Origin of the sequence: Janthinobacterium algoris (assembly GCF_051380935.1) — a bacterium.
GTDB lineage: Bacteria > Pseudomonadota > Gammaproteobacteria > Burkholderiales > Burkholderiaceae_D > Janthinobacterium.
The window spans coordinates 1-57,420 of record NZ_JBNYXZ010000024.1; the positions used below are offsets into that span (position 1 = coordinate 1).

A 57,420-nucleotide genomic window follows, 5' to 3' on the forward strand; every position below is an offset into this window, starting at 1 on the left:
CTTGAGTCATGAGAAGGCTGCTGATTGAGGTTGTCCAACAGTGTACGCAAAACGTGTCTGGCTTTGAATAGCGGCCAGCTACGGTGGGGTACATAATCACACGACTCTAGACACCTAAATATCCGAACTTCAAGAACAGCCTCCTTCGCCACTATCCCCCCCCGGATGACGTTTTAAATAAATGTGCCCTATTTAATACTAAGCAAATTGGAACGCCTGAAAGATAATGAAATGTCTCTGTATTCATCCTGGCGAGAAAAATAAATCAGACGAACACGCTGAAAAAAACTTAATGCCATTTCTACTCGTCGGCATGCAGTTTTATTCACGAAAATACAAGATAAAGAAAGAGATCATGTCAGAAAATTTTGATGTTTTTCAGCAGACGTTTGCCCTGTCATTATTGTCGAATCTGGATTCTAACTGTCAAGACCCGCGTAGTCCCCATGGCATCGACTGAATAAGGCCTTGAAGGAATCAACATGCCACCAATACGTTTTGTCGTCTTTATTGCGGTTTCATTGGTCGTATTCATCGGCATCCTGCGCTGGACTTTACGCGCCAGGCCGGTTACGCAGAAAGCCAGCCTCACTGGCAGCATTGCTTTCGTCATCGTCGTTGTCGGCATGTGCTTTGCCAAATTCGGCGCGATCGCCGGGTTTCCATGGCCGCTCTACTATGGCGTCCCGGCTGTCGTGACACTTGAGCTTCCTTCGCTGGCGTTGCGCATGCAAGGCAGTGAGTTCGCCTGGTATGTGTTGTTAGCCTTTGCCTCATCGCCGGCAATCCATGCTGTCTTCTCATTCTTCGTAGGTCGGCACGAGTACCTGCCAGTTTGGCATATACCCTCACTCTTGGACATGGGCACTTAAGCCCCCGGTCGGGCGGATTTTATTCATTGTGCTGCCCGCCTACGCCACCTCACTCACCACATAGCGGTATTTGCCCGACGCCTCCGCCGCGATCTCGTCGACTTCCTCGATGGCGATGTCGACCTGCGCGCCCAGCCTGGCCTGAAAGCCGGTCACGATGGCGCTGCGGGTGACATCGTCCAGACGCGGCAGGCAGACCAGCTGCACGCGGGTGCGCAGCAGGCTTTCCTGGATGATCTTGAAGCTGCGCACCTGCGGCAATTCGCGCACGATGTAGACGAGCGCCAGGCCGTGCATGACGGTGCCATCGACGGCCGTGAGGAAATCCGTGCTGCGCCCTTCGATCTTATGCAGCAGGGGCAAACCGCGTCCGCAGGCGCACGCTTGCGTGCCCAGCGCGCCCACGTCGCCCGTGGCGTAGCGGATGAACGGATAGTCCCGCGTGGCCAAATGGGTAACGACGATCTCTCCTGTGGCACCAAAGGGCAGCGGCTGGCCTTGACCATCGACGATTTCCACAATGACGTCTTCGGCCGTGATGTGCATGCCGCCGTCCGGGCATTCGTGGGCGATGAAGCCCGCGTCGCGCCCGCCGTAGCCGTTGGCCACGGGGCAGCCGAAGGCGGCGGCGATCTGCGCGCGCTGCTCGTCGTACAGGCGTTCAGCCGTGACGAACGCCACTTTCACGCCCAGGCCGTCGAGCGGCAGGTCGCGCGCGCTGGCATGGCTGGCGATGCGGCACAGGGCCGACGGATAGCCGAACAGCATGCGCGGACGCCAGCGGCGCAACTGCATGACATAGCCATCGAGGCGCGCCGGCGACATGGCAAAGGCGGGCAGCAGGGTGCTGCGCAGCAGCGCATCGCGCAGGCGGCGCAGGCGGTCTTGCGCCTGCAGCTCGATGGGCGAACCCCATAGCACGGCTTCGCGGTCGCCGATGTCGACGCCCCACCAGCGCGTGGCGCGCCACTTGGCGGCGATGTCGTGGCTGATCCTGCGCCGGCCGAGGAAAAACTGCAGCGGCTCGCCGCTGGAGCCGCCCGTGGCGAAAGGGCGCAAGCCCACGGCGCGGGCGGACTTGAAACTGTCGCGCGCACTTGCAATATCGCGCTTGCGCAGCAGCGGCAGGCGGGACAAATCGGCCAGTTGCCGTACTTGTCCCGGGTCGAAACCGCTGCGAGCGAACAGCGCGCGGTAATGCGGTACGTGCTCGCCCGCGTGGCGCAGCAGCGCGCGCAGGCGCGCCAACTGCCACTGCTGCAACTGCGGCGCGCTCCACCACTGCGAGCGTTCCAGCCGGCGCAGCAGGCGCGCGCTGTGGTGGCCCTTGAACCATTCATGCAGGGGAAACAGCCAGCGGGCGACGCAGCGCGTGTAGGCGCCGGGGCGCGGCGCGGCGCGGATGCGCCGGTAATGCGCGGCCAGGCTGGGCGCAATGCCGGGCCAGCCGAAAGTGGCGGCGTGCGCCAGGCCCGCGTCTACCAGCGCTTGTGCGCGCGGCGGGTCGCGCAGCAGCGCCAGGATGGCCTGCGCCATGGAGGCCGGCTCGCCGGGCGGCACCAGCAGCGCCGTCACGCCGTCTTGCAGCAGGGTTGGGATGCCGCCCACGTTGGTGCTGACGACCGGCACGCCGCAGGCCAGCGCTTCGAGCACGGAAATGGGCATGTTGTCGGCCAGGCTGGGATTGAGGACGATGTCGCTGGCCTGGTACAGCGCCGGCATGGCGGCGTTGTCGACAGGGCCGGCGAAGCGCATGCCATCCATCACGCCGAGCGACCTGGCCAGGCGCGCCAGCGCCGCGCGCTGCGGTCCGCCGCCGGCCAGCACCAGGCGCGCCGTGGGAAATGCCTGGCGCACGAGGGCAAAGGCGCGCACGGCGCTGGCGTTGTCGTACAGGCTTTCCAGGTGGCGCGCCACGAGAATGCACGGACCATTGGCGGATCGCGCGCGCAGTATGGCAGGTGTGGACGGCCTAAAGCGCTGCAAGTCCACCACGTTCGGCACGATGTGGGCCGTATGGCCATATTGCTCGAAGATGCCGGCCAGGTAGGCCGAAGGCACGACGATGGCGCTGGCGCGGCGCAGGCTGAACGCCACCAGGCGCGGCGCGCGGGCGAAAAAAACGGCCGCTTCGCCGCCCCGGTAATTGAGCAGGGTCGGCTTGCCTTTCAGGCTGGCGATCCACAATGCCGGTGCCGCGTGCAGATGCCAGGACCAGCCGGAATTGGCCATGATGTGGAACAAGTCGACCGTATCGGCCGTGCGCCACAGGCGCCACAGGTACACGGGCAGGCGCAGCGCCCCGCGCAGGTAGCGGATGCGCGCCAGCCAGGGCGGCGACACGGGGCCGTTGACGGCCAGCAGCTGCACTTGCGCGCCATCGTCGCGCAGCTTGCGCGCCAGTTGCTGCGTCTGATTGGCCATGCCGCCGGCCGGCGGCGGCAGCGGGCCGACCAGCGCGATGCGCAGGCCCGAGAAGATCATGGCGCTGCTCCCGCCGCCCTGCGTGCCGCCGCCACGCGCGCATACACGGGCGCGTAGCGGCCCACGCTGGCGCTCCAGCTGCGCTCCGTCTCGACAAACGCGCGCGCCTGGCGCCGCAGCGCCGGCCAGCTGGCGGGCGCCAGCAGCAGGGCCAGTATCGTTTGCGCCAGCGCATCGGCGTCGCCGGCGCGAAACAGCATGCCCGTCTTGCCATGGTCGACCAGTTCGCGGTGTCCGCCCACGTCGGACGCCACCACGAGGCGACCCTGCGCCATCGCTTCGAGCGGTTTCAAGGGCGTCACCAGTTCCGTCAGGCGCATGGGCAGGCGCGGATACACGCAGATGTCGACCAGCTGATAATAGGCTGCCACCTGCGCATGCGGCACTCTGCCCGTGAAGACTACGGCGGACTCGATACCCAATTGCGCCGCCAGCGCGCGCAGCGCCGTTTCCTGCGGGCCGCCGCCGGCCAGCAGCAGCCGCAGCGCCGGCTGCGTCGCCAGCAGGCGCGGCATGGCGCGCAGCAGCAGGGCCAGTCCCTCGTAGGCATAGAAGGAGCCGATGAAGCCGATGACAGGACGGCCATCCAGACCCATGCTGTGCGCCAGCGCGGGATCGGGAACGGCATCGAAGGCCCCGGCGTCGACGGCGTTCGGGATCACCGTGATTTTATGCGCGGGCACGCCGCGCGCGCACAGCTCGCGCCGCAAGCCGTCGCAGATGGTAGTGACGGCGTCGGCGCGGCGCAGCGCATAGCTTTCCAGCGCACGCGTGAGCCGGTAGCGCAAGCCGCCGGGGCGGCTGCTGCCATGGTCGGCGGCCGCGTCTTCCCAGAAGGCGCGCACTTCATACACGACGGGAATGCCCAGCGCGCGCCCTGCGTTGAGGGCGGCGATGGCGTTCAGGGCCGGCGAATGCGCATGCAGGATGTCCGGTTCGAGCCGCTGCGCCAGCCGGCGCAGGCGCACGGCCAGGCCGATGATGACGGCCACCTGCCGCAGCACGGGCAGGCGCGCCCACCAGCGTGCATTGGGCGCCGTGCGGTAGAAATGCCAGCCGTCGACCAGCTGCTGCGCGCCATCGGCCGGCCCCTGCTTGGCACTGGTGAGCTGCATGGTGTGCCAGCCCAGCGCGCGCTGTTGCCGCAGGATGGCCAGGGTGCGAAAGGTGTAGCCGCTGTGCAGGGGCAGCGAATGGTCGAGGATGTGCAGGATGCGCATGGCCTTACTCCACTGCCATGGCCGGCACTTGCGCCGGCGCCTTGCGGCCATCGACGGGCAGCACCTGGCGCAGGAAGGCCTCGAACATCAGCAGCGACCACAGCGGCGCGCTGTAGTCGCGTCGTCCGCTCGCATGTTGATCGAGCAGCAGGCGCACGTAGTTCATGTCGAACAGGCCGCACTGCGCCAGGGTAGGACCCAGCAGACGCTGTTGCAGCCGCTGGCGCAGCGGGCCGCGCAGCCAGTCGGCCAGCGGCACCGAAAAGCCCATCTTCTGGCGGTACAGCAGCGTGTCCGGCAGCAGCGGGCGCAGGGCTTTTTTCAGCAGGTACTTGCCTTCCCCGCGCCGCAGCTTGAATTGCGGCGCCAGGCCGGACATCCACGCCACCAGTTCATGGTCGAGCAGGGGCGAGCGCACTTCCAGCGCATGCGCCATGCTGGCCCGGTCCACCTTGGTCAGGATGTCGCCGGGCAGGTAGGTTTTCAAGTCCAGGTACTGCACTTGCGACAGCGGGTCTTGCGCGGGGCTGGCCAGCGCGTGCCGGCGCAGCACTTCCACGGCGCGGTAGCCGTGCAGGCTGCGGCGCAATTCTGGGCTGAACAAACGCGCGCGCATGGCGTCGCCCAGCAGGCTGACGCCGTGAAAATACGCGTCCGTCGTGTCGCGCGCCAGGCCCTCGAAGGTGGTCTTGGCGCGCAGGAAGCGGGGTGCCCAATCGGCCTTCGGGTACAGCCGCCCCAGGGTGCCGAACAGCGACTGGCGCAGGCCGGCCGGCAGCAATGGGTCCATCGCCTTGCGCACTTTTTCTTCGCGCATGTGCAGGCGGTAGCGCCGGTAGCCGGCCAGGCTTTCATCGCCGCCGTCGCCCGACAGGGCCACCGTGACGCGCTGGCGCGCCAGTTGGCAGACGCGGTAGGTGGGCATGGCGGAACTGTCGGCGAACGGTTCGTCGTACAGATTGGCCAGCAGGTCGATCAGTTCGAAGTCGTCCTGCTCCACCTGGCGCGCATGGTGCGCCGTGGCGTAACGGCGCGCCACCAGGTCGGCGTAGTGCGCTTCGTTGTACGCCGGGTCGCCGAACGAGATGGAGCAGGTGTTGACGGGCGTGGCGCTGGCTCCTGCCATCAGCGCCACGACGGCGCTGGAATCGACGCCGCCCGACAAAAAGGCGCCCAGCGGCACTTCGGCCACCATGCGGATGCGCACCGCTTCACGCAGGCGCGCCAGCAGTTCGTCGGCCGCCTGCACCTCGCTGGCGGGCCGATTCGGCGTGAACGGAATATCCCAGTACGATTGCGGCGCAGGCAGCGGCTGGCCCGCGCGGATGCAGAGGGTATGCCCGGGCGGCAGCTTGCGCGCGTGCTGGAAGATGCTGCGCGGCTCGGGCACGTAGCCGTAGGCGAAATACTCTTCCACGGCCAGCGGGTCGAGCGCGCGCGGCATGGCCGGATGCGCGAGCAGGGCTTTCAATTCGGAGCCGAACAGCAGGGTGCCATCGTCCGCCTCGGCGTAATACAGCGGTTTCACGCCGAGGCGGTCGCGTGCCAGGAACAGCAGATGGCGGCGACGGTCCCACAGGGCGAAGGCGAACATGCCGCGCAGGCGCTGCACGCAGTGTTCTCCCCATTGTTCCCAGGCGTGGACAATGACTTCCGTGTCGCTGCTGGTGCGGAACTGGTGGCCGAACTGGCGCAGTTCGGCCATCAGGCTGCGGTAATTGTAGATTTCGCCATTGAAGACGATGGCGATGCTGCGGTCGGCGTTGAACAACGGCTGCTGGCCGCTGGCCAGGTCGATCACGGACAGGCGCCGGTGCGCCAGCCCCAGTCCCGGTTCGCGGTGCACCCCCCCTTCGTCCGGTCCCCGGTGGCGCAGGCTGTGGTTCATGCGCGCCAGCAGCAGCACGTCGATGTCGCGCTGGCCCTGCAAATCAAAGATGCCGCTGATGCCGCACATGGGAGGCCTTTCAGGGAGTGGTGGACAGGGGAGAGGGCTGGCGCGCGCCCGTCAGGCGGTCGTACACGGCCAGGTAGGCGCCGGCCATGGCGGGCAGGCTGTGCTCGGCCAGCACCTGGCGCCGCCCGCGCGCGCCGTGGCGGGGACCCAGTTCGGGCATGCTGTAGTAGTCGAGCATGGCGTCGGCCAGCATCTCGGGCGAACCGGACGGCACCAGGGTGCCGCTCCAGCCCGACTGCACCAGTTCCGCGTTGCCGCCCACCTGCGTGGCCACGATGGGCAGCCCCGTCGCCATCGCTTCGAGGATGGTGTTCGAGCTGCCTTCGGCCAGCGAGGGCAGCACGAACAGGTCCATGGCGCGCAGCAGCTGCGCCACGTCGTCGCGTGCGCCGGGCAGCCAGGCAAGATGGGCCACGCCAGCCTGCTGCAGCAAGGTCAGGCATGTTTGGCGGCACGGTCCGTCGCCCACGATGATCAGGCGCAGGCGCGCGCGGGCGCCGGGCTGCGCCAGCAGCAGCAGGAACGCTTGCACCAGCGAGATATGGTCCTTGACGGCCGCCATGCGGCCCACGCTGCCGATGACGAAGGTGCCGTTGCACAGGAAGCCGGGCGGCCCCACGGCAGCCGGCGGGCCCAGACGCGGATGGAATTGCACGCTGTCGACGCCATTGCCGATGTGCGACACCTGCGCGGGCGCCGCGCCGATGGCGTTCACCAGCCATTCTCCCAGGTCGGCGCTGACGGCGATGAAGTGCTGCACCAGGGGCAGCATGCATTTGCGCAGCAGCCGGTATTTGCGGCGGGTGCCGTGCAAGTCGCTCATGTCGCGCCCGTGTTCGCCATGCACGCGCAGGCGCACGCCGGCCAGGCATGCCAGCAGTTGCGCTTCGAGGCAGCCCAGGTTGCGCGTATGCACGAGTGCCGGGCGCAGCTGTTTCAGTACGCGGTACAGGCGCAGATAGTGGCGCCAGTCCTTGCCTTCGCGCTTGTCCAGGCTGATGACATCGACACCCGGCGTGGTCAGGCGCTGGCGAAACGCGGTGGCGTTCTTCAGGCAGACGATGGTGTGCCGGTAACGCTCCGGCGGCAAATGGTTGATCAGGTTCACCAGGCCGTTTTCCAGCCCGCCCACGTCGAGCTGGTGGATCACGTGCACGATCAGCGGGGCGCTGCTGGCCTCCCGTGTGCTGCCAGTATCGGTGTCAAGGGCCATGCGGCAACTCCTGCAAGCGTCGTTCGATGACGGGCATTGCTGCCCGCAGGAAGGCTTGCAGGCGCGCGCGCGGTGGCGGCGCCAGCTCGTCGTAGGCGGCAAAGACGATGATGTCGGCGCCATCCTGGCGCATGCCCAGCAGCTTGGCTTGCGCCAGCAGCAGTTTCACCAGCACGGGCCGGGCCGTGACGATGCCGCCTTGGCGGTAGACGCGCCACACCAGCAAGCGTTCGCTGCCGTGTCCCAGCACGCTTTCGCGCACGTCCGGGGCGCCGCTGGCCAGGCTGACATGCTGCACGCGCTGCGCCAGCGGCATCCAGCGCGCGCCATACGGCAAGGTCTGGTGCGTCAGCAGTTCGGCATCGCGCGCCTGGCGCGCATACCAGTGCAGCTGCAAGCCCACGGGGGCGCCATCGCCGTCCTGGCGCGCATACGTGGCGGCAAACCGCGCGGGCGCGCCCGCATATGGCGCCTGCCAGATCGGCCCGCCCGGCGCCGCCTCGTGCAGACGCCGCCAGGCGGGCGGATCGGGCAAGGCCAGCACGGTCGCTGGCATCGCGGCGCCGTCGTGCCGGTGACTGGCCAGCGCCAGCGCCGGCCACAGCGATGCCATTAGGAGGCAGGCCACGCTGGCGCGGATGGCGGCGCGCATGCCGGCCATGCTGGCGCCAGGGGACACGGGCGGTAAGGCGGCGCGCGCCAGCGGCAATTCGCGCCAGCGCGCTGCCAGCCAGAACAGTAGCAGCACCACCACGCCGAAGAACAGCCAGCCATAGATCAGGTGGTCAACGCCCACGGCCAGGCGCATATTGCTCAAGTGCCCCAGCATCACGATCAAGTAGGCGCGCACGCCATTGGCCAGGATGGGCACCAGCAGGGCGGCGACCATGACGGCCAGGCGCCGCCGTGTGCTGTGGAGGTTGACGTGGGCGAACAGGGCGCCCAGGGCCAGCGCGGCAATCAGGTAGCGCAAGCCGCTGCACGCTTCCACCACCGACCAATTCCCCGTCGGCAGCGAAAAATGGCTACCATCGCGAAACACGGGCACGCCCGTCCATTGCAGCGCGGTCACCGTGAATGCGGCCGTAAAGTCGATCAGGGGTTCCAGGAAGACTTCGCCAAACGGCACGGCGAGAAACAGATACGCCAGTGGAAAGGCCAGCAGGCGCACGGCCGGCCAGCCGAAGATGGCCAGCACGCAGGCGGGCAGCATGGCCGTGGCTGCATATTGTTCCACCACCGGCACATGGGCGGCGTCGGCCAGCAACCAGGCCAGGCCCAGCGCCCCCAGCAGCAGCAAGCCTTGGCGCGATGGCTGGGGCGCCAGCGCGGCCAGGCGCGCGCGCTGACGCCAGGCCAGCCAGCAACTGATGGGAACGATCAGGAAACCATGCGCGAACGTTTGCGAGCGGGCCCACAATTCCACCATCGACCAGAAAGTGGCGTGGTACAGCAGCACGATGGCGGCCAGGACCAGCAGCAGGGCCGCCATGGCGGCCTGGCGCCGCTGTGCGCCAGGCGGCAGGACGGCTGCGTCCGGCAAGCGTGCCGCCGGGTCGAGCAATAGGCTCATGTGGATATCTCCCCCACGGGCTGTGTCGGCGCGGCGGCGGCGCTGCCGCTGCCGGCCGCATCCGCCTCGGCAGGCAGGCCCAGCATGGTGCCCAGGCTGCGCAGATTGCGTTCCCAGTCGTAATCCTGCAAGACCAGCTGACGCGCCGCCGCGCCGATGGCCGTGCCACTCCCTTCGGCCGTACCGCTCTGCGCGTTGCGCAGCACGCGCGCGGCATGGTGGATGAATTCGGCGTCGTCGCGCGCCAGCAGCAGTTCCAGGCCCGGCTGGGCGGTGATGCCTTCCAGCGCCTGCGGCGTGGCCAGCACGATCTTGCCCATCGCCATCGCTTCAAGCACCTTGTTTTGCACCCCGCGGGCGATGCGCAGGGGCGCCACGGCCAGCGCCGCGCCGGCCAGGTAGGGCCGGATGTCAGGCACCTTGCCCGTCACCACCACGCCGGCTACCCTGGCCAGCGCCGTCACGGCGGACACGGGCGCGCTGCCGACGATATAGAACTGCAACTGGGGAAATTGGCGCCGCAGCGCGGGCCAGACGTGGCGCACGAACCATTGCACGGCGTCGATATTTGGCCAGTAATCCATGGCGCCCGTAAACACCAGCGCCTGCACGCCCGGTGGATACACGCCGGGCTGGCCCGGCATGGGCGAGAAATACGCCGTGTCGACGCCATTATTGACATGGCCCGTCTTGCGCCGCGCCATCGGCGCGCACTGGCGGAACAGGGCCGCTTCGGCCGGCGAGACGAAGCTGGCGGCCGTGAACTGCTGGGCGATATGGCGCTCATACTGCAGCAGCAGCTGCGCTTCGCGCCGGTACAGCAGCGACATGGGCCAGGGCTTGCTGTCGCCGTACTGGCGCCATTTGTCGGAATCGACATCGACGAAATCGATCACGCGGTGCAGGGCGCGGCCTGCGCTGCCGTCGATGTATTGCGCCATGGGCCCGGAAAAGGCCAGCGCGTGGCGCACCCTGCCGCCTGATAGCAGGCCATCGACCCATTGCAGCAGGCGTGCATCGCGGTAGTAATGCACGCTCATGGCTTGCCGCGATAGCAGCGCCTGCATGGCGCGCCAGCGGGCCGCGCCGCGCCGCAAGTCGATGAAGCGCGTGCTGGCGCACTGGGCGGCCACGGTTTTCGCATGTTGCCAGTCGTCGTCATCGTCGATGAAGCAACCGAGGTGCACGCGGAAATGCCGGCTCAAGTACTGCAGCATGTGCCACGAGCGTATCTTGTCGCCCTTGTTGGGCGGATACGGCAGGCGGTGGGTGAGGAATAAAAGTTCACGCATGCTCAGCCCAGTTGCCGCACGATATGCGGCCCCAGCAGGTTGGCCAGCGGCAGCGGCAGGCGGCGCCAGGCGCGGATGAACAGCGCGTATTTCGCATTCAGGGGATTGACTTCCGGCAAGGCCGTGGCGCGCACCAGTTGGTAGGCATACGGCAGGGGCTGTGGCGTAAAACCCCAGTTTTTCTTGAAGTCGAAGGCGCCCGTGCCCAGCTTGCTGCGGCCGAAATCGAACAGGCGGTAACCGCGTTCGCAGGCGCGGCGCATCGCTTCCCAGTACATGAAGTCGTTGGCTCCCGTGCTGCGCGCCAGCGGCGTGCCACCGCCGTAATACGGCAGCACTTCATCGCGGAAATAGAATAGCAGCACGCTGGCCTGCGCCTGCTGGCCGTGATACACGGTGAGGATCTCGCAATCGGTGCCGAAGACCGTGCGCAGCAGGGCAAAATGGCGGCGCGCGAAGACGGGCGTGCCCAGCCGGTGCACGCTGGCCGCGTAGATCGGATAAAAGCGTTCGAGGCCATGCTCGATGGCGCTGTGCAGGCCGGCCGCCATGGCCTTGCGCACGACGGCGCGCTGCTTGCGGGGTATCGCCAGCAGATTCTGTTCGGCATCGGGGTGGAGGGGGCGGCGGAAGGTTGCGTACAGGGGGTTTTTCAGCCAGGACGTATCCGCGCTTTCCGGCGCATTTAGCGACGTATTTAGCGACGCATTTTCCGACGCATTTTCCGACGCATTTTCGTCCATTTCGCGCCTGCGGTACTCCAAGTGTCCCACGCCGAGGCGCCGCGCCAGGGCCTGTGCGGCACCGTCGAGGGCCAGCCGGACGGCCGCACTGCCGCCGGCGATGCCGCCGTACACGCAAAACGGCAGCGAGACGAGGGACGAGCCGAACAAACGGCTGCGCACATGCGCCAGCGGCAGCACGCCGGCGATGCGCCCGTCCTGTTCCGCGTACAGGAAATGGCTGTCGTGGCGGAAACCTTGTTCCATGATGGTTTGCCAGCCGGCGCGGTGAAAGAAGGTGGCCTCGGGACAGGCCTCGACAAAGGCATTCCAACGCGCATGCTCGCGCGCCTGCAGCGAGCGCACGGCAATGGTGGCGCTGGACGACGCCGGGTCGGGAGGAAGGCTGGCCTCGTGCATCATGTGCTTTCCAGAAAAATACGGTCCATGCGGTCCCAGGTGAAGTCGCGCGTCAGGCGCGCCAGCCGCGCTTCCATGCGCCCCAGGTTCAGGTAGTGGCGAAAGCGCGTCTTCGCGCTCAGGCCGGGCGGGCGCGGCTGGCCGGGATCGAGTTCCCAAGGATGAAAATAGAATATGCCAGCTTGCCCGTCGCGCGAATTGATGCGTCGCAAAAGCCAGCGCGACAGTCCATATGGCATCAAGCGAAAATAGCCGCCGCCGCCGGCCGGCACGTTGCGTCCGCGCAGGCGCACGGTGCTGACGGGCAGTTCCAGCACGCCGTGCGGCCCCCGTGGACGCCAGGCGAAGCGGGGAGCATCCGGCATGCCATAATGGTCGTGGCGGATCGGGTAGATGCTGGAACTGTAGCGGTAGCCCGCCTCCTGCAGCACGTCGAAGGCCCACAGATTGGCCGCGCCGATGGAAAAGCTGGGCGCCCGGTAGCCGTGCACGGCCAGCCCCGTCAATTGCTCCAGGATGGTCTTGCTGCGGCGCACATCGTCGGCGAACTGCGCGACCGACTGGTCGCAGGCGCGCAGGTGCGCATAGCCGTGGCTGGCCACTTCATGCCCGGCGCCGACCACGCGGCGCAGCATGGCAGGATAGCGCTCGGCGATCCAGCCTAAGGTAAAAAAGGTGGCGTGGATGCGGCGCTCTTCCAGCAGCAGCAGGATGCGCTCGATGTTCGCCTCGATGCGGCATTCCAGGCGCGGCCAGTCGGCGCGCGCGATGTGCGGCGCGAAGGCGGACACCTGGAAATAGTCTTCCACGTCGATGGTCAGGGCATTGCGTAGTATCGCCGGCGGCGTCATGGCGTGCCCCGGCACGCCGCCAGCCAGGGCGCAATGACGGCGGCGATGCGCGTGGCTGCGTGGCCATCCCAGAGTGGTGGAATGCGGCCCCGCTTGCCGCCCGTCTCCAGGGTGGCGCGCGCCAGCGCCAGAATGGCGGCCGGGTCCGTGCCGGCCAGGGTATTCGTGCCCTCGCTGATGGTGACGGGCCGCTCCGTATTGTCGCGCAGGGTCAAGCAGGGCACGCCCAGGGCCGTGCTTTCTTCCTGGATGCCGCCCGAATCGGTCAGCACCAGACGCGCTCCCTGCATCAGGCCCAGCATTTCCAGGTAGCCCAGCGGCGGCAGGCAGATGATGGCATGCCGCGCCAGCAATGGTTCCAGGCCTGCCAGGCGCAGGCCGGCCAAGGTACGCGGGTGGATGGGAAACAGCAGCGGCAGCTGGCATGACAGTTGCCCCAGCGCCTGCAGCAGCGCTTCCAGCTGCACCGCGTCATCCACGTTCGATGGCCGGTGCAGGGTCACGAGGCCATACACGGCCGGGCAGGCGTGGCCGTGGGCGCGCAGGGTGGTGGCGGGCTTTACTGCGCGCGGCAGCTGCTGCCGCAGGCTGTCGATCATGACGTTGCCGGTGAAGTGGATGCGCTCGGCGGCGATGCCTTCGCGCAACAGGTTGGCGCGCGCGCCTTCCTCGCTCGTCAGCAGCAGGCTAGCCAAATGATCCGTCAGCACGCGGTTGATTTCCTCGGGCATGTGCCGGTCGCCGCTGCGCAAGCCCGCTTCGACATGGATCACGGGGATGGCCCGCTTGGCCGCCGCCAGTGCGCAAGCCAGCGTGGAATTGACGTCGCCCACCACCAGCACGGCGTCGGGCGCCAGCGGCGGATGGGCGTCGAGCACGGCATCGAAGCGGCGCATGATTTCGGCCGTCTGCTGCGCGTGATTGCCGGAGCCGACGTCGAGGGCGATGTCGGGCGCGCGCAGGTCCAGGTCGGCAAACAGCTGGCCATTCATGGCCATGTCGTAATGCTGGCCGGTATGCAGCAAGGTCACGCGCACGGCAGGCACTTGGCGGGCCAGGGCGGCCAGGATGGGGGCCATTTTCATGAGGTTGGGGCGCGCGGCTACCACGCACAGCAGGTGTGCCGGCGCGCCGGACGGAAGCGAACGATGGGACAGGCTGGACATGCTGCGGCCTCCTTAGAATTGCATGGTGAGCGTGGCGCTGACGCCGTTTTCGCGGTAGTCGCCGCCCCGGTTGCTGGTGTGCCGCACGTGCCGCACGTCGATGCTGGCCGTCATGTTCGGCTGCAAGATGCGCGTGTAGCCGGCCGTCACGGTGATATTGTTGTCGCGCCGCGGCACGCTCAGCGAGCGCACGCTGGCGTAGCCGGCATCGACATGCATGCTGGTGCGCGCACTGGCTTGCCAGCTCCAGCCCAGGTTGCTGCCGATCTGGCGCGTGCGGTCTTCGCTGCCGAACTCCATGCCGGGCAGCAGGGCGCTCTCGATGCCGCTGGCCGTTTGCGCCGTGCGGTCGACGGCCGTGACGCCGACGACCATCGTGCTTTTTTCCGTGGCGCGCGCCATCGTCAGCTGCAGCTGTTTTTGCAGGAAATAGCGGTGGCTGAAGTAATTGATGGCGCCCTGTTCCGGCCCAAGCCTGTTGGCGTAACGCAGGAAAGCAGCAATGCGCAAGCGTCTGTCGCGCGCATTGGGAAACATGCCGCGCCATAATTGATCGAGCAACTGGCCCGCGTCGCGGTCGCTCAGGCGCGAAAACTGCGTGGGCAGGGTAGTGATGTTTTCGCTGTAGCTCAGTTGCCAGTTGGTATGGCGCTGCAGGAATGTGGCATCCAGGCTGTAGGTGTTGCCAAAAAAACGCTTGCCCGTGCTGAAGGCCACGCTGGTGCGCGGCGATGGCGTCCACACCCCGCCCAACGACCAGAAACGGCCTGCCGGCGCTTTGCCGGTGCTCGACATATAGCCTTCCTTTTCCATGCCGCCGCTGGCCGTGGCCGCCCATTTTCTGCCGAACGGATAGCGCAGGCCCACGCTGCTGCGCTGCATGCGCACGGGCGCCAGCTTGCTGTCCTGCGTGCGGCGCAGGTCGTGACTGGCGTTCCAGGTCCAGCCGCTGCCGCGCGGCTCGCCGCTGAGCAGCAATTCCATTTCATCGCTGTGGACGGACAGCAATTCGCCGCTGTCGACCGTATTGCGCGTGTAGCGCAGCTCGGCCGTGGCCAGGCCGCGGAAGCGGTGCCGCAAGTAGGGGCTGATGCCGGTGGTGCGCACCGTGCTGGCATTGTCCGTGTCAGGCAGCTCGGCTATCAGTTGCGGGCCGAACGGCGAGATATTGCGCCGGCTCACGCTGGTGTTCGCATCGATGAAGCACCAGTCCTGCACCAGTTCGGCGTCGGCTGCGGCGCGCAAGTCGTGGTTATCGCTATTGCCGCGCTGCCCCGAGAGGAATTTGTGCCAGCTGTAATCGAGGTGCACGCGCAGGCGCGGCCCCGTGCCGATGAGGGCGATGGCGGGCGCGATTTCCGTGATGAAGTCCGATTGCGCCTTGCCGGGCGGCGCGCGCAGCGCATTGTCCGTATAGCTTACACGCTGGCGCAGCGAGGGTTTCACCAGCCAGTCGACAGCAAAGGCCGGCATGGGCAGCAGCAAAGATAGCAACGGCAGCAACGGCGGCAGCGCCAGCGGTAGCGAAACCCGGCGGCTAGTCGTAATAGCCATAGCCGTAGTAGTCGTTGCCGGGGAACGATTTGGTCTTGTTGTAGATCAAATGTATGTGTTCGCATGAGTCGATCTGGCGCAGCGCTTCCTTGACCGCGTGCTGGGTCGTCGTTTCCGCCTCGACCACCATCACCACTTGGCCCATCTGTCCCACCAGCGCGTGCGCTTCGCTGGTGATCAGCAGGGGCGGCGAGTCGAAGACGACGACGCGGTCAGCGTAGCGGTTGGCGATCTCGGCCAGCAGCCGGCTCATGGCCCGGCTGGCCAGCAATTCCGTCGCATGCTTGTTGCTGCGCCCGGCGGGCAGGATGCGCAGGTTGGCCACGTTGGTTTTCAAGATCACGTCCGCCATGGCCAACTGCGGGTCAAGCAGCACGTCCATCAGCCCCGGCTCGGGCGACAGGCCCAGCACTTTCAGCACGGACGGGCGCGCCACGTCGGCGTCGACCAGCAGCACCGTGATGTCCATTTCCATGGCGATGCTCATGGCCAGGTTGACGGCGCAATACGTCTTGCCTTCGCCGGGCATGGCGCTGGTGACGACGATCAAATTGCCGTGGCGGATGGCCTCGGCGCCGCTGGCGCGCGCCTGGCGTAGCAGCGGGCGCTTGATGATGCGGAAATCTTCGGCCACCGAACTGCGCCCGCCTTCCTGCGTGAGCATGCCTTGCTCCGCCAGCCGGGCCAGGTTCAGGGTGCGGTACTGGGGGTTGCTGGCCGCCGCCAGGGTGTCCGCGCCGTCTGCGCCATCGGCGCTGTCAACTGCGTACGGCACGGGGGCTTCGGCGACGCCCAGGATGAGGGCTTCCTGCCTGCCGCTGTCCTTGCTGCTGCGCTCCTTGCTGGTCATCGTCGCTCCCGTGGCATAGTCTAAAATTTGAGCAGCGCAGCCGTCATGACCCCGCCGTACAGCAGGAACAGGCTGCCAAGGCAGCCGGTAAAGCCATAGCGGGCGCGGCGGCGGCGCACCTGCTGCAGCGGCGTCCAGTTCATGGATACCGTGCCCAGCACGTTCAAGCCCGTGGCATCGCGCAGTTCGGCGGGGCTGAGGAAGGTGGGACGCACCTGGCTGATCAGCAGGGCCGTGGCGATGCCGGCTACCAGGGCCGCGCCCAGCGCCGCGCTGAACAGCAGCGGACGGTTCGGGCCGACGGGCGCATATTGCACCGTAGGCGGGTCGATGATCTTGAAGGCCATCATCTCGGTGGTGGAGCTGAGTTCGCCCGACAGCTTGGCCGCTTCGCGCCGGCCGATCAGCTTTTCATAGTTTTCCTTGTTGATGATGTAGTCGCGGTTCAGTTGCGCCAGCTGCGATTCCACCTCAGGCACGGCATTGCTTTGCGCCAGCAGGCGCTCATTGCGCGCGTTGTATTCCTGCACGCGCGCGCGGATGGCGGCCACCTTGGCGTCCGCGTCCGTCAGCGCCACCTTCAGCTGCTGCAGCATGGGGCTGTAGTTCTTGCCAGGGTCGCCGGACGCCGTTTTCAGCTTGCTTTCCTCGATCTTGCGCTCTTCCAGTTGGGCAATGAGGCGCTTCGAGGCGATGATGTCGGGATGCAACTCCGTAAATTGCATGCGCAGACTGTCGAGGTTCTTGTTGAGTGAGGCGATGCGCTCGTCGAGTTCCGGATTCGTGATGGCCGACGCGTTCGGCTCCAGGTCGAGCACCGGCTCGTCGCCCTCGATCTGGCTCAGGATGGCCTTGCGCGATTGTTCCGCCTCGACCAGTTCCAGCTTGGCATTGTTCAGGCTATCGGATGACATCAGCAACTGGCTGCCATAGTCGATGCCCTGGCGCGGCAGCAGCAGGTTGTTGCGGATCTTGAATTCCTTCACCAGGTTTTCCGCCGTGCTCAGCTTGTCCTCGTAATTCTTGATCTGCTCGTCGATAAATTGCACGGCTTTCTGCGAATCGCCCTTTTTACCCTGGAAACTGCCTTCGACAAAGATGGTCAGCAGGCTTTGCACTACGTCGCGCACCAGCTTCGGGTCGCGCCCGCTATAGCTGATGGTGTAGATGTCGTAGGCGTTGGTGCCGGTGATCTTGATGCGGCTCATCAGCTCATCGAGCCGGGCTTCGTGTTCGCGCACGGTCTTCGAATCCAGGTCGAGGTCGACCATGCGCATGACGCGCTCCACGTTCGGGCGGCTGAGCAGGGTGCGGCTCATGATGGCTACCTGCTGTTCCGTGTTCGGCACGCTGGTCATTCCGGCCAACAGCGGCTTGAGGATGGTTTGCGTATCGACAAACACGCGCGCCGACGTCTGGAAGTCGTCGGGCAGGGTGATCACCTTGATGAAGCCGCCGATCGCCACCAGCCACGCCACCAGCACCGCATGCCAGCGGTACTTCCAGATGCCTTTCAGGCTGGAAAGCAGTTGCTGTATCAATTCCTCCATGTCGCTTCCTTCTGGTGACGGTGCTGCACGGTCGATGGCTGGGCGGCGCGGACAACGGCGTCTTGCAAGAAATGCTTGCCTGTTGAGTAAGCAAAGTATAGGGCCCCTGTCGAGCAAGATTTCCCAAGATGATTGCTTCTTGATACGCCTCAAGGTTCACTTGCCGGGTTTTAATAATCATAGGAAGTTCGCGGCCCAGGCTGGTTCTGCGGGGCCGGCCATGGACGCGCCATCGACTCGAAGAGGCCCCGCATGAATCCGTTTCGCCGTGCATTTGTATGCCACACACTGGTACTGGCAGGTGGCGCCAGCTTGCTGGGGGGCTGCCGTACACGCTATCCGCTGGCTCCCGCCGACGACAGCGCGCCCATGCACGACTACCTGATCGGCCCGGGCGACTCCGTCAACATCATTGTCTGGCGCAATCCGGAAGTGTCGCTGACGGTGGCCGTACGGCCGGACGGCAAGATCACCACGCCGCTGGTAGAGGATTTGGCCGCCAGCGGCAAGACCTCGACCCAGCTGGCGCGCGACATCGAGCAAGCCTTGGGCAAGTTTATCCAGCAACCGGTGGTGACGGTCATCGTCACCAATTTCTCGGGTCCGTACGGCGAGCAGATCCGGGTCATCGGCGAGGCGGCCAAGCCGCAGGCGCTGCCGTACCGGCTGGGCATGTCGCTGATGGACGTGCTCATCGCCGTAGGCGGCATCACTGACTTTGCCGCTGGCAACAAGGCCAGCATCATCCGCATGCGCGAAGGTAGCCAGCAGCAGCTGGGCGTGCGCCTGGATGACCTGCTCAAGCATGGCGATATTTCCGCCAACGTCATGATGCGGCCGGGCGACGTGCTGTTGATACCGGAGAGTTTCTTTTAGTAGCGATCCCAGCAATATCTAAACAGTATTTATATTTGTTCTTTTGTACTTTTCGGCAAATTTCAGCGTGCTTTTTTGCTATCTAAAAGCACTATCTTCAGTTTTTTTTAGCTGACGGTGGGAACTTTTTTGGCTTTTTTCTTGTCACAAGGCATTGGCTTCAGTCCGTCTCGACGGCGGCCGATGAATGTGAGGACAAGATGAGCTTTCAAGATGAACCCATTATTTCCTTCGACACGCCAGGCATCTTCAGTGACCTGGTGGTGGGCGAGGGGCAGATCGACCCGGCCATGGAGCACGAGCTCGACCTGCAGCGCTTTCATATCCGCATGGCCAATTCGCGTGGCCGGCGCGAAGCAGCCAGTTTGCTGATCCGCAAGATGTACGGCTGGCGCGGCTATGCCGTCGATCCCGCCATCGCGCATGCGCTGAATAAAATCACCCTGTTTGCAGAAACGGCAGGCTCCACCGTCGGTACGATGACCTTGTGCCTGGATAATGCCGAGACGGGCTTGCCCGCCGATGAAAACTTCCGTGACAAGCTCGACGTGCTGCGCGAAGAAGGCCGGCGCCTGTGCGAACCGTCGCGCCTGGCCATCGACAAGGGCGTCAGCAAGCGCGTGTTTGCGGCGCTGATTCATATTTCGTATATCTATGCCCACAATATTCACGGCTTTACGGATTACGTGATTGAAGTCAATCCACGGCATGTGGTGTTTTACAAGCGCATGCTCGGTTTCAAGGATTTTGGCGGCGAGCGAGAGTGCACGCGCGTGGGCGCGCCGGCCGTGCTGCTGCGTTTGGATCTCGACTATATGGGGGCCCAGATCCGCAAGTACGGCGGCATGATGGAACAGCATGGGGGTGAACGATCGTTTTACCCCTTTTTTTTCCCGACATGGGATGAACCTGGCATCACCGATCGGCTGCGGCAGGGGCGCAACTGATGCATGTATTTTTCAACATGATCGCCTGCATATGGCTGCCCGGAATCGCATATGTGATGCCGCTGGGTGCGCTGATGGCGGCCTCTTTCAAGCCTTTGACATACACCATGTTGACGATGCCGTAGACGAGGCCGGTCTCGGGATCGAACAGGGGGCTGCCGCTGCTGCCCGGATATGCCGTCGCGTCCAGCTGGAACACGATGTACGGTGTTTTTTTCAGTTGTGCCAGGCGCCGTGGGTCGAGGCGCTGCGCATTATCGCTGGGCGTGACCACCGGCGTCAGCGACGACACGGTGGCGCGGTGCGTGACGTGACGTAAGCCCAGCAAGGTACCTAAAGGAAAGCCCGTAAAGGCCATGGCCTGGCCTTCGCGCACCGTGGCCGCGTCGCCCAGCGCCAGGGCAGGCAGCGGCGCGCCCGCCAGGCGCAACAGGGCCAGGTCGTGTTCCATGTCCATCGCCTGCACTTTGGCGTGGCGAAATTGCGCCGCCTCGCCCTGACCCGTGAGAATGCCGATGACTTCGTCCGGATTGGCGTCGAGCAGTTTCTGGATCACATGGGCGCAAGTCAGCACGCTCAAGCCATCGCCCGCCACGAAGCCCGTGCCAATGAAATTCATGGGCGGCGTGCGCGTCTTTTGCAGGCTGCCCACGCCAACGACGGACGGTTTGATACGCGCAATGACTTGCGCCAGGGCTTCGTCGGCACGGCTGGGCGCGCTGGCCAGGGCCAAGGCAAGGCAAGACATCAGGGCGGAGGAGAAGGTAAACGGCAGGGCTTTCATGGCGGCGCACTTTCAGCAGGACGAGGTAGCGAGGGTGGCGAGGGTGGCGAGGGCTGCAGCAGCGCACACAGCAGCATCAGGTAGCACAGCAGGGCAATGCGCGGCACGTCGAGCAGGCTGTCGAACAGGCCGACGACGAGAAAACCCAGCAGGGCGGCGGCGCAGGCCAGCGCGCCCTTGTCGCCTCGCGTGGCCTGGCGCAGCAGGCGCAGGCTGGCCAGGGCCAGCAGGCCCAGCATGGACAGTGCGCCGCACCAGCCCGTTTCCACCAGCAATTGCAGCGGCAGGCTCTTGATATGCCACGGCAGGTGATGGTGGTCGCTGCTGAAAAACCAGTAATTGTTTGCCTGCGTAAAGCGTCCGTTAAGTATCAATTCCTCGCCGTCGGGCGCGCGCAGGCTCAGATTGTCGACCTCGATCAAGGATGAGGTGGCCGTACCGCTGGCCGCCAGTTCCAGTTGCACGGGCGGGCGCAGCAGCCAGGCGCCCGCGCCCAGCCATCCGCTGTCGAACGGTACTTCATAATGCAGCCACACACTGGCCGGCGCGCCTGGTTGCGGGAGGCGCAGGCGCAGGGGAACATTCACGCAGTTTTGTGCGTACAGCAATTGTCTCTGGCACAGGCGCACCAGCAGCACCGGCATCGGGCCGCTTCTACGCGCGTCGAGCGCCAGCGTGTAGCGCGTGGCCGGTTGCACCGGCAGGCGTTGCAGCAGCCGCAGCAGTTCGCCGTAGCCGGCGCTGTAGCCGGGACTGGCCAGTCGGACAAACGTGTTGCCGGCCTTATCAGGCGCGCCGCCTTCCTCCGCATACGCGATGCTGGCCGGCACCTCGCGCCCGGGATTGTGCCAGTAATACGTGGCGGGAAAGCTGCCCATGCCCATGCCGAACAGCTGATTGCCCCAGTCGGATGGCTGCATGGACAGCACTTGACGCCAATGGCGCAAGCGGCCTTGCATATCGAAGGCGGTGGTGGCGAAACGTTCGGTGGCGTAATAGCTGGCCGAGACGGGTATGGCCAGCAGCAACAGGATGCCGGCCGCGCCCGCCATGCTCAGGCTGGCGCGGTCCAGCTGCCACAATGGTGGGCGCAAGCGTCCATTGCACAGCATCAGCATGGCCAGCAGCACGACCAGGCAGGCCGGCGGCAGGGCCGCTGGTCCCGCCCAGTGCCAGCCTATCCAGACGAGATTGCACGCCAGCATGGTCCACGCCATCATCGCCAGGCTCAGCCTGGCTGGGCCCTTGCTGGCAGCGCCGCCCGACCGGAGGGGGCCGGGCAGTAGCACGGTCGCCAGCAGCGCGGCCGCTAGCAGGAACAGGAAATACGGACCTTTCAGCCAGCCGGCTGCCTGCTGGCCAGTCCCTTCCGGCCACCAGCTGGCCAGCAGCCCCTGCAGGCACAGCGCGCACAGCAGGCTGGCCGGCGCCAGGCGCCACGGCAAGGGGCGCGCCGCCAGCACGAAGCTGGCCGCGAGCAAGACCACGGCGGCGAGCAAGCCCCGGTAGCCGGCCACGCTGAACATGGTCACGAGCAGGACGGTGCCCAGCACGGCCAGCAGCAGGCTCAGCAAGAGTTTCCCCATTGGTCGCGGGCCCGTCGGGCGCCGCGCCGCGCCGTGGCCGGTGCGCAGGATCTGCCACAAGGCCAGCAGCATGGCCGCTGCCACGGCCGCGTACAGGCCCCGTGAAAAAGTGCTGCATGCCGCGTGCAGGGCCAGTGCCAGCAGCAGCATGGCCAGCGCCGCTTGCCAGCGGCTGCGCGCGCGCGCCAGCCACAGTCCCGCAAATGGCAGGCTCAGGGCCAGATAGCCGTCCAGCGCGGCGCCGCCCGTGTGCATGGCGGAAAACGGCGCGGTGATGCGGTAGTCGCTGGACAGGTTCATCAAACCGGGAAACACGGCCCGCTCCCACAGCGCGATCAGGGACACCGTGGCCAACCCGCCCAGCATGCCCGGCAGCGCGTAGCGGCGCAGGGCGGACGCGTCGCCGTCACGCAGCAGCATCGGCAGCAGCAGCATGCTCCAGGCCCAGGCCTTGCCCAGCCGCACGCTGTTGTAAGGGCTCAGATAATTATCCCAGGCATACACGTCGAGGGGCACCAATGGCAGGACGCCGCGCAGCAGCGCCGCCAGCCAGGCCAGGCTGCACAGCAGTAGGCAGGCGCGGGCGGCGGGCGCAAGCCGCGCCGCTGCAGGCTTGGCGGACCCGCCCAGGCGCCAATAGCCGCAAGCCACCGTCAGCAACAGCAGCACGTCGATTTCTTCGAACAAGAACCAGCCCGTCCACGGTGCCAGGTCCAGCACGGGCAGCAAGGCAGGCAGGCAGAACAGCCAGCAGGCGGGACGCCAGCACAGCAGCAGGAAATAGGCGGGCAGCAGGGCGGCAAACAGCAGGCCGGGCCAGCCGTGGCCCAGCGGGTAATGGCGTAAGGCCAGCATGCAGAGCGCGCCCGCCAGCAAGGCCAGCAGCCGCAACGCCAGGCCGGGCAGGGCCGCGTGTGCCACCATGGCCTAGAGCTGGGTCAACAAAGCCTGCGCTTCGGCCCGCTGCGGGAAATCCTTGTTGGCGGCCAACAGCTGTTCCAGTTGCTGGCGCGCCCCCGGTTTGTCGCCCGATTTCGCCAGCGCCGCGCCCAGGTGGTACTGGATGTCGGGAGACTTCGGCGCCAGGCCGGCTGCCTTGCGCAGCAGGGTGGTCGCGCGCTTGACGTCGCCCTGTTCCAGCACGATCCAGCCCAGGGTGTCGAGCACGATGGGGTTGTCCGGCACCAGCTTCAGCGCCTGCTCGGCCGTCGCCTGCGCGCGCGGATCTTTTTCCTGCTGATACGCCCAAGCCAGGTCGTTCAGCGCCGCCAGATTGGCCGTGTCCTTGGCAACGATGTACTGCAGCTGTTCGATGGCTGCGCGGTATTGCTTTGCCGCCAGTTTGGCGCCGGCCAGGTAGGTGCGCACGCCCAAGTCATCGGGCTTGTCCTTCAGCCAGGCCGCCATGCGCGCATCCGCCTCGCGCACCTGGCCCGAGGCCAGCAAAGCGCGGTACAGCTGCACCTGCATGGGGCCGATCTTGCTGATCTGGAGGGCGTGTTGGTAGAGCTTGACGGCTTCCTGCGGCAGTTTCTGCGCCATCAGCACGTCGCCTTCGAGTTTGTAGCCGGCCGCCAGCTTCGGCTGCTGCTGCTGCACCTGGCGCGCCACGGCCAGCGCATCGCGCTGGCGGTTCAGCGACAGCAGCAGGGTCACTTCGACCACGCGCGCTTCGAGCAGCGTCGGATCGAGCGCCTGCGCTCGCTTGACGGCTTGCAGCGCATGGTGGCCGTCGCCCAGTGTCAGGTGCAGGCTGGCGATGCGCATCTGCAGCGGCGCCGACGTCGTCTGTAGGCTGGCCAGCTTGCTGTAGCTGCCGAGCGCCGCCTGCGCCTGGCCGGCGCTGTATTCGACCTGCGCGCGCATGGCCAGCGCATCGGCGTCGTCCGGGTGGCCCGACTGCAGCGTGCGCGCCAGTTCCAGCGCCTTCTCGGGCGCGCCCGTCTGCAGGTAAAAGTTACTCAGCAGCAGGGCCGGCGCGACGGCGTCGGGGTTGTCGCGGTGGGCCCGCTCCAGCCAGCGCCGCGCCTCGTCCGTTTTGCCTTGCGAGGCGGCCAGCTTGGCCAGCGCCGCGCACAGGTCGGTATTTTTCGGCGCTTTCGCCAGCGCCCGCTCGAAGCGCTGTTTCGCTTGTTCTGGCTTTTTCTCGGCCAGGTCGATCTGCGCCAGGTTGTTCAGTGCGGGTAAATAGACAGGGTCCATCCCCAGGGCCTGCTCGAAACTGGCGCGCGCAGCGGGCACGTTGCGCAAGGCCATGTAGACGCCGCCTTTCAGGTTCAGCAGCAGGGGATTCGTGCCTTTCTGCTGCTGTTCCAGCATCTTGACGGTGGCCAGGGCCTTGTCGTTCTGTTTATTGCGCAGCAAGGTCATCACCAGCATGGTGCCCACCTGAGGCGTGCTCTTGTCGAGCATGCTGGCGCGTTCCAGTTCGTCGATGGCACGGCTGTACTCGCCCATGCCCAGGCGGGTGATGCCCAGCGCCGCATGCAGCCTGGCCGTGTCCGGCGCCAGAGTATTGGCCTTCTCGAAATACGCTGTCGCCTTGTCGTACTGGCGCGCACGCAAGTGGGCTTCGCCGGCCATAGACAGCAGTTCCACGTCGTCGGGCAAGGCGGACAGCACGGGCAGCAGCAGGTCGAGGGCGGCGTCCGTCTTGCCGCGCATCAGTTCGATCGACGCCATCATCTTGAGCGCGTACACATGTTTGGGATGGACGGCCAGGAAGCGTTGCAGATAGCTTTCCGCCAGTTGAGGCGAACCCAACTTCAGTTGCACGGCGCCGGCCAGCAGGATGGACGGCATGTGCTCGGGCGCCACCTTGAGCACCAGTTGCAACGATTGCAGGGCCGCCTTGTTCTTGCCCTGGCGGAAATCGAGCAGCGCCTGGGTCTGCAACAGGCCCAGGCTGTTGGGCGCCGTCTTGCGCGCCGTGGCCAGCTGGGCCGTCGCTTCCAGGTAGCGGTTTTCCACGATATCGAGGTTGGCCAGGTCGATATGCGCCTGGGTATTGTCTGGCTTGAGCTTGAGGATTTGCATGTAGGCGCGCCGCGCCGCGTCGTTCTTGCCTTGCAGGCGCAGCAGGTCGCCCTGCAGGCGCAAGGCGTCGAGGTTGGCGGGTTCGTTTTTCAAGGCTTGCGCCAGCAGCAGCTCGGCCGCCATCACCTGTTGTTCCAGTGCCGCCAGCCGCGCCAGACCCAGCAGGGCCTCGACCTGGCCCGGATGGACTTCTTGCAGGCGCGCAAACACGGCGCGCGCTTCGTCCTGGCGGCCCAGGGCCAGCAGCGCATCGCCGCGCAGGGCCAGCACGGCTGGCGGCTGCGCCGCATCGTCGGCGATCTCGGCCAGGACCTTGTCGAACTGGCCCAGCATCAGCCAGGCCTTGCCCAGCAATGGCATCACTCGCTGCGATGCCAGCCCTAGCGACTTTGCCTTGCGCAATTCTTTCTCGGCAGACAGCGCTTCGCCCGTGTCGATATAGATGCTGCCCAGCAGCAAGCGTGCCGTCGCGTTGTCCGGCTCCTTTTGCAGCAGGTTCTTCAACTGGATGATGGCGGCGCGCGCCTCGCCTTTCTGGCGGTACTGCTGCGCGTCGGCCAGCAGGGACTCGCTGCTCTGCGTGCCGTGGCACCCCGTCAGCAAGGGCAGCAGCAAGGTGCAGCACAGCGCGGCGGCCGGCAGGCAGGCAAAGGGAAGGGGCAGGGAGCGGGGCAAGGAGCGGGGCATGGAAATCTCCGGTAGCGGCGTGCATGAGGGATGGGCATGGCCTAGCTTAAAAAGATGGCCGCCGGTCTCCTTGATTGTGCTCAACAAGCCGCCGATTGTCCGCGCGCGGGCTTGCCGCTGCTCCTGGTTCCTTGTTCCCGCTCAAGAATGGCCGGGCCGGCAACCGTAGAATTTCCCGGACGGCGATGCTCAGGCCGCAACCATTTGGAGCAATGCATATGGATAGCAGCGTGAATGGCAAGGGGGACGTGGTGGCGGTGGTGGGGCTCGGTTATGTCGGCTTGCAGCTCGCCGTCGCGTTTGGCATGCGCCAGCGCACCATCGGCTTTGACTTGTCCGCACGCAAGGTGGAAAGTTACCGCAGCCATGTTGACCCCACCGGCGAAGTGAGCACGGAACAGCTGCGCGCGGCGCAGTGGCTGAGCGTGGGCTGCGATCCGGCCGAGCTGCAATTGGCCGATTTCATCGTCGTGGCCGTGCCCACGCCTGTCGACAGTGCGCATAATCCCGATTTTTCCGCCCTTGCCGGCGCCAGCGCGGCCGTCGGACGCCACATGCGGCGCGGCGCCATCGTCATCTACGAGTCGACCGTGTATCCGGGCGCCACCGAGGAAATCTGCATCCCCATCCTGGAGCAGCATTCGGGCCTGCGCTGGAAGGAAGACTTTCATGTGGGCTTTTCGCCGGAGCGCATCAACCCCGGCGACAAGGCGCACACCCTGCACAGCATCCGCAAGGTGGTCTCGGGCGACGACGCCGTCACTCTGGACAAGGTGGCTGCCCTGTACGAAGGCGTGGTCGAGGCGGGCGTGCACCGGGCATCGAGCATCCGCGTGGCCGAAGCGGCCAAGGTCATCGAAAACACGCAGCGCGACCTGAACATCGCGCTGATGAACGAGCTGGCCATTATCTTTGACCGCATCGGCATCGACACCCTGGAAGTGCTGCAGGCGGCAGGCACGAAATGGAATTTTCTGCCATTTCGCCCAGGGCTGGTGGGCGGCCATTGCATCGGCGTCGACCCCTACTATTTGACGCACAAGGCGGAAATGCTGGGTTACCATCCGCATGTGATTCTGGCCGGGCGCCGCATCAATGACGGCATGGCCAAGTTCGTGGCGGAAAAAACCATCAAGGAAATGGTGCGCGCCGGTTTTAAACTGAAGGGCGCGCACGTGAATGTGCTGGGCCTGACCTTCAAGGAAAATTGCCCGGACTTGCGCAACTCAAAAGTGGTCGACATGATCCACGAACTGCAATCGTACGGCGTGCAGGTGCACGTGCACGACCCCGTCGCCGATGGCCGCGAAGCGCTGGAAGAATACGGCTTGGCGCTGGAAAGCTGGGACCAGCTGCCGCGGGCCGAGGCCATCATCAGCGCCGTCTCACACCAGGCCCTGCTGGCCCGCCCGCTGGCCGACTTCCAGGCCAAGGTGCTGGAGAACGGCTGCTTCATCGACATCAAGTCGCATTTCGACCCCCGCCCGCTGCAAGACGGCGGCCTGCACGTGTGGCGGCTGTGATGGCGGCCGACGCTGTCGATTCTGCAACCGACACGGCGCCTGGTGCGGCAGGCACGGCTGCCGGCGCGTACGCGCAAGCCTGCGCGCAGCTGGCCAGGGAACCGCGCCGCTGGCTAGTGACGGGCGTGGCCGGCTTCATCGGCTCGCACCTGCTGGAAACCTTGCTGCAACTGGGGCAAGAAGTGCGCGGCCTGGACAATTTTCTGACGGGCCACCGCCACAATCTGCAACAGGTGCGCGCCAGCGTGGGCGAAGCGGCGTGGCGGCGCTTCACCTTCGTCGAAGGCGATATTCGCGACCCGCAGGCGTGCGCGCGCGCGTGCGGCGCACCGGCGCAGGCCGCCAGCAGTGGCGACGGTGAGGCAGATGCTGGCGACAGCGGCAGTCTGGCCGGGAACGGCCGTGTAGAGACTGGCGAGCCGGTCGACTATGTGCTGCACCAGGCCGCGCTCGGTTCCGTCTCGCGTTCGCTGGAAGACCCGCTGCTATGCCATGCCGTCAATGTCAGCGGTTTCCTGAACATGCTGGCCGCCGCGCGCGACGCGGGCGTGCAACGTTTCGTGTACGCCGCGTCCAGCGCCACCTATGGCGACCACCCGGCCTTGCCGAAGGTGGAGCAGCACATCGGCGCCCCCCTGTCACCGTATGCCTTGAGTAAATATGTCAATGAGTTGTATGCGCAGGTGTACGCGCGCTGCTACGCCATGCAAACGGTGGGGCTGCGCTACTTCAATGTCTTCGGTCCGCGGCAAGATCCGCTGGGCGCCTACGCCGCCGTCATTCCCCGCTGGATTGCCGCCATGCTGGACAAGCAGGCCGTGTACATCCATGGCGACGGCGCCACCAGCCGCGACTTTTGCTTTGTGCATAATGCCGTGCAAGCCAACATTCTGGCCGCCACGCATGTCGATCCTGCAGCCGTGAACCAGGTCTACAACGTGGCCGTCAACGCCCGCACCAGCCTGACGCAGCTGCACGCCACCATGCAGCAGATCTTGCTGGTCACCCGCCCGCAGCACGTGCCGCTGGCGCCGCACTACGGCGAATTTCGCGCCGGCGACGTGCGCCATTCGCAAGCGGACATCGCCAAGGCGGCCCGCTTGCTGGGTTACGTACCCACGCACGACTTGGCGCAAGGATTGCATCAGACCATAGCTTGGTATGTGGCGCAGGCCGACCGGGCATGAGGTAAAAGCTGGTCGCACATCCGCTACGAGCTGGCCGCACCTGACGTACGCCCGCAGGCGGCCCGCATTGTGGCCCGCATAATCTATGTCCGATACTATTTCACACCGCCGCGATTGCCTGTCGCCTAGCGCTGCACGGACGGTGCTGGCGGTGTTGGCGGCTCGGGCGGCTCGGGCACGCCGTCGGTCTTGCTGTGGAGAACACGGGGTGTACCCCGGAAATCGGCCGTGTGCAGGGTGACGGGGCGGCGCCAGACGCGGCCGATATACGCCAGCACCTGTTCCGCGCGCTCCAGGTCGAGGCCGCGTCCATCACGCTGGTGATCGTGCTGCAGCACCAGGCTGCCGTCGTCGTTGAGCAGGGTGACGGCGATGCACGGCGCGCCATAATTGTATTTGGGCACCAGGATGGCTTCGCGGATGGCCCGCAAGTCGCGGCTGACCAGGCGCGTTTCGCCGTCGCGGCGGCTTTCATGCACGAACAGGCCCAGGCGGTCAGCCAGTTCCCCGTCCAGATAGTTGCGAATGAAGCTGTAATCGTCGTCGTCGCGGCAAATCTGGCGCGCCCGCGCCAGTCCTTCGCGCTCGATGATGTGTTCCCACATGCAAAAGCCCAGGTGATAGGGATTGACGGCCAGCGCCTGCTGGTGCTCGCCCGCGTAAGGGCGCACCACGTCCGAATGCGACTTGATGGCGGACAGATACAGTGCCGGGGGCAGGAAGTCGGCTTCGCGCAGCAGCCGCGCATGCCAGTACGAGGCCCAGCCTTCATTCATGATCTGGCAGGCGTACACGGGATAGAAGTAAAACGACTCTTCGCGCACGGCCAAAAAGATGTCGCGTTCCCAGTCGGCCAGCTCCGGCCCGTGTTGTGCGATGAACCACAGCAAGTCATACTCGGCTTGCGGCGGCACGAGCGGGTGCTGCGCCATGCGCTCTCTGGCCGCCTCGCGCGCCGCGAGCGTGGCCGCCTCACCGGGCAAGCGCCGATAGCGTTGTGTAAAGGGATCGTCTGCGGCGGCTTGCTTGCCCGCCACGCCGGCTGGCCCAGATGCTGCGGCATAGGGTGGGCGGTGCAGCTCGGCGTGGACATCCACATGCTGTTCCAGCGCCAGTGCGGCGTCGAGCACGGCTTCCACCTGCTCCTGCCCGTGCTGTTGCAGTGCCGTTTCGAGACGCCGCGCCCGCGCCGCGCTTTGTTCCAGGATGTGCTGGCCCGCCATGGCGCCGAAACGCAGGAACAGAGCATTGCGGCTGGCAAAGTCGGCGTGGCCCAGCACATGCGCCGTGACGAGTGTGTTTTCGGCCACGGAATTGTGTTCTGCCATGTAGGCATGGCAAGGGTCGCCGGGAAACATGACTTCGAAAATGTGCGAATTGCCCATCTTTTGATGCACGAGCTGATGGATGTAGCGCACGCCGAACGACCAATGGCGCATGCGCACGGGCAAGCCATAGATGGCGATCTCGGCCATGAAACTGTCCGGCACCAGTTCGAACTCGACAGGGGGAAATGCCAGGCCCAGTTCCCGTGCCAATGCTTCGATGCGCGCAGCGTAGCCGTCCAGGCCCAATGTTTCTGCCTTGTCTGCCTTGTCTGTCGCGTTGCCGTGCAACGGTGCATCTGGTTGCATCATGGCGCCTCCTGCGTGTCGGCCGCCTCGTGCTGGAAAAAGGTGCGGATGGCCGCCCACACATCGTCGGTCCTGCTGAGGATGCTGCTGTGCAAGGGCAAGCCCCGCCGTTCGTGCTCGGCGCACAGGCTGTGCATTTCCGTTTCCAGGCTGCGCGGCACGCCGGGCAAGGTTTCCACATAGCCCATATAGCTGAGCAAGGCGGCCAGGTCGCCCAGAGCCAGGCTGGCCGCCCCCCGGTCTTCGCTGAAATTTTCGCCATCCGAGGCATAGAACAGGTAGGCGTTATAGCGCCCCGGTGCATAGTGCTCTTGCAGCAGCTCGCGGCTCAGGCGAAGGGCGCTGGACGCCATGGTGCCGCCTATGCCATTGACCTGGAAAAATTCGGCTTCGGAAAATTCCCAGGCGCGCGTCGTATGGGCGATGAAGCGCGTTTCCACGCGCGCATACCTGCGCCGCAAGCCCTGCAAGGCAAAGAAAAAGAAGGATTTGGCCAACTTGCGCTCGGCTTGCGCCATGCTGGCCGACACGTCCAGCACGAAAAAAACGACGGCATTCGTGCTGGGCCGGGGCTGTGGCAGCACCTGGCGGTAACGCAAGTCATCATTGGTGAAGGGCACGGGCTGCGTTTGCACCGCGCGCCGCTTGATCGCTTCCTTGACGGTGCGGCGTCGGTCCAGGCGCGAACGGGCGCCATGCCGATCCAGGCCGCTGCGTACCAGCCGCACGTCGTCGATCACGCCCAGGTGACGCGGCTTCAGGTGTGGCAAGTCGAAGGCTTCCCATAGCCAGTCGAGTATGTCGTCGATGGGAAACTCCAGCAGCAGGCGCACCGCCCCCTCGCCATCGCCGCCTGGCGCCCCGGCCTCGCCCGTGGCGGCGGGGTGCGCCGCGCGCAGAAGATCGCCGGGCCGGCCTTCACCCTGGCCTGCCCCCACGCTGTTGCGCGCGGGCGCCAGGCGAAAACGTGCATGTTCGAGCAGGTGCATGGGTACGCGCACCGTGCGCTGCTGGGGGCCGCCGATCAGGTCAGGCATGGCGATCAGCTCGGGCAAGTGCGCCTGCACGGCTTCGCGCACTATCTGGTTGTGGCGCAGCCAGTCGCGCGCGCCGCGCGAGAACAGCGCGTACCAGGGCTGGGCCAGGGCAGACGCGGAGGAAGCTGGCGAGGTTGTGGCGGACATGGCTATTCCTGCGCCAGCAAGGTGGTGACGTAATTGAGCGCTTCGCGCGCGCTATGGACGTCATAGCCATATTCGTCGACCAGGCGCTGCTCGACGGCGGAAATCCTGGCCCGCACGTCGTCGTCGGGGCGCTTGGCCGAGTCAACCAGGCGCAGCACGTCGCGCCGCTGCTCGAACAGATATTGCTGGACGGCATCATGCAATTGCGCATGGCTGGCCAGGCCAAAGGCCTCGCCCCGCTTGAACGCGCTCATGGCCTTGCGCACCACTTCTTGCCGGAAGGACTGCTTGCCAGAGTCGCTGATGTGGATTTTTTCTTCCACGGCGCGCAGGAAGCGTTCGTCGGGGCGGCGTTCTTCGCTGGTGATGGGATCGCGGATCTGGCGGTTGTCGAGCATGGCTTCGACTTCATCGAGATATTTGCTTAGCAAGTCCTGTGCTTCTTGCTCGAACGACACGAACAGGGCCTTGTGCACGTCGGCTTTGACCCAGCGGTTATAGAAGTCCTTGCGCGTGAGCACCAGGTAATCGACCCACTGACGCTTGCGCCGCGGTTCGATGCGCGCATCGTTTTCGATGCCATCCTTCAGGGCCAGCAGCACGTCCATGGTGGAGAGGCTGTTGCGTTGGGCGGAAATGATGGCGTGCGACAGGGCATTGATGACGAAACGGGGCGACACGCCCGACAAGCCTTCGTCGGGCGACTTGTCGCGCTCGCGCAAGCGGCGGATGTCGGCATGCTGCAAGTCGCCGACGTCTTCGTCTGCAACCACGCGCAGTTTCTTGACCAGCTCGGCTTCCTTGTCCTCGCCCTCGGGCAAGCGGCTGAGGATGGCGAACACGGCCGCCGCATGCAGCACGTGCGGATCGAGGTGCACGTCGCGAAAGGCGGGCGCGGCAGCCAGGATCAGCTTGCGGTAGATGCGTGCTTCTTCGCGGTAATTGAGCGTATACGGCACTTGTACGATGACCATGCGGTCGAGCAGCGCCTCGTTCTCGCTTTCTTGCAGGAATTTGCGAAATTCGGCCAGATTCGTGTGCGCGAGGATGGTTTCATCGAGGTAAATCAAGGGAAAACGTGAGACCTTGACATTTTTTTCCTGCGTTAACGTCAGCAGCAGGTACAGGAATTCACGCTTGACCTTGAGGATCTCAATCATTTCCAGCATGCCGCGGCTGGCCGCATACACGGCGCCGGACCACGACCACGCGCGCGGATCGCCTTCATCACCGTACTGCGCCACTTTCGACAGGTCGACGGAACCCACAAGATCGGCCAGGTCGGCCGTGGTAGGGTCGTGCGGCGCATACGTGCCGATGCCGCAGCGGCCCGCCTCGGACAGGTGGATGCGCTCGACGGGCATGCGCAGGAAGTCGCCCGCGTACTGTTCTTCCAGGCGGGCGCGGCAATGAGGGCACAGTTCGCCATGCAGCTCGGCATCATAGCTGGCGCGAAAGTCGGCGCGCATGCTGTGCGGCACCAGGTGCAGCGGCGATTCGTGCACGGGACAGCCGGCGATGCCGTACAGCGCGCCTTCGCTGCTGTGGCTGTATTCCTCCAGCCCACGCTTGAGCAGGATCACCAGGGTCGATTTGCCGCCCGATGGCGGGCCCAGCAACAGCAACATGCGCCGGCCCACCTCGGAGCCAGCGGCGGCCGCCTTGAAGTAGGCGGCGACCCGGTCGATCGCCTCGTCGATGCCGAACAGCTCGTCGTCGAACAGGCGGCAGCGGAAGCGTCCGCTGTCATCGGTCCGGCCGTTCCCGCGCATCATGTCCCACAGGTACTGGTGCGCGCTGCGCGTCAGCAGGGCCGCGCGGCCGGGCAGGATTTGTTCGATGAAGTCGGCAAAACTGCCGCGCCAGGGGCTGATGCGGTGTTTTTCCGCCCAGGCCGCCATGCCGTGCATAAAACCGGCATGCTGGCCCGCGGCGCTACCGGCGTCTCTCGTGTTGTCGCCCGCTGACGCCGCTGCCGCAGGCGCGTCGTCGTCGGATTGGCGTGTCATACCAGGGCTCGTCATTGTTTCCCCATCCATACCGTTGCTGGCGTTGCTAACCTTGCTGCCGTGGAACAGGCCTAGTTCCAGCCTGTTGGCCCAGTATACGGCGGCGCCTCTGCCCGCACGCCTGATCTCGCTCAACCTTGACGAGGGAACTATTTTTGCCCCCGTTGGCGCAGGGCGGCCACGCACCTGCGCAGTTCAATCCAGATCAATACCGGCCGGCGCGGCCCGTCCACACTGGTGGTTCGCAACGACCCACGAGGAGAACATGATGATAGGCAACGAGAACGGTTTCAGCGCCCCACCGGGCAGCAGCGGCAGGGGACAAAGCGCGGATGATGAAGAGGCCATCGGCCAATTTTCCGTCCCCGGCGAAGACGACACTACGATCGAGAGCGCATCCGTCTCGGACGTGCCCGATGCCTTGAGCGGCGTCAGCATGGAATTGCTGGAAATCAAGCGCAGCATCGAAGACGGCATGCGCCAGTCCATTTCCCAGGCGGGCGGCGTGCGCGCCGCCGATGCCTTCAGCGACGGCGGCAATATCCAGGGCGTGTCCATCGGCCTGGGCGAGGGCGCCAGCGACAGCTCGTCTGGCGAGCCGGGCTTGCCAGCGCTGACCCTGTATGTGGCCGAACCCACTTCCGTCGACCGCGCCAAGGCCGCCATCGTGGGGGCCATGGGCGTGCGCGCCGTGGCCAGCGACAGGGTGCCCGTCAACATCGTCGTTACGGGCGTGATCGACGCGCAGCCGCACCGTTTCCGCCTGCGTCCGGCGCCGGGCGGCGTCTCGGTCGGACATTTCCGCATCACGGCCGGCACCATCGGCTGCCTGGCCGTGGGACGCAGCGCACCGCGCAACGGCCGCTTGATGATTCTTAGCAATAATCACGTGCTGGCCAATTCCAACGGCGGCGTGTTCAACGACTGCATCGTGCAGCCGGGCCCCATCGACGGTGGCCGCTGCCCGCAAGACCAGGTGGCCGTGCTCGAGCGTTTTGTGCCCATCAATTTCAGCGGCGGCGTCAATTTTGTCGATTGCGCCACTGGCTGGGCCTGGCCAGACCGCGTGCGTCCCGAACTCGTCTACCTGAGCGGCGGCGTGCCGGCCTATTTCCGCATCAGCAATGCGCTGGTGGCGCCCGCGCTGGGCATGATGGTCGGCAAATCCGGACGCACGACGCAATTGACGCAGGGCCGCATCACGGGGCTGGGCGCCACCATCAACGTCAATTATGGCGGCGGCAGGATCGCGCTGTTCCAGGACCAGATCGCCATTACGGGCGTCAGCGGGGCATTCAGCGCGGGCGGCGACTCCGGCTCATCCATCTGGACCTGGAACCAGCAGCGCAATCCCGTCGGTCTGCTGTTTGCCGGCGGCGGCAATATCACCTTTGCCAACCAGATGCGGCGCGTGGTGGTGGCGCTCGACATCAATTTGTACACCTGAGTGCTGACGTAGCCAACGGCCGCAGAAAACGGCGCGGCGGCGTGATGCTTCCTTGCACTGCGCCGCCTTTTGCACGATGATGATAGGGTCAGGCGTGGCTGCCATGCATGGCTTGGCGGGCAAGAGGCGCTGCCGTGTCTCCTTGTTCCACGCGTGCCATGGGCAGCATCAGGAGGATGTGTCATGTCAAATAGTAAATTTGTATCAGCGCCATACGCCGTCTTCGAGGATGCGGCCATGCCGTATTTGCCAGACGAGACCGTTGGCTACGCTCATGCCGCACCGCCGCCTGGCCGGCTGGAAGCGGCAAAGCGGCGCAACGAGCGGGCCCTGATGGCGATCGATGGGGTCGAAGGCGTCAGCCTGGGGCAGACTGCCATCGGCGGGGAAGCCCTCGTCGTGTATCTGCGCGATGCGTCCGTCAAGCGGCGCGTGCCGTCGCAGGTCGATGGCTATCCGGTGGAAACGAGCATCACGGGCCAGATCGATATCCAGCGCTGATAGGCAAGCGGGCCTGGCGCCCAGTCCTGCCTGCCGCAGAGTGCTGCGGCGGCAAGCCTGTTGCCAGGCCTTCCGGTCGTCTATCCGCCAGCTTTTTTCAGCCGGCCCAACTTCCGGCCCAACTTCCGGCCTTCCTTCCGCCCCAACTTCCAGCCTTACTTGCTCAGACGTGCAATCGCTTCGGCCACGCCCGCGCCGTAGGCGGGCTCGCACAGGGTGCAGTTGCCAATGTGGCGTTGCTTGACTTGCTCCGAGGCGCCCGAGATGGCGCGCGCCGTGTTGTCGAACAATACTTGCTGCTGTGCCGAGGTCATCAGGCGGAACAAGGCGCGCGGCTGCGAATAGTAATCCTCGTCAACGCGATGGTTCCAGTGGTCGGCTGCGCCTTCCAGGCTCAGCGGCGGTTCGCGGAAATCGGGCTGCTCGGCCCATTCCTGCTCGCTGTTCGGTTCATAGCCCAGGGTACCGCCCTGGTTGCCGTCGACGCGCATCTGGCCATCGCGGTGGTAGCTGTGGAACGGACATTTCGGCGCGTTGACGGGGATATGGCTGTGGTTGACACCGAGGCGGTAGCGCTGCGCGTCGCCATACGAGAATAAGCGGCCTTGCAGCATCTTGTCCGGTGAAAAGCTGATGCCGGGCACCACATTGGCCGGATTGAAGGCCGCTTGCTCCACTTCCGCGAAGTGGTTGTCGGCATTGCGGTTCAGTTCCAGCACGCCCACCTCGATCAGCGGATAGTCGCCGTGCGGCCACACTTTCGACAGGTCGAAGGGGTTGAGGTGATACGTGCCTGCCTCTTTTTCCGGCATGATCTGCACGTACAGGGTCCAGCGGGGGAAATCTTTGTTTTCGATGCTTTCGTACAGGTCGCGGTGCGAACTTTCGCGGTCCTTGCCCACCAGCGCCTCGGCTTCGGCATCCGTCAGGTTTTGTATCCCTTGCTGGGTTTTAAAGGTGAACTTGACCCAGAAACGCTCGTTTTGCGCATTCAGGAAGCTGAAGGTATGGCTGCCAAAACCGTGCATGTGGCGGAAACTGCGCGGCAAGCCGCGGTCGCTCATCACCACCGTCACCTGGTGCAGCGCTTCGGGCAGCGAGGTCCAGAAATCCCAGTTGCTGTTGGCGCTGCGCAAGCCCGTGCGCGGGTCGCGCTTGATGGCGTGATTTAAATCGGGGAATTTCAACGGGTCGCGCATGAAGAAGACGGGCGTATTGTTGCCGACCAAATCCCAATTGCCTTCTTCCGTGTAGAACTTCAGGGCAAAGCCGCGGATATCGCGTTCCGCATCCGCCGCGCCCCGTTCGCCAGCCACCGTGGAAAAGCGCGCGAACATGGGCGTTTGCTTGCCCACGGCGCCAAAAATCTTCGCCCGCGTGTAGCGCGTGATGTCGTGCGTGACGGTAAACGTGCCATGCGCACCGGAACCCTTGGCATGCATGCGGCGCTCGGGGATGACTTCTCGGTCGAAGTGGGCCAGTTTTTCCAGGAACCACACATCTTGCAGCAGGGCAGGGCCGCGAGGGCCGGCCGTCTGGATGTTCTGGTTGTCGACAACAGGCGCGCCAAAGGCGGTGGTCAGCTTTTTCATTGGACTCTTTCTTTCATGGCTAGGCAGAGCAATGGACGCACCGGCGCTACTCAAACACTGGCTGGGTTGAATGAATACTCACTGGGGCTGGTCCAGAGTAAAATTTCTAAAATGCAAACCAGTGTAAACCTTTTCCTGCTGGACAGCAGGCCACTCCGCCTGCGCAAGCTCAAGCGGTGCGCTTGCATCATAACTGCTGAGTCACTGCCGGCCTCACACGCTTGCAAGTTGCATGTATATAAAGGCTGGCTTCGATCGCGCCACTGGCCTTTTGTCCAGGTTATACAACCCAGTTTTTAAAACTTGTTCCAGTTATTATGCCGGTGTTCCGTCGCTTCCTTCATCAAGTGGCCCGCGCGCAGGGCGTCGTCGGCTTGCACCGTCATGGCCAGCTCCTGGATGGCGGGCGGGTAGTCGTGGTGCGCCGCTTCTTCCAGCAATGCATGGGCCTTGACCTGGTCACGTGGCACGCCGCGGCCTTCGCGGTAGGCGTTGTACAGCAGGAACATGGCGTGTGGATTGCCCAGTTCGCTCGATGTTTCCAGCCAGCGGGCCGCTATCACGGGATCTTGCGGCATGCCTTCGCCGTTGGCTGCCAGCAGGCCCAGCATCAAGGCCGACTTCGCATGGCCTTGCTGCGCCGCTTGCCTGTACCACAGCCAGGCTTGGGCTGGCGTGGCCGCGCGCAACATCTGGCCCAGCTCGAAGGCCGCTTCCGTGTCACCGGCGCGGGCCGCCTGTTCGAATAGACTCAGCGCCTCGGCGCGGCGTTCCGGACGAAGCTGGTAAATCAACGCCAGTTCGCGCTCGGCGACGGGCATGTCCTTGCCTGCCCAGCTGCGCACGCGGCGCTCGGCTTGGTGGTCGCCCGCCTGGCGCGCCTGCATGGCGACGGCTTCGATTTCGGCTGCCGTGGGCGGTGGCGACGACTGGCAGGCGGCCAGGGCAGCGGCCAGCACGACGGCGGGCAGGGAGAGTGCGTGTTTCATCGGGATCACCTTGCTAAATGAGGGGCCGGAACAGCAGCAGTTCCGGCCCATGGGCTTTATTTGCTCAGGTCGATGCGGTACTTGGCGAAACCGCTGGCGTCGAGGCCGCCTTCGGCCGCCACGTTGGCGATGCCGCTGCCTTGCGCCAGCGCCAGGTGACCGGGCGCCGAGCGCAGGATCACGGGACCGGCCGTGGCCGTCTTGACGAAGCTCCAGCTGCGCGCGCTGCCATTCGCCGCCAGGGTCACCTTGCCGCCCTTGGTGCTGAGCGACGCCAGGTAATTGCTGACCACGGCCTGGTTCGCATCGGGCGACTTGATGATGGTCTTGCTGCCATCGATGCCAGGCACGGCGCCACCGCCACCGGCGCGATAGTCATTGGTAGCAACGATGAAATCATCGCCATCGGCCACGGGCGCGCCCTTGTACGTGAGATTGACGATGCGGCTGCCCGGCTTTTTCGTCACGTCGATCTGGTACGTGAGGGCATTGTTTTCCGCATAGAACACGTCATAGTTATAGATCGTGCCATACGATGGCACCAGGTCCTGCTCGGCAGTACTGGCTGGGTCGATCTGGTTGAACTGCTTGGCCGACGTTTCCAGCCAGGCCTTTAAGTCCGAACCCTTGATCTTCACGGCTTGCAGGTTGTTATTGCTATATAAATACAAATCGCCCGGATTGCGCACTTGCAAGCCGATTGGCGCGGCCGGCGTCGCGCCCGCGGCCACGTCCGTAAAGTCCGATGGCCCGTTGCGACCCGCCTTGAACGGCGCGCTGCACGAAATGACGGGGATATTCTTGTAGCTGGACAGGGTCGCATCCGTGCTGGTGGCGATGAAGTTCTTCACGTAGTCCAGCTGCGCCTGGTTCACCAGCTGGATGGCGCTCACGTCGCCCACCAGCGCGAAGTAGGCCGACATCTCGAAATCCGTGCTGATACCCAGCGGCTGCTTGGCGTAGGCGATGGTGGCTGCGTGCTCGGTGGCCACCAGCGGCGCGATGGCCGGGTCGGCTTTCACCAGGGTCTTGCCATCCGTGTACTTGAAGCCGCGCGATTCCACCGTCGTCTTGGCCGGCTGTACTACCCATCGCCCGCCCTGATACACCATCGTCAGCTTGATGATGCCCAGGCGGCGGCCCCAGCTTTGCGCCATGACGGTCGGCACGCCATTCACGAAGCCCTTTTCGGCGTCGATCTTCGCGCTGGCGGGGAATGCGGCAAACGAGGCGTCCAGCGCGGCCGCGCCGTCTTCCTTGCCTTTCGGGAAGATCAGGTGCGAATGGCCGATCATCAACGCATCGATGCCCGTGCTGGTCAGGTGATAGCTGCCATTTTCCATCTTCGGGCTATAGGCGCTCGTGTCCAGGCCGCCATGCGACAGGGCCACGACGAGGTCGGCACCTTTGTTGCGCAATTCCGGCACATATTGTTTCGCCGCTTCCTGTACGCCCGTCACGCTGACCTTGCCAGCGAGCACTTTCTGATCCCATTCGAGGATTTGCGGCGGCACAAAGCTCAGCACGCCGACATTGATCTTCACGGTCAGCTTGCTGCCATCGGGCGCCGTGGCGGCGAAATCGCGGGGCAGCAGGGTGTAGGGCTGGAAGATAGGCTTGCCGCTGGACACGCCGACGACATTGCTCAGCACGGAAGGGAAGGCGGGCGCGCCGCAGGTACCCGTCGGCTTGGCCACGCCGGGAATGCCGAAATCCGTGTTGGTGATCTGGCTCAGGTAGGCCAGTCCATAGTTGAACTCATGGTTGCCCATGCCGCCCGCATCGTATTTCAGCGCGTTCATGGCCTTGTGCACGGCCAGGGTGCCGGAGCAGGGCACGGGCGCGGCCACGGCTTGCAGGTCGGCCAGCAGGGTGCCCTGGATGACGTCGCCATCGTCGAGCAAGACGTTGTTCGGATTTTCCGCGCGCGCCGCCTGGATCAGCGTGGAGGTGCGCTCCAGGCCCAGGCTGGTGTCTTCGGCCAGCGCGTAATAGTTGTAACTGAGGACGTTCGAGTGGATATCGGTAGTTTCCAGCAAGGCCACGCTAACTGTCGTGCCCTCGGGAATGGCCGGTGCCGTGTTTGAACTGCCGTTGCAACCGACGAGACCCGCACTTGCCAGCGCCGCCAGCATGACCCAATTTGTTTTCATTACCGCCCTCGGAGAGATTCAAAGGACGCGACTGTAACGCCGCCATATGACGCGGCGATGACAGCCGTGCAAGGCGCATGGATTCACGCTGCCGCGCCATGGGGCGACTGCGCATCAATGCGCCGGCAGCTTTTTCAGCACTTCATTGCTAAAGTAAGGCTCGTCTTCTACCCAGAAAATATAGTCCAGGCCCAAATAATTGCGGGCGAAATCGAGCACATCTTCGACTGAATTTTTTTTCTTGGTATGGGGATTGATCTGACGCAAGTTGCCATCTTGTACAGCCATGCCTTTGACCAGGTTAGCCGGGTAGTCCTTGATAAAGCCGTAGCTCTGTCCCATATGGCTTTTCCGATATGGCATCAGGTCAGGACCGCCCACGCCCATATGCAACGTTTGCGCTTGCGCAAACAGGCTGCGCATATAGCCCTTGTCGGTCCACGGCAGCCATTCGCCCGGCAGAAAGTTTAAATACACCATGGTGGTGGTGTGGGGAAAGGCGCCGGCCAGCACCCGCATGTTTTCCTTGATGGCATCGACATACTGTTGCGGCTTAAAATCATCGGGGAAAATCGTATTTCCCTTGCTATCCTCGACGCCGATGTCGATCGAGCTTTCGCTGAAATTAATGCCCTCGATTTTCCCGTCGAATTCCTTGCCAAGCGCCCGTATCAAGCGTTGATAGCGCTCGCGTACCGGCGCTTCCCACATCTTTGGCGACCAGCCGTATTCATCATCCGTCACCGGCTTATTCGGGTCGCGTTCCGGCGCCGAAAGCATGCTTTGCTTGAGGATGCCGCCCTGGTAACGGGGATCACTGAGCAAATAGGCCGGCACATTATGGCGTGGCGTGAATGATTTTTCCTGCAGTTGTATCCACAGCTTTTTCCCGATTGAATCGAGATAGGCGATGTCGTGGTGGATCGCCGCAAAATCATAACGGTCCTGTTCCGGCTCCAGGCTGCGCCATGTGTACACGATTTGCGCGCCGCTGAAGCGCGGATCGCTTAACGCTTTATCCGAGGTGATGTTTTCCCCGTTCAGTTCGCGGTGATTAAAGTAAATATAGTGCTTGATCGGGTTTTTTATTTCCGCGGCAATGGCACTGCCCATCATCAAAATAAGTAATGCAAGAAACATTGTATGGCTGCGTAAGATCATCGATTCCTTGGTACCTGTGAGAATTTAACTGTTCAGCCGCCAGGCGCTTGCTTCGATAGCGTGGCCGGCGCAATCCCACTGTAGCACGTCAGGCATGCGCTGCCCAACGCCTGCGCGGCGTATCGCCATAGGCGAGCAAAGCGAGGTGGAGCATGGATTTTTCTTTTTAAGATGGCGCGTAAAGATTGCCAAGATTGCCGAGCAAATGCAAGTGAGTTGCATTATAATTTAAAAATGCAATCAACTTGCATTGAAGTCGACCATACGAACTCATCAACCCCAAGGATTACCCATGACCCAGCGCAAACTCCCCGTCACCGTCCTGTCCGGCTTTCTTGGCGCCGGCAAGACCACCTTGCTCAACCACATATTGCGCAACCGCGAAGGCAAGCGCGTGGCCGTCATCGTCAATGACATGAGCGAAGTCAATATCGATGCCTCGCTGGTCAAGGACAGCGCCGAGGCGGCTGGCGCGGCCCTGTCGCGCACGGAAGAAAAACTCGTGGAAATGTCGAATGGCTGCATCTGCTGCACCTTGCGCGACGATTTACTGCTGGAAGTGCGGCGCCTGGCCTTTGAGGACCGCTTCGATTACTTGCTGATCGAATCGACGGGCGTGGGCGAGCCGATGCCCGTGGCCGCCACCTTCGACTTCGAGGATGAGCACGGCGACAGCCTGAACGACGTAGCGCGCATCGACTGCATGGTCACCGTGGTCGACTGCGCCAACTTGCTGGCGGATTTTCATAGCGAAGACAGCCTGGAACAGCGCGGTGAAATCGCGGGCGAGGGCGACGACCGCCAACTGGCCAACTTACTGACGGAACAGATCGAGTTTGCCAATGTCATCGTCCTCAACAAGGTCGACATGGTCGATGCGGCTGAGCGCCTGCGCGTGCTGGCCATCCTCAAGGCCTTGAATCCAGGCGCGCGCATCATCGAAACCAACCAGTCCGTCGTGCCGCTCGACGCCATCTTGGGCACGAACTTGTTCGACCTGGAGCAGGCGGCCAGTATGCCGGGCTGGGCGCAAGAACTGGCCGGCAGCCACACGCCGGAGACGGAAACGTATGGCATCGCCAGCTTCGTTTACCGGGCGAAAGAGCCATTCCACGCACAGCGCTTGCACGATTACATTGCACAGCCGATCAAGGGTGTGGTGCGCAGCAAGGGCTATTTCTGGTTGGCCAGCCGCCCCGAATGGGTGGCCAGCCTGTCCGGCGTGGGCAAGCTGATGAATATCGAACCCGTGGGCCTGCGGTGGGCGTCCGTGCCGAAGGAGCGCTGGCCCACGGATGCGGCCTCGCTGGCGGAAGTAAAAGCGGGCTGGAGTGAACCGTACGGCGACCGCTATCAGGAGCTCGTCTTCATCGGCCAGGACATGGACCAGGCCGCGATCGAAGCGGACTTGAAAAAATGTCAACTCAACTATACGGAAACGCGCCAGGGCATGGCCGCCTGGCGCAAGCTGCCCGACCCGTTTCCCCAGTGGCAGCGCATGGAAGAACTGGAAGACTAACCTTGAACAGGAACACACTATGACAGAACTGATCCCCGTCACCATCATTACGGGTTTTCTCGGCAGCGGGAAAACCACCTTGCTCAAGCGCATATTGCAGGGCGATCACGGCGTGCGCATCGCCGTGATCGAAAATGAATTCGCCGCCGAGAGCATCGACCATGGCTTGCTGGTGCAGGATAGTGACGAGCAGATTGTGGAAATGAACAATGGTTGCATCTGCTGCAGCGTGCGCGGCGACCTGATCCGCATCCTCGGCGAGCTGCACGCCAAACGCGCAGCGGGGACGATCGCCTTCGACCACGTGATCATCGAAACGACAGGCCTGGCCGCGCCTGGTCCCGTGGCGCAAACCTTCTTTGCGGAGCCGTCAATCAGCGAGCGCTACATGCTCGACGCCATCCTGCCGGTGGTCGATGCGTGCCACGCGCAGCAGCAACTGACGGCACACAAGGAAGCGCAGGAGCAGGTGGGCTTTGCCGACCGCATCCTGTTGTCGAAGACGGATCTGGTCAGCAAGGACGAGCTGGCCGCGCTGCGCCAGCGGCTGGTCGCCATCAATGGCCGCGCCAGCCTACAGAAAGTGCGTTTTGGCAATGTACCACTGCGCGACATTTTGAACATTCGCGGCTTCAACTTGAACGCCATCGTCGAGTTGGAGCCAGATTTCCTGGGAGAACTGGGCCACCGCCACGGCGACGGCGTGCAATCGTTCGTGTACCACCAGTCCCAGCCGCTCGATTTGCTGCAGGTGGAAAACTTTCTTGATGCCGTGGTGCAGCTGTTTGGCACCCAGCTGATGCGCTACAAGGGCATTTTGTATGTTGCCGACTTGCCATGCCGCGCCGTCTTCCAGGGTGTGCACATGTTGATGGGTTCGGAACTGGGCGCGCCGTGGCGCGACGGCGAGACGCGCGCCAGCAAGATCATTTTCATCGGCCGCGACTTGCCGCAGGAGATGCTGACGCGGGGCCTGGACCGCAGCGTGACTACGGTGACTACGCTGGCCAAGGTGGACAGTCTGGCCGAGGTGGCCGCATGAGTGTGGAAGCGGGCTTGCCCGCCCTGGCGCTGATTTTTCTGCTCGGCATGCGGCATGGTTTGGAGCCGGACCACCTGGCCGCCGTCGATGGCCTGACCCTGCGTAGCCAATCGGCCCATCCGCGCTGGGCGCCGTGGATGGGCGCGCTGTTTGCACTGGGGCATGGCATCTGCGTGCTGGCCATCGTGGCCGTGGCCGCGCTAGCTTCGCGGCAATTCACACCCTCGGAAGCCCTGTTTGGCTGGCTGGAGTGGCTGCCCATCGCCTTGCTGCTGCTCATCGCCGGCATGAATGCGCGCAGCTTGCTGGCCGGCGCGCAGCTGGCCGAGGTACGCGGCCGGCTGCTGCCAAGGTGGCTGCGCGGTGTGTCCGGTCCGCTGGCCGCCGTCCTTGTCGGCATGCTGTTCGCGCTGGTCTTCGACACGGCCCTGCAGGCGGCCGCCTGGGGCTATGCGGCCGTCGCGCTCGGCGGCATGGGGCCGGCCTTGCTCACAGGCATGGTGTTTGCCGTGGGCATGGGCGTGACGGATACCTTCGATGGCTGGGTCACGGCAAAGGTCATGCGCACCGGCAAGATGGATATCGTGCGCGCCTTCCGGCGCCGCCTGGGCTGGCCCATCGTTGCCATCTGCGTGGCCATGGCCGCCTGCATGGCCGCCGGCAAGCTGGAGCCTGCATGGTCGCTGCCGGAAAGCTGGACGGCGGCGCTGGGCGCGGCCATGGTGCTGCTGATGGCGGCCCTGTACGGCTGGACTTTGCATGGCTTGCGCCGCGTGCGTGAGGGAAGGGCGTGGATATCATGAAAAAAACTGCCGAGTCCTCCCATGCCCGCATCCGCTAAGCTCGATGCGTGTCGGCGACTTGTTTTATGACGAGCATCACCTGGCCTTGCTGCTCAGCTGATGTTTTCAGCTGAAGTTTCGGAAAGTTATTTGCAGTGCGGGCACAGGCCCTTGATCAGATAATCGACTTCGCCGCCGCTGAAGCCTTCCGGCAAGAGCACGGGCGGGGGCAGCTTGACTTCATTGAAACAGGTGACGTTCGCGCATTTGGTGCACTGGAAGTGCGCGTGTTCGTGCGCCTGGTGGCCGGCGCCCGCGCTGAAGCGCCATACCTGGTCGGCGCCCGCGATGCGGTGCACCAGTGCATTTTCCGTCAGCCATTCCAGCACCCGGTACAGCGTGACGGAATCGATATCGCTGTCCTGCGACAGCGCCTGCTGGATTTCATGGTGGGTCAGCGAACGGCTTTGCGCCATTAAAAAGTCGAGCACCTTCACGCGCGTCTTGGTGACGCGGGCGTTGGTGTTGCGGATCAGCGATTCGGCTTGCGGTGTAGAAGATGATGTCAACATGATAGGCCTGCTTGCGGGGGATCGGCTGGCGGCGTCATCGCCGTGCCTGTTGCCACCCTATGGGGCGTATCTTAGCATGCGTGCTCACAAGCATGAAGCCGTGTCATGCTTTGAACGTCCAATAGCGGCCGGCGAGCGTATCGACGGGGTCGAGAAAGCGCTGGTCCGCGCGCGCCTGGTTGCGTATCAAATAGAACATGTCGGACAGGGCCGAGCGCTTTTCCGCGAAATACGCGTGTTTCATGAAGCTGGTGTCCACCCCGGTGGCGTCGATGGTTTCCACGCCCGCCACGATCAGCATGCCGGCGCCGCTGTCGCCCGCGCGCGGGTAGCCGTGCACGGCTTTCGAGGCGGCCAGCGCCAAGTCTTGCGACGAAGCATACAGGGTCACGGGGTTACGCGCGCCGGCCAGTTTCGGCGCGATATCGTGTTGGAAGACGGCCGCGTCGATGTCGGGCGCGGACAGGATGATTTCCGTGATCTTTTGCGCCAGCTGCGGCTGCGTGGCCAGCAAGTCGGCCACGGCGCGCGCCAGCCCGCGGCTACCCATGCTGTGTCCCACCAGATACACTTGCGCCGCCTCGGTGCTGGCGAGAAAGTCGGCCAGGAAGGCCGTGATATGGGGTGTGCTCCACTCGATATTGTTTTCATCGACGGTGTAGCCGGCCAGGTCGCCCAGTGATGGCCAGCTGTAAAAGACGGGCGCGCCGTCAAAGCCCAGGTCGTAGGCCATTTGTCCCGTGCGCCGCGCCGCATCCTCGAAACTCACGTTATACCCATGCACAAAGACAAAGGCGCTCTTGGCGGCCGAGGCGCGTACTTGCGTCTTTAATGCCGCAAAAAAATGCTCGCGGTCTTGTACCTCGGCATCGAGCAGCACCACGTGCTTGGCCGGGTCGTCGCGAAATTCCAGGCGCCACAGCGACGGTGATTCCAGCTGGCCCATGCGGTGGTCGCGGGGGATGCTGATGTCGCAACTGCCATAGCTGAGCGGGCCATCGCCACCCAGGATATTGCGTTCGCTGCTGAAGCGCTGCGCCGGCGGCTTGCCCACGTCGCGCTGGCGGTCCGTGGCGAAATACACTTTCACGACGGCATAGTTCGAGACGATTACGCTTTTATCGGTCGGGGCGGGCACGCTTTCCACTTCGGGGAGCTGGGGCAAAGGCCGCTGCAGCGCGCCGAGCAAGCCTTGCGCGACAAACAGGGTTTCCATGTCGTCCGACACCTTTGCCGTGGACAGGGCGGCCGACAGGGCCAGTTGCAGCTGAGGTTGGTCAGGCTCGGCTTCCAGCGCGGCGATGGCGGCCAGGATGGCGGCGGCACTGTCGAACTTGGCGATGGCCAGCTTGAGCCTTCGAAAATGGCTGGCGACGGCCTCGGGCGCATGGCCGCGCGCGCCATGTCCGATGGCCGCCACGACGGCGGAAGTGATCAAGTCCATGCGCCACCTGCCTTTCAAGTCAATCTGGATTAAATGTCAACCCATATTGCCATAAAAGTACGCGCAAAGCGACTTGTCCAGCACCGCGCGCAGGCGGTGCGCGGCAGATCAATGTTGCTTGTCGTCGCTGAACTGCTGCGCCAGCGATTGCAATGGCGCCACCGTCAGGCCGCCGCGACTCACGTGTTCGGGGATGGCCACGCGCACGGGCTTGCTGTGCATATTGCTTGAGGACAGCACGTTCGTGGTGGTTTCCGGCGCCGCATTCCACACGGGATCGACGATGCCTTCGAACACATGTTTCAATTGCTCGCCCCAGGTGTCGCGGATCATGCGGAAATACTGGTTCTTTTCATCGATGGTGACGAAGCGCGTGACGGCCAGGCTGCCTGTCTCGTATACGAGCAAATCGAGCGGCAAGCCGACGGAAATGTTCGAGCGCAAGGTCGAATCCATGGAAATGAGCGCGCATTTGGCCGCTTCGTCCAGGCGCGTCGTCGGGTTGATGACTCGGTCGATGATGGGCTTGCCATATTTTGCTTCGCCGATTTGAAAGTACGTGTTTTCATCGTGCGATTCGATGAAATTACCGGCCGAATACACCTGGAACAATCGGCAGCGCTCGGCGCCTATCTGGCCACCGAGGATGATGCTGACATTGAAATCAATGCCGCACTCGGCCAGGGCCTTCGCTTCGCGCTGGTGCACGGTGCGCACGGCGTCACCCACGATACGCGCCGCGTCGTACATGCTGGCCACGTTCCAGATGCTGCGGCCATCCGCATCCACGTGTTCGGAGACGATCTGGCGGATCGCCTGCGAGATTGACAGGTTGCCGGCCGTCATCAGGACCAGCATGCGGTCGCCCGGGTTCTCGAACACGCTCATCTTGCGGAAGGTGCCCACCTGGTCCACGCCGGCGTTGGTGCGGGAGTCGGACAGGAAGACCAGGCCTTCGTTGAGGCGCATGCCTATGCAATAAGTCATCGTCGTAAATCAAGTCAAAAGGGGAAGCATTCTACACCAGCCGGGCCATGCCACCTGCTGGCAAGGCCCGGCCAGCCTCATTTCTGCCGGCTTACACGGGCACGATCTGCACATCGACTCTCAATGTTTCCGTGCCGCCACCCTGGCGCACGCCGCGCACGGGCGCGGCCGAATCGTAGTCGCGCCCGATGGCCAGGCGGCAATACGCATCCGTCATCAGCCGCGCGTGCGTCACGTCGATGCTGACCCAGCCCGCGAAATCCGTGTCTTCCGTCCAGGCGTCGACCCAGGCGTGGCTGGCCGCGTGGCCCGTCGTGCCCGGATCGATGTAGCCGGACACATAACGGGCCGGGATGCCCCAGGCGTGGCAGCAGGCCAGGAACAGATGCGCATGGTCCTGGCACACGCCGCGCCCCAGGGCCAGGGCGTCGCCGGCCGTGGTGGTGACCATGGTGGCGCCGCTTTCATAGGCCACCTTGCCGACGATGTGCTCGGCCAGGCGCAGCAAATACCCGGTGCCCGCCGTCACGCGCCGATCCGGCAAGCTGGCGGCCGCCAGTTCCAGGATGGCCGGGTTGGCCTGCGTCAGGGACGTTGGCATGGTAAACAACAGCGGCGACAAGGTATCGATCAAGTTCAGCCGTCCCTTGTGCGGATAAATGGTTTCCACCACGCCATGCGCCACCAGGCTTAGCGATTGATGGCTGCCGTTAATCGTCAGCATGTGCGACAAATTGCCGTAAGCATCCGTGTAGGCATGGCACCGGCCCGGCGTGGTGATTTGCCAGGACAGGGCGCGCTGCTGCGGCTCGATACGCGGCGTCAGGTGCAGTTGCTGGATGGTGTAGGCCAGCGGCGCGCTGTAGGCGTAATGGGTTTCGTGGCGGATAGTAAGTTGCATCAGGCCGCCAAGGGAACGAGGAAGTCGCGGCTGACCCGGTTGCCCAGGTCATAAATGTTTTCTAGAAACTCGGTCAGGGTCAGGTGCAAGCCCGCCTTCATGATGTCGTCGATATGGCCAAATTTTAGCTCCGCATGCAGCTTGCCGGCAAACCTTTCCGTATCGGCCGAGACATCGTTGCGGACCTGTTTCAGGTTTTCCACCACGTCATCCATGCAGGCCAGCAAGGAACGTGGCATGTCGCCGCGCAGCATCAGCAATTCCGCCACCCGTGCCGGGGTGATCACGTCGCGGTAGACTTTGCGGTAGATCTCGAAGCCGGAAACGGAGCGCAGCAAGGCCGCCCAGTAGTAAAAGTCGCGCTGGGTGATGTCTTTCGACGTATCGCGCGCGCCGTGGAACTTCACGTCGAGGATGCGCGCCGTGTTGTCGGCCCGCTCCAGGAAGGTGCCGAGGCGGATGAAATGGATGGCTTCATCCTTGAGCATGGTACCTAAAGTGACGCCGCGCGACAGATGCGAGCGGTACTTGACCCACTCGAAGAACTGGCTGGGGTCCGTTTCCAGCAGATTGCTTTTCAAACGTTTCTGCATGTCGAGCCAGGTGGCGTTCTGGATTTCCCACACTTCGGTCGTCAAAGTACCGCGCACGGCGCGGGCGTTTTCGCGCGCGCCCGTCAGGCAGGCGAAGATGGACGAGGGGTTGTTCGGGTCGCGCACCATGAAGTCGAGCACGTCGCGCGTGTGAAATTGACCATCGCGGCCATATTTGTGGTCGTACGCGCTTTGCAGCTCGGAAATGCCCAGGGTGGCGCGCCAGCCCTGCTCGGCGTCTTGCTCGGACTGGGGCAGCATCGACGTTTGCATGTTGACGTCGAGCATGCGCGCCGTGTTTTCCGCCCGCTCCGTGTAGCGGGCCATCCAGAACAAATGATCGGCGGTGCGGCTCAGCATGTTTTCTCTCCTGCAAAAGCGGATGTGGCTTCGAGTACCCAGGTATCCTTGGTGCCGCCGCCTTGCGAGGAATTGACCACCAGCGAGCCTTCGCCCAGAGCCACGCGGGTCAGGCCGCCCGGGACCATGGAAATCGTCTTGCCGGACAGCACGAACGGACGCAAATCGATATGGCGCGGCGCGATACCGGCCTCGACATACGTGGGGCAGGCGGACAGGGCGAGTGTCGGCTGGGCGATGTAGCCGGCGGGATTGGCCAGCAGGCGCTGGCGGAAATCCTCGATCTGCGCCCGGCTGGACGCCGGCCCCACCAGCATGCCATAGCCGCCCGCGCCATGCACTTCCTTGACCACCAGTTTCCCCAGGTTCGCCAGCACGTAGGACAAATCGGCCCCTTTGCGGCACTGATAGGTCGGCACGTTGTTGAGTATCGGTTCTTGCGACAGGTAGAATTTGATCATGTCGGGCACGAACGGGTAGATCGACTTGTCGTCGGCCACACCCGTGCCGATGGCGTTCGCCAGGGTGACTCTTCCGGCGCGATACACGGACAGCAGGCCCGGCACGCCCAGCGAGGAATCGGAACGGAAGGCCAGCGGGTCGAGGAAATCGTCATCGACCCGGCGATAAATGACGTCCACGCGCTTGGGTCCGCGCGTGGTGCGCATGTACACGGAATTGTCGTTGACAAACAAATCCTTGCCTTCGACCAGTTCCACGCCCATTTGCTGGGCTAAAAAGGCGTGTTCGAAGTAGGCGGAGTTGTACATGCCGGGCGTCATGACGACGACTGTCGGGTCATCCACGCCCATGGGCGCGACGGAGCGCAGGTTGTCGAGCAGCATGTCCGGGTAATGGTCGACGGGGGCGATGCGGTTGCGGGCGAACAGTTCCGGGAACAGCCGCATCATCATCTTGCGGTCTTCCAGCATGTAGGATACGCCGGAAGGCACGCGCAGATTGTCTTCCAGCACATAGAATTCGCCCTGGCCCGCGCGCACGATATCGACACCGGCGATGTGCGCGTAAATGTCGGAGGCGACGGCAATGCCCTGCATTTCCGGGCGATACTGGACATTCTTGTAGATTTGCTCGGCAGGGATGATGCCCGCCTTGATGATGTTTTGCTCATGATAAATATCATGGATGAACATGTTCAAGGCTTGCACGCGCTGCACCAGGCCCGTCTGCATCTGCGCCCATTCGGCGGCGGGGATGATGCGCGGGATGGTGTCGAACGGTATCAGACGTTCCGTGCCGGCATCGTCGCCGTAGACGGCAAACGTGATGCCGACGCGGCGAAACGTCAGATCGGCTTCGGCCCGCTTGCGGGCGATGGTCTCGGGGGATTGCTGCGCCAGCCAGTTGTCAAATTCACGATAGTGTTCACGTACCTTGCTGTCCGTACCCACTTCATCCGCAGTCATTTCATTGAAAAAATTTGCCATGTTGTGATTTCCCTTGAGCCGTGTCTACGTATAGCTCAGCAGGAAGCGTGCCAATGAGGTGCCAGCGAAAGTGTGTAAAAAACGACCATTTTTGTAGCGTCAATCCATCATCCGCACCGTTATGGTGCATTCGGTGTCAGTTCTTGGGGAGTTGGGCGCGAGGCGGCAAGAACGGCCGGCAATCGACGGCTTGACCTCAGCGGCGTCCAGCGTGCGTATCGAGACTGAAGAGTGGCATCACGGCGCGACAGTGCGCGGGAACGTCACTGTGAACACGGTGCCGACGGATTCGGATGAACTCACCGTGATCGTCGCGTCATGCACCCAAGCAGCTTCTTGGGCGATAAACAGGCCCAGACCCAGACTGGTGTTCGGTCGTGCATCCAGTTCAGCATCCAGGTTCAGTTGAACGAGCGGTTGGAAAATTGTTTTCAGTGCCTCCGGCGCGATGACCGGCCCGATGTTGCTTACCCTGACGACGATCGTCTCGGCAAGTCCCTCGGCTTCCAGCACCACCTCCTTGCCCTTGGTCGAATATTGCGCTGCATTGATCAAAAGATTGGTCGTCAACTGGTGCAGCCGCAGGCCGTCAAAGGCGCCGACCAGGCTACCGCTGGGCCGATAAATGATGGCGCTCGCAGGGTACATCGCGCGCGCGTCGGTCGCTGCTGCCTGAAATACCTCGTCCGCATCGATGCGCGTGCGCGAGGCTGGCAAGGTCGCTCCCATTTGCAGGCGCGTAAATCCGAGCAGGTCGGTCACCATCGCGCCCATCAGCATCGCGCTACGTTTGGCTTTTGTGGCAAGGCTGATCGCGTGTTCCGACATGCTCGCCTGCCGAGCCAACAAGTCCACCGCAGTTGTGATATTGGCTAAGGGCGCGCGCAGGTCATGGCTCAGTACGGCGACAAACAGATCTTTGGTGCGGTCTGCGCGTGCCGAATAGGTCACGATGGACTCGGCCAGCGCCTGGTCGATCGCTTCGTTAAACCGCACCATTTCATACGTACTCGTTGCCGACATCTGACTCACTTCCGGCAACCACAGACGCAAGACGGTTGCCCGCAGCGCTCGGAACTCCGAGCTAAGCTGCAGCAGCGAAAAATTGCTTGCGTGGCGCAGGCGACCGTGGATGGCGGCAGCGGTTTCTTCCTCGGCCGCAGGCATTGTGCTGCCCTGAGACTTATCGAATTGCTGCTGCTTGCTTTGGTTCGTTTCGATATCGAGTGCCACGGTACGCAGAATCGCCTCGGCGTGATCCCGGAGCGCCAGTTCGGACATCTGAGCGGAGTTCGGTTCGATTGTCCTCGCGAAGGCAGTCCACTCTGCAAGAATTTGCGGCATTTTGGCGTCAATAAATGCGGCGAGTTTCATTTGTTGTACTTTCATGTTGATTAAAGCCTGTGCTGGTCGCCACCAGACGGATGCAGCGCGATCTCCGCCGCGTAATGAGGGGGCTGCATAGGCTGGCGTTACTATTTTACGTCACTGTTATATCTCCCGTCGCGCCGACTTCAGCCATCGGCGCGCGTGGGGTCAGGCAGGTAGGGGACGAGAAGTACTGTGGCGCGCCCGCAGGCGATGCACGAGACGGCGCGTACCAGATGTGATGGGAACGGGCGTTATCTCGCGCGCATCAACGATGCGCGCGCCTTGCCTGGACAGGGGGGCGGAAGCGAGGGTTGCCTACGCAAAAAGCGGCGCGTGAGGACGCGCCGCCGTATCACGACTGTTACTGTAATAGCGGAAGTTCGATTTCGGCTTTCCGCGCTGCGATTGCCGCGCCCAAACCGTCTAGGTCAAGATTAGCTTTGCGTGCCTTGGGAAACATTTCGCCTTCCTCTTCACCTACGTGGTGCTCAATCTGCTCGGACAGTACCTTGACTTTGGCATCGTAGAGATCCTCGTCGGCATTCATCGAGAGTATCTGCGCAATCAGATCTTTCGCCGAGGCATGCTCGACCGTTGCTTCATCCATCAGATCGTCGTCGCCAGTCGCTTCGCGCACGGCCGGATAGAAAATTTCCTCTTCTGCCGTGGCGTGCTTGGTTAATTCCAGGCAGATTTGCGTCGCCAGCTTTTTCTTGCTCGCGCGTGAGCGGTCGCTGAGTCCTGCGTATTGCTCGAACAAGGCTTTGACGTTTTTGTGATCCTGTTCCAGAAGATCAATGGCGTCTACTTGTGTTGTGTTAGGGCTACGGCCTGTGGCGGCTGCTTCAGTTGATTTCGATGTCGTAGGCATGATGTCGATTCCTCGTAGTAATTTGGGCGCGCCGTGGCGCGCCCATGCAGGTCTTATTTCGAACGCGAACCCGAACCGGATTTATCCTTGTCTGTGGACGACGCGGATAAGCCAGAGCCAGAGCCAGAACCAGAACGCGACGAGCCACCCTGGTTGCCAGCGCCCGACTGGCCGCCATCGGTTTTTCCGCGCGAACCGCTGTCGCTTTGCTGATTACCATCGTTCTTGTGGCTCATCGCGCCGGCTTCGCGGGCTTCCTTGCTGGTAAATTCATGCGCGTTACCGGAAGCATGTGCGGCACGGCCGCCCTCGGCAGCGATTTCGCGCTGCTTTTCCGGGTCCATCGAGGCAAAGCCGCGGTTGCTCGTATCGCCGCTTTGCGACGAGTCCGACTTGCTGCCGCCTTGGTTCCCACTGCCGCCTTGCGACTGTTTGCTGGCGCTGGAACTGGCTTGCGATTCTTTGGAATTGCTGTCCGACTTGCTATTGCCGCCTCGATTGCCGCCTTGGTTTGATGCAGTCATGATGATCTCCAATGTGATTGAAAAATCTGGCTAAGGTTTCATCAGCCGATGATGCCGTTGCCTGAAACCATGGTAGGGCGTCTATGGTGTAATATCGTCAGCCTTTCGCCTACGCTTGCGTAGGAATGCCACTCGCCGATGAGTGGGAGAATGCAGTGGCGCGACTAGTATTGCTGAGGTAACTCGTCAATACTTGCTCTTGAAACATGCTCCACGCTCTCGCTTGTTGGCAGCTTATGGCGCGACGAGCAACATGCTATTGCTGGTCAAACGGGCGATCGCCTGCGACCATGCAGTCAGGGAAAAATTCTGTGGATCATCATGACCGTTCGCATAGCCCGTATCGAGCACGGCGTGGAAGGCAGGGATCAGCCACGTACCCTTGCGCACGCTGGCGGCGATGTACAGCAGGGCCAACCGCTCGTATTGCGCCGGCGTAAAGCCCGGATCGGGTGCCAGGCCGTCGTTGCCCTTGCCGCCGCCCGGTACGGAGTTGCGTGGCTGCACCAGCTCCACGTGCAGAAACAGGCCCGTCAGCGAAGGCTTGTCCTTTTCCAGCTTGCTGGCGTAGCCGGGCGTGCCAAAGTCCCGCACTTGCAGCGAGCCGCCCAGGCGGTTCACATACACATGGCCTTTCGGACCGCCGCCCAGCGCCGGATTGCGCAGCGTAAAGTCATTGAAGTCCCAGCCGGCATCATTGATGTGCGCGGGAATGGAGTCCGCCAGGAAATTCGGGTAGCTGGTGTCGTGGATGACGAAATACCGCGCCATGGGCGCCGCCAGCCGGCCCACGGCGCGCGACAGCGGAGCGTCGACGGCGCCACCCACGTCGGCTTCGCTGATCGATTGCTCGGCCAGCCAGGCGCGCAGGCGGGCCGGGGCGATGCCCGTGCGCTGGCCGATGTGGGCGGCAAGAAAATCCGGCAGAGGCGCGCTGTCGCCCAAGCGCGCATACAGCTTGACGGGACGCAATAAACACGTGGCTTGTGCCCGTGCATCGCCCTTGAAGCCGCTTTTCCAGGCGGCATACGGGCAGGCGGCTTGCTTTTGGGCAGCAGCCGGCAGGGATAGGCTGAGCAAGAGCAGCAGGGCAGGGAGTCGTTTCATGCGGGCATTGTCGCCGAATCGGGCGTGCCGGCACAGGCGCGCACGAAAAAAAAGCTGCCCCGTTCATGGGACAGCTTTGGCACAGGCTGGCGGAGGCTGAGTTAGAACGCCACGCTGCCCGACACGACGAAGGTGCGCGGCGCGGCCAGTACGAGGCTGCCGGCGTCGAACGAGGAGACAGCCGATGCCCAGTAGCTGCGGTCGGCCACGTTGTCCACGCGGGCCCGCAAGGTCACGTCATGGCCCGCCACTTGTGTCAGGTAGCGCGCGCCGACGTCGAGGCGCGTCCACGATGGCAATTGCTTGCTGTTGGCCAGGTCCGCATACTGCGTCGAGGTGTAGATGGTGCGGGCGTTCAGCGACAGGCCAGGCGCGCCGGGCACATCCAATTCGCCGCCCACGCTGAGCTGCGTTTTTGGTGCGCCGATGACATCCTTGCCATTGTTGGCCGGCTTGTCCGTCTTGCGCTGTTGCGTATCGAGCCAGGTCAGGCCGCCCAGCAGTCGCACGCCCTGCATCGGTGTGCCGAAAATCGACAATTCCAGGCCACGGTTGCGCTGCTCGCCAGCAAGTTCGGCCCGCGTGCCGACCACGGCTTGCAAGGGTTTGGCCGTCGTGAACAGGGCGGCGCTCATGCCCAGCTTGCCACCGTCATACTTGATGCCGATTTCCTTTTGCTTGGATTTGTATGGCGAGAATACCTCGCCCTTGTTGCTCAACGGCACGTAGTTATTGCCATCAAAGTAGGTATCGCTGACAACCGGGCCCTTGACCAGCGCCTCGATGTAGTTGGCGTACAGCGACACGTTCTTGCTGGCTTTGAAGACGATGCCAGCCACGGGCGTCGTGGCGCTCTCGCCATAGGCCTTTCCTTGCAGCACCGAGGTGTTGTAGTCGTAGCCGGCATCCTTGATCTGCTGGCGGCGCAGGCCCACGGTCAGCAACAGCTGGTCGTCGAGGAAGGCCATGGTATCGGCCACGGCGTAGCTGCTGAGGATGGTTTTTTGCGTAAGGCGCGGGTCGCTCATCACGCCGCCCGAGTTCGCGGGCAGCGTGGGCGGCATGGCCACATCCAGCGGATGGTAGATATTCGTCGGCAAGCCCGCGTAGTCACTGATCGCATACGCATTCTTCGCTTCATTCCAGTGACCGGACCAGCTGGCCACCAGGGTGTGCCGGACGGCACCCGTATTGAGCTTGCCGCGAATGCCCAGTTCGCCCGTGCGGATTTCCTGCTTGCGCGCATTGTCGAAGCGGTACACGCTGGCATCGCCATTAACCGAGGTCAATGACGGCTCGGCCAGATTGTTGGCTTCCTTCGTCGAGCGGCTGCCGAACGCGGCCCAGCCCACCACGTCCTTGGCGAGGTCCACTTCGGCGCGCGCCGTGCCGAACACATCGTGTTCCTTCGAATAGCTCCACGGCTGCGCGAAGTTCTTCGAGGCATCGGGCGCGCCAGGCAACACGGCTACGCTGCCAATGCCGACGGATGGACGGGGCGACGTCAAGTCGAAATTCTGGTAGCCGGCATCGGCTGATAAACGATAGCCGCGGCCGCGATAGTCGAGGCCCACCGAAAACATGCCCACGTCATGGTCTTCATGCTTGATGCCCGTCTCGCCCTGACGCTTGGCGGCATTCACGCGCACGCCAAATTCCTGGTTCTCGCCGAAGCGCCGCGCCACGTCGATGGCCGCGTAGGCGTGACCGCCCGATTCCACGCCCAGCGTCAATTCCGTCAGCGGCGTGTTGCCGGCGCGCTTGGGCATCAGGTTGATGGCGCCGCCGATGCCGCTGCCGCCCGGCGCCGCGCCGTTCAAGAAGGCGCTGGCGCCGCGGAACACTTCCACGCGCTCGAGCAATTCCGGCGATACATATTGACGGGGCAGCACGCCATACAGGCCGTTATACGCCACGTCATCGGAATCGAGGGCGAAGCCGCGGATCACATACACTTCCTGAAAATTGCCATAGCCGCGCGACATGCGCACGGCCGGATCGCTTTGCAGCAAGTCGCCCACGCTGCGTGCTTGCTGGTCGGCAATGAATTGCTGCGTGTAACTGGTGCTGCCGAATGGTGAGTCCATCATGTCCACATTGCCCAGCAAGCCCATGCGTCCGCCGCGTGCCACCTGGCCACCCGCATAGGCTTTCGACAAGCCTTCCGCCGACGCATCGGCCGACGCATTCACGACTACCGTGGGCATGGTCTGCGCGTCGCCGGGCAACGCCGCAGCGGTGGTTTGGGCGTGGGCGGTGGTGCTGGCCAGCAGGAAGGCGGCCAGGGCGAAGGGGGTAGGGGCGAGGCGGAAGGTGCGCATGGTGTTGTTGGGATATTAATGAGAATGATTATCATTATATTCCAGCGCGGCGCTATGCGTGGGAAAGTGTGAGAATGTCATAAGAAAAGTCGCCATTTGTACAACAGCTGGCGCGCCAGGCACTGGAATCTGGCGAAAAAAGGAGCGCCAGACGATACCTTGTGGATTTATTAATGCCTATCATCAAGTTTCGCTAGAATAGGCCATCGCGCCCGGCGCTCACAGGAAACCGCATGCCATTGCATCGCCATTTACAGTCCGTACAGTCTGCCTCTACGCGCATGCGGCGGGGCCTGAGCTTGAGAAGCGCGGCCGTCGCGCTGATCCTGGCCATGCACGCGCTGGGCCTGTATTTCCTGCTGCTGCCGGCGCGGCAATTCAAGCAATACATGGAAGTCGCTTTCATGACCTTGCTGCCGCCCCGGCCAACGCCGCAGGCGCCGCCGATGCCGATGCCTGTTCCCATGCCGCGCGCGCGGGCTACCGCGCCTTCCGCCACGCCTTCCGCCACGTATCCCGCCACACTCGCGCCACTTGCCATTGCGGTGGAAACCATCA

The 57,420-nt window shown here is 63.9% G+C and carries 44 protein-coding genes (1 of these 44 only partly in view); 11 read left to right on the forward strand and 33 right to left on the reverse strand.

The features are described 5' to 3' along the window. Positions 1-482 precede the first annotated feature (482 nt). Positions 483-872, forward strand: a complete 390-nt coding sequence (locus tag ACQ4W7_RS25800) for a hypothetical protein (RefSeq protein ID WP_436534302.1) — start codon at positions 483-485, stop codon at positions 870-872. A 39-nt stretch (positions 873-911) separates the two neighbouring features. On the opposite strand, the gene ACQ4W7_RS25805 is transcribed toward ACQ4W7_RS25800, so the two are convergent. The 12 genes from ACQ4W7_RS25805 to ACQ4W7_RS25860 are packed head-to-tail and all read right to left on the reverse strand — an operon-like array spanning position 912 to position 17,724. Then, positions 912-3,356 (reverse strand): glycosyltransferase, encoded by a 2,445-nt coding sequence (locus tag ACQ4W7_RS25805; RefSeq protein ID WP_436534304.1) that lies wholly within the window; start codon positions 3,354-3,356, stop codon positions 912-914. After that, entirely contained in the window at positions 3,353-4,576 is a 1,224-nt protein-coding gene (locus tag ACQ4W7_RS25810; protein ID WP_436534306.1) for a TIGR04063 family PEP-CTERM/XrtA system glycosyltransferase, read from the reverse strand. Before ACQ4W7_RS25810 ends, ACQ4W7_RS25805 begins: the two co-directional genes overlap by 4 nt. A gap of 4 nt (positions 4,577-4,580) precedes the next feature. After that, positions 4,581-6,533, reverse strand: coding sequence for an XrtA/PEP-CTERM system amidotransferase (locus ACQ4W7_RS25815; RefSeq protein ID WP_436534308.1), 1,953 nt, complete (start codon positions 6,531-6,533; stop codon positions 4,581-4,583). A 10-nt stretch (positions 6,534-6,543) separates the two neighbouring features. Next, a complete protein-coding gene (locus tag ACQ4W7_RS25820) occupies positions 6,544-7,746 on the reverse strand; it encodes a TIGR03088 family PEP-CTERM/XrtA system glycosyltransferase (RefSeq protein ID WP_436534309.1) in 1,203 nt (400 codons plus the stop codon). After that, complete coding sequence (xrtA, locus tag ACQ4W7_RS25825) at positions 7,736-9,319, reverse strand: exosortase A (RefSeq protein WP_436534310.1); 1,584 nt, start codon at positions 9,317-9,319, stop codon at positions 7,736-7,738. The genes ACQ4W7_RS25820 and xrtA overlap by 11 nt, the downstream gene beginning before the upstream one ends. Next, positions 9,316-10,611, reverse strand: coding sequence for a TIGR03087 family PEP-CTERM/XrtA system glycosyltransferase (locus tag ACQ4W7_RS25830; RefSeq protein ID WP_436534311.1), 1,296 nt, complete (start codon positions 10,609-10,611; stop codon positions 9,316-9,318). The genes xrtA and ACQ4W7_RS25830 overlap by 4 nt, the downstream gene beginning before the upstream one ends. Before the next feature lie 2 nt (positions 10,612-10,613). Continuing rightward, positions 10,614-11,753 carry a FemAB family XrtA/PEP-CTERM system-associated protein gene (locus ACQ4W7_RS25835; protein WP_436534390.1) on the reverse strand — a complete coding sequence of 380 codons (1,140 nt, stop codon included), beginning with the start codon at positions 11,751-11,753 and terminating at the stop codon, positions 10,614-10,616. Then, on the reverse strand, positions 11,753-12,604 hold the full coding sequence (locus ACQ4W7_RS25840; RefSeq protein WP_436534313.1) for an XrtA system polysaccharide deacetylase: 852 nt from the start codon (positions 12,602-12,604) through the stop codon (positions 11,753-11,755). Before ACQ4W7_RS25840 ends, ACQ4W7_RS25835 begins: the two co-directional genes overlap by 1 nt. After that, positions 12,601-13,770 (reverse strand): non-hydrolyzing UDP-N-acetylglucosamine 2-epimerase, encoded by a 1,170-nt coding sequence (gene wecB / locus ACQ4W7_RS25845; protein WP_426071136.1) that lies wholly within the window; start codon positions 13,768-13,770, stop codon positions 12,601-12,603. Before wecB ends, ACQ4W7_RS25840 begins: the two co-directional genes overlap by 4 nt. A 12-nt stretch (positions 13,771-13,782) precedes the next feature. Continuing rightward, positions 13,783-15,324 carry a TIGR03016 family PEP-CTERM system-associated outer membrane protein gene (locus tag ACQ4W7_RS25850; protein ID WP_426071135.1) on the reverse strand — a complete coding sequence of 514 codons (1,542 nt, stop codon included), beginning with the start codon at positions 15,322-15,324 and terminating at the stop codon, positions 13,783-13,785. Next, positions 15,308-16,174: an XrtA-associated tyrosine autokinase gene (locus tag ACQ4W7_RS25855; protein ID WP_436534316.1), complete on the reverse strand. Its 867-nt coding sequence runs from the start codon at positions 16,172-16,174 to the stop codon at positions 15,308-15,310. The genes ACQ4W7_RS25850 and ACQ4W7_RS25855 overlap by 17 nt, the downstream gene beginning before the upstream one ends. A 20-nt stretch (positions 16,175-16,194) precedes the next feature. Beyond that, the gene (locus ACQ4W7_RS25860) at positions 16,195-17,724 is read right to left on the reverse strand and encodes an XrtA system polysaccharide chain length determinant (protein ID WP_426071133.1); all 1,530 of its coding nucleotides are present in this window, start codon (positions 17,722-17,724) and stop codon (positions 16,195-16,197) included. A 252-nt stretch (positions 17,725-17,976) separates the two neighbouring features. On the opposite strand from ACQ4W7_RS25860, the gene ACQ4W7_RS25865 reads away from it, so the two are divergent. Both ACQ4W7_RS25865 and ACQ4W7_RS25870 read left to right on the forward strand, forming a co-directional pair. Continuing rightward, on the forward strand, positions 17,977-18,600 hold the full coding sequence (locus ACQ4W7_RS25865; protein WP_426071132.1) for an XrtA/PEP-CTERM system exopolysaccharide export protein: 624 nt from the start codon (positions 17,977-17,979) through the stop codon (positions 18,598-18,600). Between the two features lie 200 nt (positions 18,601-18,800). Then, positions 18,801-19,547: an N-acyl amino acid synthase FeeM domain-containing protein gene (locus tag ACQ4W7_RS25870; RefSeq protein WP_426071131.1), complete on the forward strand. Its 747-nt coding sequence runs from the start codon at positions 18,801-18,803 to the stop codon at positions 19,545-19,547. Here ACQ4W7_RS25870 and ACQ4W7_RS25875 read toward each other — a convergent pair. The 3 genes from ACQ4W7_RS25875 to prsT are packed head-to-tail and all read right to left on the reverse strand — an operon-like array spanning position 19,516 to position 25,640. Further along, on the reverse strand, positions 19,516-20,331 hold the full coding sequence (locus ACQ4W7_RS25875) for a S1 family peptidase (protein WP_426071130.1): 816 nt from the start codon (positions 20,329-20,331) through the stop codon (positions 19,516-19,518). The two genes, ACQ4W7_RS25870 and ACQ4W7_RS25875, sit on opposite strands and share 32 nt — an antisense overlap. Then, positions 20,328-22,841 (reverse strand): hypothetical protein, encoded by a 2,514-nt coding sequence (locus tag ACQ4W7_RS25880; protein WP_436534319.1) that lies wholly within the window; start codon positions 22,839-22,841, stop codon positions 20,328-20,330. Before ACQ4W7_RS25880 ends, ACQ4W7_RS25875 begins: the two co-directional genes overlap by 4 nt. 3 nt (positions 22,842-22,844) lie before the next feature. Beyond that, complete coding sequence (gene prsT / locus ACQ4W7_RS25885) at positions 22,845-25,640, reverse strand: XrtA/PEP-CTERM system TPR-repeat protein PrsT (protein WP_436534321.1); 2,796 nt, start codon at positions 25,638-25,640, stop codon at positions 22,845-22,847. A gap of 218 nt (positions 25,641-25,858) precedes the next feature. On the opposite strand from prsT, the gene ACQ4W7_RS25890 reads away from it, so the two are divergent. Together ACQ4W7_RS25890 and ACQ4W7_RS25895 are read left to right on the forward strand one after the other, a co-directional pair. Further along, a complete protein-coding gene (locus ACQ4W7_RS25890; RefSeq protein WP_436534323.1) occupies positions 25,859-27,163 on the forward strand; it encodes a nucleotide sugar dehydrogenase in 1,305 nt (434 codons plus the stop codon). Continuing rightward, positions 27,163-28,350 (forward strand): SDR family oxidoreductase, encoded by a 1,188-nt coding sequence (locus tag ACQ4W7_RS25895; RefSeq protein WP_436534325.1) that lies wholly within the window; start codon positions 27,163-27,165, stop codon positions 28,348-28,350. The genes ACQ4W7_RS25890 and ACQ4W7_RS25895 overlap by 1 nt, the downstream gene beginning before the upstream one ends. A gap of 125 nt (positions 28,351-28,475) precedes the next feature. On the opposite strand, the gene ACQ4W7_RS25900 is transcribed toward ACQ4W7_RS25895, so the two are convergent. From ACQ4W7_RS25900 to ACQ4W7_RS25910, 3 genes are read right to left on the reverse strand one after another with little or no spacing between them, the layout of a single operon-like run. Beyond that, positions 28,476-29,987, reverse strand: coding sequence for a SpoVR family protein (locus ACQ4W7_RS25900; RefSeq protein ID WP_436534327.1), 1,512 nt, complete (start codon positions 29,985-29,987; stop codon positions 28,476-28,478). Beyond that, complete coding sequence (locus tag ACQ4W7_RS25905) at positions 29,984-31,168, reverse strand: DUF444 family protein (protein ID WP_436534329.1); 1,185 nt, start codon at positions 31,166-31,168, stop codon at positions 29,984-29,986. The genes ACQ4W7_RS25900 and ACQ4W7_RS25905 overlap by 4 nt, the downstream gene beginning before the upstream one ends. Before the next feature lie 2 nt (positions 31,169-31,170). Continuing rightward, a complete protein-coding gene (locus tag ACQ4W7_RS25910; protein WP_426071123.1) occupies positions 31,171-33,177 on the reverse strand; it encodes a serine protein kinase in 2,007 nt (668 codons plus the stop codon). Positions 33,178-33,442: 265 nt separating this feature from the next. On the opposite strand from ACQ4W7_RS25910, the gene ACQ4W7_RS25915 reads away from it, so the two are divergent. Further along, the gene (locus ACQ4W7_RS25915; protein WP_436534331.1) at positions 33,443-34,624 is read left to right on the forward strand and encodes a chymotrypsin family serine protease; all 1,182 of its coding nucleotides are present in this window, start codon (positions 33,443-33,445) and stop codon (positions 34,622-34,624) included. Between the two features lie 183 nt (positions 34,625-34,807). Beyond that, the gene (locus ACQ4W7_RS25920) at positions 34,808-35,125 is read left to right on the forward strand and encodes a hypothetical protein (protein ID WP_426071121.1); all 318 of its coding nucleotides are present in this window, start codon (positions 34,808-34,810) and stop codon (positions 35,123-35,125) included. A gap of 155 nt (positions 35,126-35,280) precedes the next feature. Here the strand turns inward: ACQ4W7_RS25920 and ACQ4W7_RS25925 are convergent, their stop codons facing one another. The 4 genes from ACQ4W7_RS25925 to ACQ4W7_RS25940 form a co-directional block, all read right to left on the reverse strand. After that, complete coding sequence (locus ACQ4W7_RS25925) at positions 35,281-36,717, reverse strand: catalase (RefSeq protein ID WP_436534333.1); 1,437 nt, start codon at positions 36,715-36,717, stop codon at positions 35,281-35,283. A 296-nt stretch (positions 36,718-37,013) separates the two neighbouring features. Continuing rightward, the gene (locus ACQ4W7_RS25930) at positions 37,014-37,706 is read right to left on the reverse strand and encodes a tetratricopeptide repeat protein (protein ID WP_436534335.1); all 693 of its coding nucleotides are present in this window, start codon (positions 37,704-37,706) and stop codon (positions 37,014-37,016) included. Between the two features lie 56 nt (positions 37,707-37,762). Next, positions 37,763-39,859 (reverse strand): bifunctional 2',3'-cyclic-nucleotide 2'-phosphodiesterase/3'-nucleotidase, encoded by a 2,097-nt coding sequence (locus tag ACQ4W7_RS25935; RefSeq protein ID WP_426071118.1) that lies wholly within the window; start codon positions 39,857-39,859, stop codon positions 37,763-37,765. A gap of 114 nt (positions 39,860-39,973) precedes the next feature. Next, positions 39,974-41,020 carry a hypothetical protein gene (locus ACQ4W7_RS25940; RefSeq protein WP_426071117.1) on the reverse strand — a complete coding sequence of 349 codons (1,047 nt, stop codon included), beginning with the start codon at positions 41,018-41,020 and terminating at the stop codon, positions 39,974-39,976. A gap of 292 nt (positions 41,021-41,312) precedes the next feature. Here ACQ4W7_RS25940 and ACQ4W7_RS25945 point away from each other — a divergent pair, with 292 nt between their 5' ends. From ACQ4W7_RS25945 to ACQ4W7_RS25955, 3 genes are read left to right on the forward strand one after another with little or no spacing between them, the layout of a single operon-like run. After that, positions 41,313-42,539 (forward strand): GTP-binding protein, encoded by a 1,227-nt coding sequence (locus tag ACQ4W7_RS25945; protein ID WP_436534337.1) that lies wholly within the window; start codon positions 41,313-41,315, stop codon positions 42,537-42,539. Between the two features lie 19 nt (positions 42,540-42,558). Further along, the gene (locus tag ACQ4W7_RS25950) at positions 42,559-43,581 is read left to right on the forward strand and encodes a CobW family GTP-binding protein (protein ID WP_436534339.1); all 1,023 of its coding nucleotides are present in this window, start codon (positions 42,559-42,561) and stop codon (positions 43,579-43,581) included. After that, positions 43,578-44,384, forward strand: a complete 807-nt coding sequence (locus ACQ4W7_RS25955) for a HoxN/HupN/NixA family nickel/cobalt transporter (protein WP_436534341.1) — start codon at positions 43,578-43,580, stop codon at positions 44,382-44,384. Before ACQ4W7_RS25950 ends, ACQ4W7_RS25955 begins: the two co-directional genes overlap by 4 nt. Before the next feature lie 125 nt (positions 44,385-44,509). Here ACQ4W7_RS25955 and ACQ4W7_RS25960 read toward each other — a convergent pair whose 3' ends face one another. The 11 genes from ACQ4W7_RS25960 to ACQ4W7_RS26010 form a co-directional block, all read right to left on the reverse strand. Then, a complete protein-coding gene (locus tag ACQ4W7_RS25960) occupies positions 44,510-44,935 on the reverse strand; it encodes a Fur family transcriptional regulator (RefSeq protein ID WP_436534343.1) in 426 nt (141 codons plus the stop codon). Between the two features lie 103 nt (positions 44,936-45,038). Continuing rightward, positions 45,039-46,379, reverse strand: a complete 1,341-nt coding sequence (locus ACQ4W7_RS25965; protein ID WP_436534345.1) for an alpha/beta hydrolase — start codon at positions 46,377-46,379, stop codon at positions 45,039-45,041. A 108-nt stretch (positions 46,380-46,487) separates the two neighbouring features. Next, positions 46,488-47,366: a proteasome-type protease gene (locus ACQ4W7_RS25970; protein WP_436534347.1), complete on the reverse strand. Its 879-nt coding sequence runs from the start codon at positions 47,364-47,366 to the stop codon at positions 46,488-46,490. 91 nt (positions 47,367-47,457) lie between these two features. Next, complete coding sequence (locus tag ACQ4W7_RS25975; protein WP_426071110.1) at positions 47,458-48,267, reverse strand: transglutaminase family protein; 810 nt, start codon at positions 48,265-48,267, stop codon at positions 47,458-47,460. Further along, complete coding sequence (locus ACQ4W7_RS25980; protein ID WP_436534349.1) at positions 48,267-49,220, reverse strand: alpha-E domain-containing protein; 954 nt, start codon at positions 49,218-49,220, stop codon at positions 48,267-48,269. Before ACQ4W7_RS25980 ends, ACQ4W7_RS25975 begins: the two co-directional genes overlap by 1 nt. After that, the gene (locus ACQ4W7_RS25985) at positions 49,214-50,668 is read right to left on the reverse strand and encodes a circularly permuted type 2 ATP-grasp protein (RefSeq protein ID WP_436534351.1); all 1,455 of its coding nucleotides are present in this window, start codon (positions 50,666-50,668) and stop codon (positions 49,214-49,216) included. The genes ACQ4W7_RS25980 and ACQ4W7_RS25985 overlap by 7 nt, the downstream gene beginning before the upstream one ends. 237 nt (positions 50,669-50,905) lie before the next feature. Then, complete coding sequence (locus tag ACQ4W7_RS25990) at positions 50,906-52,057, reverse strand: sensor histidine kinase (protein ID WP_426071107.1); 1,152 nt, start codon at positions 52,055-52,057, stop codon at positions 50,906-50,908. A gap of 343 nt (positions 52,058-52,400) precedes the next feature. Beyond that, positions 52,401-52,910, reverse strand: a complete 510-nt coding sequence (locus tag ACQ4W7_RS25995; RefSeq protein WP_426071106.1) for a hemerythrin domain-containing protein — start codon at positions 52,908-52,910, stop codon at positions 52,401-52,403. Positions 52,911-52,963: 53 nt separating this feature from the next. After that, a complete protein-coding gene (locus ACQ4W7_RS26000; RefSeq protein ID WP_436534354.1) occupies positions 52,964-53,434 on the reverse strand; it encodes a KGG domain-containing protein in 471 nt (156 codons plus the stop codon). A 234-nt stretch (positions 53,435-53,668) separates the two neighbouring features. Further along, entirely contained in the window at positions 53,669-54,541 is an 873-nt protein-coding gene (locus ACQ4W7_RS26005) for a hypothetical protein (RefSeq protein ID WP_426071104.1), read from the reverse strand. A 101-nt stretch (positions 54,542-54,642) separates the two neighbouring features. Further along, positions 54,643-56,862: a TonB-dependent receptor gene (locus ACQ4W7_RS26010; protein ID WP_436534356.1), complete on the reverse strand. Its 2,220-nt coding sequence runs from the start codon at positions 56,860-56,862 to the stop codon at positions 54,643-54,645. A gap of 299 nt (positions 56,863-57,161) precedes the next feature. Between ACQ4W7_RS26010 and ACQ4W7_RS26015 the strand changes: the two genes are divergently transcribed. Next, on the forward strand, positions 57,162-57,420 hold the 5' portion of the coding sequence (locus ACQ4W7_RS26015; RefSeq protein ID WP_436534358.1) for a hypothetical protein. 368 nt of this gene lie beyond the right edge of the window; only the first 259 of its 627 coding nucleotides appear in the window; the start codon lies at positions 57,162-57,164; its stop codon lies beyond the right edge, outside the window.

What these genes read in the sequence shown, in the direction of transcription:
- ACQ4W7_RS25810 (WP_436534306.1), bottom strand. Translation starts at nt 4,576, where the DNA reads ATGCGCATCCTGCACATCCTCGACCATTCGCTGCCCCTGCACAGCGGC.
- ACQ4W7_RS25840 (WP_436534313.1), bottom strand. Translation starts at nt 12,604, where the DNA reads ATGACGCCGCCGGCGATACTACGCAATGCCCTGACCATCGACGTGGAA.
- prsT (WP_436534321.1), bottom strand. Translation starts at nt 25,640, where the DNA reads ATGCCCCGCTCCTTGCCCCGCTCCCTGCCCCTTCCCTTTGCCTGCCTG.
- ACQ4W7_RS25930 (WP_436534335.1), bottom strand. Translation starts at nt 37,706, where the DNA reads ATGAAACACGCACTCTCCCTGCCCGCCGTCGTGCTGGCCGCTGCCCTG.
- ACQ4W7_RS25855 (WP_436534316.1), bottom strand. Translation starts at nt 16,174, where the DNA reads ATGACCAGCAAGGAGCGCAGCAGCAAGGACAGCGGCAGGCAGGAAGCC.
- ACQ4W7_RS25890 (WP_436534323.1), top strand. Translation starts at nt 25,859, where the DNA reads ATGGATAGCAGCGTGAATGGCAAGGGGGACGTGGTGGCGGTGGTGGGG.
- ACQ4W7_RS25935 (WP_426071118.1), bottom strand. Translation starts at nt 39,859, where the DNA reads ATGAAAACAAATTGGGTCATGCTGGCGGCGCTGGCAAGTGCGGGTCTC.
- xrtA (WP_436534310.1), bottom strand. Translation starts at nt 9,319, where the DNA reads ATGAGCCTATTGCTCGACCCGGCGGCACGCTTGCCGGACGCAGCCGTC.
- ACQ4W7_RS25835 (WP_436534390.1), bottom strand. Translation starts at nt 11,753, where the DNA reads ATGCACGAGGCCAGCCTTCCTCCCGACCCGGCGTCGTCCAGCGCCACC.
- ACQ4W7_RS25910 (WP_426071123.1), bottom strand. Translation starts at nt 33,177, where the DNA reads ATGACACGCCAATCCGACGACGACGCGCCTGCGGCAGCGGCGTCAGCG.
- ACQ4W7_RS25805 (WP_436534304.1), bottom strand. Translation starts at nt 3,356, where the DNA reads ATGATCTTCTCGGGCCTGCGCATCGCGCTGGTCGGCCCGCTGCCGCCG.
- ACQ4W7_RS25880 (WP_436534319.1), bottom strand. Translation starts at nt 22,841, where the DNA reads ATGGTGGCACACGCGGCCCTGCCCGGCCTGGCGTTGCGGCTGCTGGCC.
- ACQ4W7_RS26005 (WP_426071104.1), bottom strand. Translation starts at nt 54,541, where the DNA reads ATGAAACGACTCCCTGCCCTGCTGCTCTTGCTCAGCCTATCCCTGCCG.
- ACQ4W7_RS25915 (WP_436534331.1), top strand. Translation starts at nt 33,443, where the DNA reads ATGATGATAGGCAACGAGAACGGTTTCAGCGCCCCACCGGGCAGCAGC.
- ACQ4W7_RS25875 (WP_426071130.1), bottom strand. Translation starts at nt 20,331, where the DNA reads ATGAAAGCCCTGCCGTTTACCTTCTCCTCCGCCCTGATGTCTTGCCTT.
- ACQ4W7_RS25870 (WP_426071131.1), top strand. Translation starts at nt 18,801, where the DNA reads ATGAGCTTTCAAGATGAACCCATTATTTCCTTCGACACGCCAGGCATC.
- ACQ4W7_RS25815 (WP_436534308.1), bottom strand. Translation starts at nt 6,533, where the DNA reads ATGTGCGGCATCAGCGGCATCTTTGATTTGCAGGGCCAGCGCGACATC.
- ACQ4W7_RS25940 (WP_426071117.1), bottom strand. Translation starts at nt 41,020, where the DNA reads ATGATCTTACGCAGCCATACAATGTTTCTTGCATTACTTATTTTGATG.
- ACQ4W7_RS25960 (WP_436534343.1), bottom strand. Translation starts at nt 44,935, where the DNA reads ATGTTGACATCATCTTCTACACCGCAAGCCGAATCGCTGATCCGCAAC.
- ACQ4W7_RS25945 (WP_436534337.1), top strand. Translation starts at nt 41,313, where the DNA reads ATGACCCAGCGCAAACTCCCCGTCACCGTCCTGTCCGGCTTTCTTGGC.
- ACQ4W7_RS25975 (WP_426071110.1), bottom strand. Translation starts at nt 48,267, where the DNA reads ATGCAACTTACTATCCGCCACGAAACCCATTACGCCTACAGCGCGCCG.
- ACQ4W7_RS25860 (WP_426071133.1), bottom strand. Translation starts at nt 17,724, where the DNA reads ATGGAGGAATTGATACAGCAACTGCTTTCCAGCCTGAAAGGCATCTGG.
- ACQ4W7_RS25965 (WP_436534345.1), bottom strand. Translation starts at nt 46,379, where the DNA reads ATGGACTTGATCACTTCCGCCGTCGTGGCGGCCATCGGACATGGCGCG.
- ACQ4W7_RS25800 (WP_436534302.1), top strand. Translation starts at nt 483, where the DNA reads ATGCCACCAATACGTTTTGTCGTCTTTATTGCGGTTTCATTGGTCGTA.
- ACQ4W7_RS25925 (WP_436534333.1), bottom strand. Translation starts at nt 36,717, where the DNA reads ATGAAAAAGCTGACCACCGCCTTTGGCGCGCCTGTTGTCGACAACCAG.
- wecB (WP_426071136.1), bottom strand. Translation starts at nt 13,770, where the DNA reads ATGTCCAGCCTGTCCCATCGTTCGCTTCCGTCCGGCGCGCCGGCACAC.
- ACQ4W7_RS25955 (WP_436534341.1), top strand. Translation starts at nt 43,578, where the DNA reads ATGAGTGTGGAAGCGGGCTTGCCCGCCCTGGCGCTGATTTTTCTGCTC.
- ACQ4W7_RS25990 (WP_426071107.1), bottom strand. Translation starts at nt 52,057, where the DNA reads ATGAAAGTACAACAAATGAAACTCGCCGCATTTATTGACGCCAAAATG.
- ACQ4W7_RS25850 (WP_426071135.1), bottom strand. Translation starts at nt 15,324, where the DNA reads ATGGCTATTACGACTAGCCGCCGGGTTTCGCTACCGCTGGCGCTGCCG.
- ACQ4W7_RS25895 (WP_436534325.1), top strand. Translation starts at nt 27,163, where the DNA reads ATGGCGGCCGACGCTGTCGATTCTGCAACCGACACGGCGCCTGGTGCG.
- ACQ4W7_RS25905 (WP_436534329.1), bottom strand. Translation starts at nt 31,168, where the DNA reads ATGTCCGCCACAACCTCGCCAGCTTCCTCCGCGTCTGCCCTGGCCCAG.
- ACQ4W7_RS25830 (WP_436534311.1), bottom strand. Translation starts at nt 10,611, where the DNA reads ATGCGTGAACTTTTATTCCTCACCCACCGCCTGCCGTATCCGCCCAAC.
- ACQ4W7_RS25995 (WP_426071106.1), bottom strand. Translation starts at nt 52,910, where the DNA reads ATGCCTACGACATCGAAATCAACTGAAGCAGCCGCCACAGGCCGTAGC.
- ACQ4W7_RS26010 (WP_436534356.1), bottom strand. Translation starts at nt 56,862, where the DNA reads ATGCGCACCTTCCGCCTCGCCCCTACCCCCTTCGCCCTGGCCGCCTTC.
- ACQ4W7_RS25950 (WP_436534339.1), top strand. Translation starts at nt 42,559, where the DNA reads ATGACAGAACTGATCCCCGTCACCATCATTACGGGTTTTCTCGGCAGC.
- ACQ4W7_RS26000 (WP_436534354.1), bottom strand. Translation starts at nt 53,434, where the DNA reads ATGACTGCATCAAACCAAGGCGGCAATCGAGGCGGCAATAGCAAGTCG.
- ACQ4W7_RS25900 (WP_436534327.1), bottom strand. Translation starts at nt 29,987, where the DNA reads ATGATGCAACCAGATGCACCGTTGCACGGCAACGCGACAGACAAGGCA.
- ACQ4W7_RS25865 (WP_426071132.1), top strand. Translation starts at nt 17,977, where the DNA reads ATGAATCCGTTTCGCCGTGCATTTGTATGCCACACACTGGTACTGGCA.
- ACQ4W7_RS25980 (WP_436534349.1), bottom strand. Translation starts at nt 49,220, where the DNA reads ATGCTGAGCCGCACCGCCGATCATTTGTTCTGGATGGCCCGCTACACG.
- ACQ4W7_RS25970 (WP_436534347.1), bottom strand. Translation starts at nt 47,366, where the DNA reads ATGACTTATTGCATAGGCATGCGCCTCAACGAAGGCCTGGTCTTCCTG.
- ACQ4W7_RS25985 (WP_436534351.1), bottom strand. Translation starts at nt 50,668, where the DNA reads ATGGCAAATTTTTTCAATGAAATGACTGCGGATGAAGTGGGTACGGAC.
- ACQ4W7_RS25820 (WP_436534309.1), bottom strand. Translation starts at nt 7,746, where the DNA reads ATGGCCCTTGACACCGATACTGGCAGCACACGGGAGGCCAGCAGCGCC.
- ACQ4W7_RS25920 (WP_426071121.1), top strand. Translation starts at nt 34,808, where the DNA reads ATGTCAAATAGTAAATTTGTATCAGCGCCATACGCCGTCTTCGAGGAT.